The organism is Chitinivorax sp. B (assembly GCF_005503445.1).
In the GTDB taxonomy this organism is placed as follows: domain Bacteria; phylum Pseudomonadota; class Gammaproteobacteria; order Burkholderiales; family SCOH01; genus Chitinivorax.
In genome coordinates, this window is record NZ_SCOH01000019.1 from 57,672 (window position 1) to 101,823 (window position 44,152).

31 protein-coding genes (1 of these 31 running past the window's edge) are annotated in these 44,152 nt (G+C 54.0%); 12 read left to right on the forward strand and 19 right to left on the reverse strand.

Annotated features, from left to right (window positions below):
* A protein-coding gene (gene lptG / locus FFS57_RS13095) for an LPS export ABC transporter permease LptG (protein ID WP_137938253.1) crosses the window boundary here: on the reverse strand, nt 1-803 show its 5' portion. Its footprint begins 274 nt before the window's first position; the window shows 803 of its 1,077 coding nt (coding positions 1-803); its start codon is at nt 801-803; the stop codon falls past the left edge of the window.
* Nucleotides 800-1,879, reverse strand: a complete 1,080-nt coding sequence (lptF, locus tag FFS57_RS13100; protein WP_137938254.1) for an LPS export ABC transporter permease LptF — start codon at nt 1,877-1,879, stop codon at nt 800-802. Before lptF ends, lptG begins: the two co-directional genes overlap by 4 nt.
* Nucleotides 1,880-2,055: 176 nt before the next feature.
* Between lptF and FFS57_RS13105 the strand changes: the two genes are divergently transcribed.
* From FFS57_RS13105 to FFS57_RS13135, 7 genes are all read left to right on the forward strand, one after another.
* The gene (locus FFS57_RS13105; protein WP_137938255.1) at nt 2,056-3,636 is read left to right on the forward strand and encodes a leucyl aminopeptidase; all 1,581 of its coding nucleotides are present in this window, start codon (nt 2,056-2,058) and stop codon (nt 3,634-3,636) included.
* Entirely contained in the window at nt 3,623-4,051 is a 429-nt protein-coding gene (locus FFS57_RS13110) for a DNA polymerase III subunit chi (RefSeq protein ID WP_137938256.1), read from the forward strand. Before FFS57_RS13105 ends, FFS57_RS13110 begins: the two co-directional genes overlap by 14 nt.
* Nucleotides 4,051-5,595 (forward strand): hypothetical protein, encoded by a 1,545-nt coding sequence (locus FFS57_RS13115; RefSeq protein WP_137938257.1) that lies wholly within the window; start codon nt 4,051-4,053, stop codon nt 5,593-5,595. Before FFS57_RS13110 ends, FFS57_RS13115 begins: the two co-directional genes overlap by 1 nt.
* Nucleotides 5,596-5,846: 251 nt before the next feature.
* The gene (locus FFS57_RS13120; RefSeq protein WP_137938258.1) at nt 5,847-7,163 is read left to right on the forward strand and encodes an adenylate/guanylate cyclase domain-containing protein; all 1,317 of its coding nucleotides are present in this window, start codon (nt 5,847-5,849) and stop codon (nt 7,161-7,163) included.
* 643 nt (nt 7,164-7,806) lie between these two features.
* Complete coding sequence (locus FFS57_RS13125) at nt 7,807-9,939, forward strand: type I secretion system permease/ATPase (RefSeq protein ID WP_502705917.1); 2,133 nt, start codon at nt 7,807-7,809, stop codon at nt 9,937-9,939.
* 17 nt (nt 9,940-9,956) lie between these two features.
* Nucleotides 9,957-11,375 carry an HlyD family type I secretion periplasmic adaptor subunit gene (locus FFS57_RS13130; RefSeq protein WP_137938259.1) on the forward strand — a complete coding sequence of 473 codons (1,419 nt, stop codon included), beginning with the start codon at nt 9,957-9,959 and terminating at the stop codon, nt 11,373-11,375.
* A gap of 193 nt (nt 11,376-11,568) precedes the next feature.
* Nucleotides 11,569-15,276, forward strand: coding sequence for a calcium-binding protein (locus tag FFS57_RS13135; protein ID WP_137938260.1), 3,708 nt, complete (start codon nt 11,569-11,571; stop codon nt 15,274-15,276).
* 77 nt (nt 15,277-15,353) lie between these two features.
* Here the strand turns inward: FFS57_RS13135 and FFS57_RS13140 are convergent, their stop codons facing one another.
* From FFS57_RS13140 to FFS57_RS13190, 11 genes are all read right to left on the reverse strand, one after another.
* Nucleotides 15,354-16,070 carry a hypothetical protein gene (locus FFS57_RS13140; RefSeq protein ID WP_137938261.1) on the reverse strand — a complete coding sequence of 239 codons (717 nt, stop codon included), beginning with the start codon at nt 16,068-16,070 and terminating at the stop codon, nt 15,354-15,356.
* Nucleotides 16,071-16,773: 703 nt separating this feature from the next.
* Nucleotides 16,774-17,646: a GntR family transcriptional regulator gene (locus tag FFS57_RS13145; RefSeq protein WP_137938262.1), complete on the reverse strand. Its 873-nt coding sequence runs from the start codon at nt 17,644-17,646 to the stop codon at nt 16,774-16,776.
* A 228-nt stretch (nt 17,647-17,874) separates the two neighbouring features.
* Nucleotides 17,875-18,639 (reverse strand): triose-phosphate isomerase, encoded by a 765-nt coding sequence (gene tpiA, locus FFS57_RS13150; RefSeq protein WP_137938263.1) that lies wholly within the window; start codon nt 18,637-18,639, stop codon nt 17,875-17,877.
* Nucleotides 18,640-19,020: 381 nt separating this feature from the next.
* Nucleotides 19,021-20,514 (reverse strand): CoA-acylating methylmalonate-semialdehyde dehydrogenase, encoded by a 1,494-nt coding sequence (locus FFS57_RS13155; protein WP_137938264.1) that lies wholly within the window; start codon nt 20,512-20,514, stop codon nt 19,021-19,023.
* An 82-nt stretch (nt 20,515-20,596) separates the two neighbouring features.
* The gene (gene iolB / locus FFS57_RS13160; protein ID WP_137938265.1) at nt 20,597-21,397 is read right to left on the reverse strand and encodes a 5-deoxy-glucuronate isomerase; all 801 of its coding nucleotides are present in this window, start codon (nt 21,395-21,397) and stop codon (nt 20,597-20,599) included.
* Nucleotides 21,394-22,314 carry a myo-inosose-2 dehydratase gene (gene iolE / locus FFS57_RS13165; protein WP_137938266.1) on the reverse strand — a complete coding sequence of 307 codons (921 nt, stop codon included), beginning with the start codon at nt 22,312-22,314 and terminating at the stop codon, nt 21,394-21,396. Before iolE ends, iolB begins: the two co-directional genes overlap by 4 nt.
* On the reverse strand, nt 22,311-24,173 hold the full coding sequence (gene iolD, locus FFS57_RS13170; protein ID WP_137938267.1) for a 3D-(3,5/4)-trihydroxycyclohexane-1,2-dione acylhydrolase (decyclizing): 1,863 nt from the start codon (nt 24,171-24,173) through the stop codon (nt 22,311-22,313). The genes iolE and iolD overlap by 4 nt, the downstream gene beginning before the upstream one ends.
* Nucleotides 24,173-26,119 (reverse strand): bifunctional 5-dehydro-2-deoxygluconokinase/5-dehydro-2-deoxyphosphogluconate aldolase, encoded by a 1,947-nt coding sequence (locus tag FFS57_RS13175; protein WP_137938268.1) that lies wholly within the window; start codon nt 26,117-26,119, stop codon nt 24,173-24,175. The genes iolD and FFS57_RS13175 overlap by 1 nt, the downstream gene beginning before the upstream one ends.
* 50 nt (nt 26,120-26,169) lie before the next feature.
* Complete coding sequence (locus tag FFS57_RS13180; RefSeq protein WP_137938269.1) at nt 26,170-26,964, reverse strand: ATP-binding cassette domain-containing protein; 795 nt, start codon at nt 26,962-26,964, stop codon at nt 26,170-26,172.
* A 3-nt stretch (nt 26,965-26,967) separates the two neighbouring features.
* Nucleotides 26,968-28,086 carry an ABC transporter permease gene (locus FFS57_RS13185; RefSeq protein WP_171013916.1) on the reverse strand — a complete coding sequence of 373 codons (1,119 nt, stop codon included), beginning with the start codon at nt 28,084-28,086 and terminating at the stop codon, nt 26,968-26,970.
* Between the two features lie 186 nt (nt 28,087-28,272).
* The gene (locus FFS57_RS13190; protein WP_137938271.1) at nt 28,273-29,307 is read right to left on the reverse strand and encodes a sugar ABC transporter substrate-binding protein; all 1,035 of its coding nucleotides are present in this window, start codon (nt 29,305-29,307) and stop codon (nt 28,273-28,275) included.
* A gap of 259 nt (nt 29,308-29,566) precedes the next feature.
* Here FFS57_RS13190 and FFS57_RS13195 point away from each other — a divergent pair, with 259 nt between their 5' ends.
* From FFS57_RS13195 to FFS57_RS13205, 3 genes are read left to right on the forward strand one after another with little or no spacing between them, the layout of a single operon-like run.
* Nucleotides 29,567-30,433 carry a MurR/RpiR family transcriptional regulator gene (locus FFS57_RS13195; protein ID WP_137938272.1) on the forward strand — a complete coding sequence of 289 codons (867 nt, stop codon included), beginning with the start codon at nt 29,567-29,569 and terminating at the stop codon, nt 30,431-30,433.
* Nucleotides 30,426-31,415: an inositol 2-dehydrogenase gene (gene iolG / locus FFS57_RS13200; protein WP_137938273.1), complete on the forward strand. Its 990-nt coding sequence runs from the start codon at nt 30,426-30,428 to the stop codon at nt 31,413-31,415. The genes FFS57_RS13195 and iolG overlap by 8 nt, the downstream gene beginning before the upstream one ends.
* A 31-nt stretch (nt 31,416-31,446) precedes the next feature.
* A complete protein-coding gene (locus tag FFS57_RS13205) occupies nt 31,447-32,466 on the forward strand; it encodes a Gfo/Idh/MocA family oxidoreductase (RefSeq protein WP_137938274.1) in 1,020 nt (339 codons plus the stop codon).
* A 110-nt stretch (nt 32,467-32,576) separates the two neighbouring features.
* Here the strand turns inward: FFS57_RS13205 and FFS57_RS13210 are convergent, their stop codons facing one another.
* The 5 genes from FFS57_RS13210 to FFS57_RS13230 form a co-directional block, all read right to left on the reverse strand.
* Nucleotides 32,577-36,353 carry a WGR and DUF4132 domain-containing protein gene (locus tag FFS57_RS13210; protein WP_137938275.1) on the reverse strand — a complete coding sequence of 1,259 codons (3,777 nt, stop codon included), beginning with the start codon at nt 36,351-36,353 and terminating at the stop codon, nt 32,577-32,579.
* Between the two features lie 208 nt (nt 36,354-36,561).
* Nucleotides 36,562-37,560 carry a cytochrome d ubiquinol oxidase subunit II gene (locus FFS57_RS13215; RefSeq protein ID WP_137938276.1) on the reverse strand — a complete coding sequence of 333 codons (999 nt, stop codon included), beginning with the start codon at nt 37,558-37,560 and terminating at the stop codon, nt 36,562-36,564.
* 12 nt (nt 37,561-37,572) lie between these two features.
* On the reverse strand, nt 37,573-38,910 hold the full coding sequence (locus tag FFS57_RS13220) for a cytochrome ubiquinol oxidase subunit I (RefSeq protein WP_137938277.1): 1,338 nt from the start codon (nt 38,908-38,910) through the stop codon (nt 37,573-37,575).
* 135 nt (nt 38,911-39,045) lie between these two features.
* Nucleotides 39,046-39,618, reverse strand: coding sequence for a GbsR/MarR family transcriptional regulator (locus tag FFS57_RS13225; protein ID WP_137938278.1), 573 nt, complete (start codon nt 39,616-39,618; stop codon nt 39,046-39,048).
* Between the two features lie 236 nt (nt 39,619-39,854).
* Nucleotides 39,855-40,322, reverse strand: a complete 468-nt coding sequence (locus tag FFS57_RS13230) for a nuclear transport factor 2 family protein (RefSeq protein WP_137938279.1) — start codon at nt 40,320-40,322, stop codon at nt 39,855-39,857.
* 107 nt (nt 40,323-40,429) lie between these two features.
* On the opposite strand from FFS57_RS13230, the gene FFS57_RS13235 reads away from it, so the two are divergent.
* Nucleotides 40,430-41,332: a LysR family transcriptional regulator gene (locus FFS57_RS13235; protein ID WP_137938280.1), complete on the forward strand. Its 903-nt coding sequence runs from the start codon at nt 40,430-40,432 to the stop codon at nt 41,330-41,332.
* 713 nt (nt 41,333-42,045) lie between these two features.
* Nucleotides 42,046-43,629, forward strand: coding sequence for a PAS domain-containing sensor histidine kinase (locus FFS57_RS13240; RefSeq protein WP_137938281.1), 1,584 nt, complete (start codon nt 42,046-42,048; stop codon nt 43,627-43,629).
* A gap of 221 nt (nt 43,630-43,850) precedes the next feature.
* Here the strand turns inward: FFS57_RS13240 and FFS57_RS13245 are convergent.
* Nucleotides 43,851-44,152, reverse strand: a 302-nt coding sequence (locus tag FFS57_RS13245; RefSeq protein WP_137938282.1) for an SH3 domain-containing protein, incomplete at its 5' end; no start/stop codon positions are given.

Consider the following 44,152-nt stretch of genomic DNA (forward strand, 5'->3'; position numbering starts at 1 on the left):
TCATAGCGCGAAGCCTTCTGCTTGTTTTCCTTCAGATGCTTGATGTAGTTCCATAGGTCCGCGACTGGCATATGCTCGGGCACGACCAACAAGATTGACAGCACATTCGGCGTCAGGACGGAGCTCCAGGCGGATTCACTACGCCTGACCACACTGACCTGCTGACTGCCGAACATTCGCGTTTCCGTTACACCCGTCAGTTGCCAATGACCATCACTTTGATGACGCCCTTCTTTTGCGTTCAAGATGGACTTCAGGTTGTAACGGTCATCAAATGAATACACCCTCAGGTCACGTAACGTATTGTCTGGCAAGACTTGGCGAACATTGATGAAATGCCGATCATCCTTGACCCACAATCCAGAACGGAATTCCTGTGCAACCACCGAATTGGTAGCCTGTAAACGCAACTGATTTGCAGCCCGTTCTGCCGGTGGCGCAACATACTCGCCAAAGACAAACGTCAACAATGCAAACAACAAGCCTGCGGGCAACAAGTAACGCACAACCCCACCGGTCGACACGCCTGAGGCACGAATAATGGTGTATTCGGAGTTCGACGACAATGTGGATAATGTAAACAACGAGCCAATCAGTACCGCAACTGGAAACAGTTCATAGACATGGGCCGGCAAACTTAGCCCGACAAACATGAAAACATAATGCAGCTTGTAGTTGCCCTTGCCCATGTCATCGAGTTGATTGATAACATCAAAGAAAGCAAACAGCCCCAACAACACGGTAAAAATCAGCAATGTCCCTTTGAGGATCTCTGACGAGAGATAGCGCGACAACATATTCATGCGCCCATCCTCCATTGATGCAATTTACCAGAGCGCAATGCCAGCAGGACAAAGATCAACCCCATCAACGTCAGATGAACCGGCCACAGACCGATAATCGGGTGAACCTTGCCTTGGGCGATCCAGGCCTGCATCACCGACAGCATATTGCTGTAAACCATATAAATCAGAATTGCCAATACCAGGTTGAGCGAGCGACCTGCCCGCGGCTTGACGAAGGACAATGGCACCGCCAACATCACCAACAACACAGCACCAATCGGTGAACCTAGGCGCCAGGCTAGTTCGGCATGCTTTTCATTGTTCAGATCACGAAGCAACTCCTGCGTGCGTACCCCTTGTATGGGTGATGCAGATAAGGCGCCATCCCTAGGTGGAACCAACACGGTATAACGTTGGAATTCAATAATCCGGTATACCGATGAGCCCGGTTCACCTTCATACTGGCGGCCATTGGTCAGTACCAGAATTCGGTTTCCGGCATCATCTGCACTCAGATAACCCTGATTGGAGCTGACCAGACGAATTTTCCCGTTTTTTTCACTTTGCACAAAAATATTCGTCGCAGAACCATTATCACCGCTGAAATTCTCGATAAAAAACACGCGATCAGCCTGTTTTGATTCTTTAAAAATACCAGGCGCAATCGCTGCTGTTTCATCTTGCGACATCAATTTTTGTCGATAAGTATCGCTTTTCCGGACAGCCCAAGGTGACAGGCTGAAGCTCAAAATAGCGATCAGCAACAAGATTGGCGTGGCAAAGCTTAATGTCGGCTTGATCCAGTCCGACACGCTGAGACCGGAGCTTTGCCAGACCTCCATTTCATGATCCCGGTGGGAACGCGTCAAGGCCAACAGAATGGCAATGAACATTGATAGAGACAATAAAATCGGCAAATAACGCAAGGCAGCAAAGCCAAGGGTGATCATCACAGCTTCGGTTGCCAGTCTTCCACTGGCGGCCATACCAAGAAAACGTACGATCAGGGTCGTACAGATGATGGCCAGCAGCACCAGGAACACTGCCAACGTCAGCACCGTCAGCTCACGCTTATAGGTACGGGCGAATATCATGTTTGGGAACTATCTTTGACATTTCCAGTGAAAATTCTGGATAATTTGATTTTCGTTTCGTTTATCACTAATTCTAAAATATCGACACGTGACGCCGCCTGATAATTATGTCGGCATTCGTTTTCAGATATACAGCAGCGTGATAGGGAAATAATGCCAATATCAAGGAGCAGACAGTGGAATTTAGCATAAAAAGCGGCAGCCCGGAGAAGCAGCGTTCTGCTTGTGTTGTGGTTGGGGTTTTTGATTCGCGTAAACTGACGCTGGCTGCAGACTTGCTGGACCGCATCTCGGACGGGTACATCAGCGATATTCTGCGTCGTGGCGATCTGGATGGCAAACTCGGTGCAACCCTTTTGCTTCACAACGTTCCTCATACACTCTGCGACCGTGTGTTATTGGTCGGTCTGGGCAAGGAACGTGAATTCCGTGATAACGAATATCATGTTGCCGTACGTTCGGCGCTCAAAACACTGATTGAAACAGGTTCTCCTGAGGCCGTACTGTATTTGACTGAAGTACCAGTACGCAAACGTGAGATCGCTTGGCGCATCGAACACGCGGTACAGGTGGTATACGAAGCGTTGTACCGTTTCGACCGCATGAAGAGCAAGCAGGAAGAGCCACGTCGCCTACGTAAATTGACGTTATCCGTTTCTCGTCGCAGCGAATTGTCTTTGGGCGAAGAGGCCCTGCACAAAGGTCAGTCGATTGCCGAAGGGATGAATCTGGCCAAAGACCTGGGCAACCTGCCAGGCAATGTTTGTACGCCAACTTATCTGGCCGACACAGCCAAAGAAATGGCCGAAAAGTTTGGTTTGCAATGCAAGATCATGGAACGGGCCGATATGGAAAAGCTCGGCATGGGTTCATTCCTGTCAGTTGGCAAGGCCAGTACCGAGCCACCGAAACTGATTGAGTTGCAATATCACGGTGCCAAAAAAGATGTGAAACCGATCGTACTGGTCGGCAAAGGCATCACCTTTGACTCAGGTGGTATTTCATTGAAGCCAGGTGAAGGCATGGATGAAATGAAGTACGACATGTGTGGCGCTGCTACTGTGCTGGGTACAATCCAGGCCGCAGCACAAATGAAATTGCCGTTGAATATCTTCGCACTGATCCCGACCTGCGAAAACATGCCGGCAGGCAATGCCAGCAAGCCAGGTGACGTAGTGACTTCCATGTCCGGGCAAACTATCGAAATTCTCAATACCGACGCCGAAGGCCGCCTGATCCTGTGTGATGCCTTGACCTACGCCGAGCGCTTTGAGCCAGATACCGTAGTTGACGTGGCAACCTTGACTGGTGCATGTGTGATCGCATTAGGCCATGTTGCAACAGGCCTGTATGCCAATCAGGACAGTTTGGCGCGTGAATTGGCTGCTGCAGGAGAAGACGCAGCAGACCGCGCTTGGCATATGCCGCTGTGGGACGAATACCAAGACCAGTTGAAGAGCAATTTCGCCGATATGGCCAATATCGGTGGCCGCCCTGGCGGCTCTATCACGGCTGCGTGCTTCCTGTCACGCTTCACCAAGAACTACGACTGGGCACATCTGGATATCGCAGGTACCGCTTGGAAATCAGGCAAGGATAAAGGCGCAACGGGCCGTCCGGTGCCCATGCTGAGCCGCTTCCTGATCGGCCGTGCCGATCAGCTGGAAGGCCGTGTACCAATGCGCGGTCGTCCAAAGCGTGTTCATGAGATCGAGATGGATGAGGGCGAGAGTGACGCCCACCATGACGAGAATTGATTTTTATACCCATGTGGAGGACCGGGCTGGTGTAGTCTGCCAGCTCGCCGCCAAAGCGGTTTCGCAGGGCAAGCGAGTCATGATTTTTACCGCAGGCCCTGCGGAAACCGATCTGATTGATCAGCGGCTGTGGACATTCAACCAGCTGAGCTTTATCCCGCATTGTCGTGCCAACCACGAACTAGCCGCAGAGACGCCCGTCATTGTCGATCATGTGGCAGAAACACTACCACATCATGAGATCCTGATTAATCTCCATCCGGATTGGCCCCGCTTTTTCAGCCGCTTTGAACGACTGATCGAAATAGTCAGCCAGCAACCCGATATTACCGATGCCGCACGACAACGATTTCGCTATTATCGTGACTGCGGTTACGATATTCAGTCACACAACTTGAGCCATCTCGGAAGTTAATGAGCGAACAATCACCCAAGCCCGCATCGCCGAACGTTCTTGATCGCATGGATGCATTGCTGAATAAACACTTAAGCCATCCCAATGCAACGGATGCTTCCGCTGACATTCCCATGTTGACCGAAGTTGTACCGGAACTGGAGCATCTGGACGACATTCCCGTGCTGGAAGAGCTGGCCGTGGATGTCACGCCCCCGGTTCTGACCGTTGAAGAACTCCATCTGGATATTCCGGTGCTGGAAGAAGCCCTTCCCGACTCGCTGGCGGATGTGACTGCGTTTGGGTCGCCAATACGCCGGCAATCGGTACCAGAGATTCGAATTGATGTGCCACCCACGCCGATGCGCGAGCCAGAGGTCATACTGGCTGCCCCTGTCAAAGATGAAATCGAAATCATCGTTGACGAGCCGCCTTCCGACATCCCATTGTTGACGGAGGCTGAGCCGCTGGAATTCGAGTTGGCCTTGCCCGTGTTGAATGAGGCAATAGAAGTCGAGACCGTACCGATCGAGGACTGGCATTTGTTGTCGTCGCTGCTGACAGAGCCCGTCGCCGAACCGGTTATCGTGCCACCTGCACCTGCACCTGCACCTGCACCTGCACCTGCACCTGCACCTGCACCTGCACCTGCACCTGCACCTGCACCTGCACCTGCACCTGCACCTGCACCTGCACCTGCACCTGAGATTGTACCTCCAGTCACCTTCGTAGCTGCAACCCCTGCGGTGCCTGATGTAGCGGCAGCCAGCATCAGCGAAACACCGCTGCCCGAACCTGTTTTGGAAGACAAAGCAGTACCTACTCCTACGCTGACTTTCCGTAGCAGCGAATGGGAGGCAGTCGATTCATTGGTAGCCATGCCAGTTTTGGATGCCACCATGCCACCGATCGAATTCGATCTCCCTGCCCCAACCATTGTTGAGGCAAAGATCGAATCGGTAGAAGCATTACCCGTTATAGAAGACGAGGTTGCCTCAGTATCAGCCGAAGCCATTCCGGAATTGATGGAAATTGCTGAAGTGGCCGAACTCAACCCGATAGGGCCAAGTGTCGAGCCTTCCTCACCGGAAACTACCCTACAGCTGGATACACTACCCGTCATTGAAGAATATGTCGTTGCTGAGCCTGTTATTGCAGAACCCGTCGTTGCCATACCTGCCGAAGTCGTAGCACATGTACAGGAAACGATTGAGCTCGAACCGCCGTTATCGATACCGGAGCGAGTTCCCGAATCAACACCAACAACCGCAGCTCCTTCTCCGTCGGTGTTGCCAGTTCAGGGTGAATTATCGGTAGCTGTGTCACCTGCAATTCACGACAGCTTCGCCGAAGACCTGACGGCAGATATCTTCCAAAATGTGTCGACCCAACTGGAAGACCAGATAGAAGCACTGGTTCGTCGGCAATTTGCACTCAAATTGGCGGCACTTTATCGTGACGGGTTGAATGAAGCATTACAGGCTGTGATGATAGAAATCCGGCAAGACTTGAAAGAAAGCATTACCAGAATTGTGCGTGAGGAATTACGCAAACGCGACCTGTAATCCCATCAAGTTGTCATGAAACGGGGGTATATACCCCCGTTTGCTCTTCTGCATCCATCAAACGCACCTGATTGCATATACTACTTTCATCACCCTCTTTTTATTTTGGGGTTGCTGACTGCCTGATCCCAGCTTCAAACCGGAAACAACACGTTACCCTGAGGGCAATCCAGACATTTGCCCAACCATGTGCTTGTTTCCCGTTTTGTTTTTGACAAAAGCTGGACCGACTGCCATAAGGAAGCCGCGCCATGGATATCCGCACGGAAAACCTGACCATTCTGTTCGTTGACATTGCGGACTTCACCACCACCACCAGCCGCCAGTCGCGAGAACAGAACGCGCTGTTGCTACAAACCTTCGGCAGCACGTTGTATCCGTTGATCAAGCGTTTCCAGGGTAAGGTCATCAAAAGCATTGGGGATGCGCTGCTCATCACTTTTCGTTCACCAACAGATGCCATGTTGTGTTCCATGGCCTTGCAAGATGCAATGCACGAACACAACCTCGGGGCCACCGAAGCCGAACGAATTCGCATTCGAGTTGCAGCCAATCTGGGGGAGGTAAGGGTGACCCGAAATGATATTTTCGGTGAGCCTGTAAATGTAGCTTCTCGTGTCGAGAGCATCACGCCCGCGAATGAAATCTACCTTAGCGAGGCGGTTTACATGGCCATGAACAAGGCCGAAGTACCTGCAGAAGAAGTCGGTTTCAAAACCTTGTCTGGCGTACAGCAACCGGTTCGAGTCTATTGCATCCCCCGCTTTTCAACCCCCCGGCTGGTACCTGAAAACACGCAACCCAGCGAAAAAGGCAATGAACTGTTCTTCCCATATGGGGGTATGCATCAATGGCTTCCACCCTCTCACTCTGGCTTTCGCTGGCTGGGGGATGGGCAATCCCGAGTACCGGGCATGCGAGCCACGATAATGGGGTTGGCATTGGTTGGTGCCGGTGGTATGGCCAGCTATCTATTTTTCTCCAGACCAGCCCCCACGCCGCCCGTCGTGACTATTGCTCCGTCACCCGCCATCCCTCCACCCAAACTGGCCCAGATAACACCCGCGATTGCACCGACACCGACACCGACACCGACACCGACACCGACACCGACACCGACACCGACCATTGTGCCAGTACCGCTATTACCCCCGGCACCTATTCCAATCGAGGCCCAACAAACCAAACCGATGATGGCGCCCACTCCATCGCCTGTACCAGCCCCGACGCCAACCAAGACAATACGAAAACAGAACAAACCACTCAGCACCCAGCCGAGGCCTGCCCCTCCCAAAGAAGTTCATGATGTCGACCCAGCAGATGAGCCCATTGTTGCGAGCGTTCCCCGCCAGAGCAATCCCACCATCCACAACCTCACCGCTGCAAAGGCAGCCTATCGAGCTGGCCAAATCAGCAAACCACAGTACAAACAGATCGTACAGCGATTAGAAGACAACTATGAACAAAAAATACGCGATCTGAAGCTAGCTTACCGTGCCGGCAAGATCGATCGTGATACTTATGAGAACCGAGTCAGATCGGCCAAGCTGGCTTACAAAGGCAACTAGCCGCCATTCGATATCCTGCAACCGACTATGACAAATAACATCATTGACGATCTGAGTGCTTCCTGATGGCCCGGTCCATATCCGTAAAGTCATTAAATCACTCAAGATAATCTTTTCATAAAAATGCAAATTCAATATTAATGACCAATATTCAATTAAATTAATTTAATAACTCATTAATTTTCTTAATCAGGATCATCAATTTTGAAATCGACTGTCAAAACTTGACATAATCTTCTCACGATAAATTACATTCCACTCCCGGCAAAAAAGAAATCGTTTACATCCACACTGAAATTGACTGGCGTTCATTAATTAGCTGACTAGAACCATCGACTAAATTTACTGACATCAAAAAATAACAACGTTTTATTCATTGCCCCTCCTCTTCATTACACATCAATCCAGTTTTTTTCACCGCTTACATAGTAGCCTGAAAAACTCAAATATATCGATTTCAAATTTTGGCAACAGACTTCAAATCAAGCCTGGCAGCCATTCCAGATGACATGGAATTTTAATCAAGCTTACTTATGTCATTTCAAATTCATACAACCCATATAGCGGCATGACGGTTTTCCCTAATATTCATACAAATTTAATTTACATTAGTTTGGGAAAAAACAAATAAGTGGGAGACATCATGCAAATGGGAGATTTAGCGTCCGCACAGCCAGACGATGCCGGATTGGTCTGTCTGGTATTACTGGCCCAGTTTCACGCCATACCAGCCGATCCAGCTCAATTGCGGCACCAATTCGGGGAAAATGGCCTGTCTTTTGATGAAACCCGACTACTGCTTGCCGCCAAATCAATGGGGCTAAAGGCACGGGCCATTCATACCCGCGCAGATCGGCTCGCTACGACACCACTTCCAGCACTTGCCATTGCACCAGATGGTCGTCACTTTGTGATTGCACGAGTCGATCAGGACAAGGTGCTGGTACAAGATCCTGCCCAGGGTAGACCCGAAGTCTGGACTCAGGAGCAATTGCAGCACCGTTGGGATGGCAGGCTGCTGTTACTGGCTTCGCGCGCCTCACTGGCCGGCGACTTTGCCCGCTTTGATTTCTCCTGGTTCATCCCTGCTGTTGTCAAATATCGCAAGTTGCTGCTGGAAGTCCTGGGTGTGTCGCTTGCCCTACAATTGTTTGCTCTGGTTACTCCTATGTTTTTCCAGGTGGTAATGGACAAAGTCCTAGTACATCAAGGCTATTCAACATTGGCTGTAATCACCGTTGCATTGGTTGTGATTGCGGTGTTCGATGTCGTTCTGGGTGGGCTACGTAACTATGTATTTTCCCATACCACCAATCGCATCGATGTCGAGCTAGGAGCCAAGTTGTTTCGGCATCTACTGGCCCTACCATTGAGTTATTTCACCAGCCGCCGTGTCGGGGATTCCGTCGCCCGGGTAAGAGAGCTGGAGAACATCCGTAACTTCCTGACCGGGCAAGCGATGACATCGGTACTGGATTTGGCGTTCATTGTTGTCTTCCTGGCCGTCATGTGTGTCTACAGTGGCTGGCTGACTCTGGTCGTGGTGGCCTCACTCCCTTGCTATATGTTGATTTCGGCTGCGATCACCCCCAGCCTGCGCGCTAGGCTGGACGAGAAATTCGCCCGTGGAGCGGACAGTCAGGCATTTCTGGTGGAGTCGATGTCCGGTATCGAGACAGTGAAAGCCATGGCAGTTGAGCCACAGTTCACTCAGCGCTGGGACAAGCAGCTGGCGGCTTACGTGGCAGCCAGTTTCAGGGTGGTGACACTGGCCACATTCGGCCAGCAGGGTGTGCAATTGATCAGCAAGCTGGTGACGGTCGCCATCATGTGGTTTGGCGCCAAAATGGTGATTGAAGGCTCCCTGACCGTTGGACAATTGGTCGCCTTCAATATGCTGGCAGGCCACGTGGCCGCACCGATCATCAGGTTGGCCCAACTGTGGCAGGAATTCCAGCAAGTCGGTATTTCCATGCAACGGTTGGGTGACATCCTCAATACACGTAGCGAGCTGCCACAAAGCAGGCAGGCATTGGCCACCATCGATGGTCGGATTGGTTTCGAATCGGTTGGCTTTCGCTACAAACCGGATGCGCCAGAGGTCATTCGCAATTTAGATCTGGACATTGCGCCAGGTGAAATCATTGGTATCGTCGGTCGCTCCGGTTCCGGTAAATCGACACTGACCAAGCTGTTGCAGCGGCTCTATATCCCCGAACGCGGACAAGTGCGCATTGATGGTATCGATTTAGCGCTGGCCGACCCGGCTTGGCTACGCCGTCAGGTAGGCGTGGTACTACAGGAAAACCTGCTGTTCAACCGGTCGATTCGCGACAACATTGCCCTCACCAACCCGGGACTAGCGCTGGACGCAGTAATCAATGCCGCCAAGCTAGCAGGTGCACACGATTTCATCTGTGCGTTGCCAGAAGGCTACGACACGATTGTCGGTGAACATGGAACCGGCTTATCTGGTGGGCAACGACAACGCATTGCTATCGCCCGTGCCCTGGTGATGAACCCCCGCATCCTGATCTTCGACGAAGCCACCTCAGCGCTTGATTACGAATCGGAACGCATCATTCAAGACAATATGCAGGCCATCTGTCAGGGCCGCACCGTCTTGATCATTGCCCACCGGCTGTCTGCGGTACGCATCGCCGATCGGATTATCGCAATGGACCGAGGCCAGATTGTCGAGATTGGCAGCCACCGCGAACTATCCAATAAACCCGGTGGCTATTACGCCAACTTGTTGGCCCTGCAAAACGGCTAAGGAAAGGAATCGTCATCATGCAATTGGCTTGGTCTGCCGTTCACGATCTGTTTCGCCGTTATGCCCTGGTGTGGCAAGCTGCCTGGCGCCAGCGCCACGAGATGGTTCCACCTGAACGGACAACACATGAACTAGCCTTTCTGCCTGCCCATCTGGAGTTGCAGGAAACCCCGGTTCACCCCGCACCACGCTGGGTGATGCGACTAATCGTACTGTTGCTGGTGATCAGCCTGCTGTGGGCCATACTGGGCCAGCTCGACATCGTGGCCGTAGCACCAGGTAAGGTGGTGCCGAATGATCGGGTCAAAGTGGTCCAACCACTGGAGACAGGTGTCATCCGCGCCATTCATGTTCGTGACGGACAGGCTGTCCGGGCCGGACAAACGTTGATTGAGCTAGATGCCACCGCTACGGATGCCGACCTGATCAAGACTGACGAAGCCCGACAGAATGCCGTACTGGCCATGGCCCGTGCCAATGCACTATTGCAAGCACTGGACCAGGGGGGTGAAGCAAGATTGGCGATCCCGAATGAAATCAAACCAACGCGCATGCAGGCCGAAACCCAATTGGCTCGTGCGCAGCTGGCAGAGCACCGCAGCAAGCAAGCCACGCTGATGGCAGAACTGCAAAAGCGGCGGGCGGAACTGCTGACCACGCGTGAACTAGTCGGCAAGCTGGAACAGACCTTACCCATTACCAATGAACGCGCTGCTGATTACAAGCGCTTGCTGGACCAGAACTATGTTTCCCGCCATGGCTATCTGGATCAGGAAAAAGAGCGGATTGGCATGGAGAAGGATCTATCCGCTCAACGCAGCCGGATCCACGAGTTGACAGCGTCCATTCATGCGCAGGAAACCCAGCTACAAAGCCTGACAGCCGAGTTTCGCCGGCAATTGTTGGATGCGCAGAATCAGGCACAACAGCAGCTCACCCAATTTGATGAGGACCGTGCCAAGGCATTGCAACGCCAACAACTGACCCGATTGACTGCACCGGTCAGCGGTACGGTTCAGCAACTGGCTGTGCACACTGTCGGTGGCGTAGTGACAGCAGCTCAACCACTACTGGTCGTGGTACCGGATGACACCTTGGAAATCGAGGCAATGGTCGAGAACAAGGATATTGGCTTCGTCAACCCGGGCCAGGCGGCCACCGTCAAGGTCGAGACTTTTCCCTACACGCGCTATGGCTATCTGCATGGCCAGGTCATCAGTGTTTCCGGTGATGCAGTCAGTGATGAAAAACGTGGCTTGGTTTACCACGCCCGCGTCAAGCTGGACACCGATCAGCTCCGAATCGACAACAAATGGATACGATTGTCGCCCGGCATGGCAGTCACTGCTGAAGTGAAAACCGGCCGACGACGAGCCATTGATTACTTCCTCAGCCCCTTGACCGAATATGTCGGTGAAGGCTTCCGAGAACGGTAGCGCCGCTCCCCGCGTCTGAACAGGCGCTCCTCCACCCATTTGAATTGTGCTGATCCCATGCTGGCGCGCGGTATGGGGCCGGCACAGGATTACCCACATGGTGTGCCTCATCTGCACGGCCAGGTGGGGGTATACGGCGGCATCCATTTACAGCATGCCCCGAAGTGAGTCTCGTCAATTGAAAGGAATCATCATGGCATTGGAAGATTTACAGCGTAAGCTTGAATTCGCTGCCGATTCGTTCGCATTCTTGCTGGAGAAACTCAAGTACATCAAAACCCAGGCAGCCGGCAACAGTGGCAAGGCAGTCACATTGTCAGACTATCTGGACAAGGACGACACCACCTTTCTAGCTGCTGCCAAAGCGGTCGGCTTGGCACAGTCAGATGCTGATACCCAGGCATCGCAACTGCTGGGCAAGCCAGTACTGACCAAAGATACCCTGGACAGCTGGACCAATCAGATCGAATACAGCAAAAGCTCGCTGACCCTATTGAAAAACCTGATCAAGGACGCGACACCCGCGCAGCAGGCCGCAGTCAAGACCGAGCTGGATAGCCTGGTATTGAGCACGAACGACCTGAATCCTCAGTCAGGTCAGGCACGCACTTATCAGACCATCACATCGCTGGCCCGGGTCTACACCAACCTGGCCAAAATTCAATATGAACGGTCATATGACAAGTTGACCTCCGGACTGGGTAATATCATCTCCAATAACAGCACGGTGGTAGAAGCTTGGCGTACTCAAGGCATCAATATCGACCCGCTACGGCGTATCGATTTTCTTCAGACCAAGCTATCCGAGCTATTGGGCGGTATCAATCTCAACAAAGGGGACTCGGTCTTTGCCAAGAACTGGCAGATCTGGAAAGAAAAAGCACTGAGCAGCATTACGCCAGAAGCAATCAACAAGTCAGCGCAGGAAATCTACACCACGCTGAAAAAAGTTGACCCTACTGTCACGTTGGAACAGGCACGTACTGCGGCAGTTGAGATGGCCAATTACCGGATCGAGGCCGACGAAATCCCCAAACTGAAAGGTTCGCTGCTCAACAACTCGCAATACCAGCGGCTGGCCAACCGCTATAGTGCACGCAGCAATGCTCAACAGTTCGGGCGGTTCCTCGGTTCCGGCGGTTCGTTGCTGTTCTCGGTCCCGGGGGAGGTGTTTGCCGCAGTCAATACCGACGACACAGCCAAGCATTCGATCAAGGCTGCACTGTTCGCAGCCAGCGCGTTGCAGGTGCCATATGCCATTGCCTTCACCATGATCGAGGCACGGATCAAAAAACAAAGTCCGACCAAAGTCTTCAACGACCTGCTGGTATCGTTCCAGAAAAATGCCGAGAAGGTCACCATCACCCTGCCAGAGAAAGTGAACCAGGTATTTGGCAAAGCCGAATCGGTGAAACTGGAAACGCTGGATGTGATCGACGAGAAAAAACTCAAACTGATCAAATCCGCTGGTGATGAAGCTAAATTTACGTTCAATCGCGGTAAAGAGCTGGGCAAGCAGTTGGGCAAGTCGATTGCTTTTTTTGCCGCGGACCTGCTGTCATTCGCCAACGATATCTATACCGCGGCCAGCACACCACCGACAACCGATTTGGGGAAGGCACAACTATCACTCAGCTTGCTGACGGATACCGCATTCTTTGGTGCAGATCTGCTATCTGCCATTGCCTCAGGTACCAAGGCGTTACGGGCTGCCCAGGGCCTTGCCGTGGTGGGTGCTGCCCTCTCGTCGGTCAATTCCATTCTCAACATTGTGGATGTGGCACAACGCTACCAGGGCAACTTCAGCTCAGAACAGTCAAAGTGGGATCTGTCCAACGCAGTCATTGGCGCTGCCGCCAGCATTGCCGGTATCGGTGTCTCGATCGTATGCCCGCCAGCTGCGTTGCTGTTCATGCTGATTCCCAATTTCTCAGCTATTGGCCAGGCAGTCGAGCTGCAGAAAACCTATTCCGACTTTACCAGTAAAGGTCTCAATCACGAGGCACAAGTGGTCGATACGCTACACAAGATTGCCGCGCTGGATGCCACCCCAATCGTCAACTGGTTCTCGGGCATCTACACCCCAGATTTGAAGAACAAGATGCTGCGAGCGATGAATTCGGAATGGTATCAAGCCGCCTTCGAAGACCGCATGAACTTCATTGGCCGTGAGAGCGCCACCAATCTGGCCAGCTTTGCCGTCAAGGCCGGCACCCAAAGTTATCACCTCATCACTTCATCCAAACAGGATTTCAATTATCTGGGACGAGAAAAGAGTGTGTCTGACTGGGTGGATATTGCCGTGCGGGTTGGTGGGCAGACCAGCATTCGAACCAGCCAGAAGACCAACGGCAATCTGGCTTCCACTGGCTTGCTACAGCTGGACGGCATTCTGAATGAGCAAGCCGGCACCACTGGCTTTGATACGGTCTATCAGATTGATCAGGGAGATGGAAAAAATGTCCCGAATCTGACGCTGGATAACCGCCGTTCGACACTGAATGCGCTGTATATCAACAGCAATGCCCCCAATGCCCATATCAAAGCTGGCTCAGGTAATGACATGTTTGTATTGAGCGAAATGCTGGCTGAACTGGATGGGGGCTTGGGCAATAATAATGTCAGTTTCCAGCTGGCCACCAAAGGGGTGGCAATCGACATGGCACGCGGTAACAACATCGCAGCATGGAAAGGTTCAAGCTTTGCTGATACGGTACGTGGCACTGCAGGCAATGACATGTATGCGGCCAATGGTGGGGCGGACAATATTCAGTTGCAGGATGGTGATGATTTTGCCGCCGTCAACGCAGGGGTCACAGTGGACATGGGCAATGGCGACGATGTCACCTTCATCGACGAGCTACCCACCATGGCCAATGGTGGTGCCGGCAATGATGTGGCTGTGTTCCAGAACCTGAAAACCGGCCTTAACTATGCCACTACGGGTATCGCCGAGGGTGCCCTCGGCGTCATCGGCAGCCAGCCCACGGCAAACAGCGGACACACACTCAAGCTGTACGAATCCTTGATCGGCAGCCAGCATGCCGACAATCTGGTGTTACTGAATGGCGACGCCATGCGTTCGTTCAGTCTGGGTGCCGGCAACGACCAATTTACCTTAGGTTCGGTATCGGATGTTTCATTGTTCATGGGGGATGGCAATGACACATTATGGAGCGATGCCGAAGCCTACAAAACCACTTGGGACAACGGCGTATTCTTTGGTGGCAAGGGGAATGACTCGTTCAATCTGATCATGAACAACAGCAATGTGTTGGTGAATGGTGGCGAAGACAACGACCAGATCATGGTATACGGCCACAGTGGTAGCAACAAAGCTGAGATCATCGGTGGCGAGGGTGATGACGAGATCAACCTGCGAGGCGATGTGGAAGCCATGATCCGATTTGGCACACAGGAAGGTACAGACAACATCTACGACGATGCACGCCGAACCAAAGGCATGGTTTTGGTGGTGGATGGGGCAAGCCAGTCCGACCTACAAGTCAGCTACCGACCCTACACCGGTACACGACGACCACCATTGGCCAGTTCTGATTCGGATGCCTATGCCTGGACTGTGGAAATCAAAGTAGGTAAAACCACAGCCCTCGTCCACACCCTGGCGGCCATTCCGGCGGACATCACGGTGGTGACACCCAAGGACAAAGGTGCGCGTATGCTGGATCTACTCTCGGCAGAAGCATTGGCGTCACTCACGGCAAGTGATGCTGGTGCTCCGTCTTCCACCAGCCCCCAGCCCCAGTCTTCGATCAGTCAACTGACTAACATGTTGGTGCATAGCATGGCGAGTTTTGGCGCTGAAAAGAGTGCAATATCGTCAATATCTACACGCCCCCAACACTTGTCTCCACTGATCATGGCTGTGGCGCCTATTTAAGCCTGAAGCGTAGGTAAGCTGGCCACTGGCAGCAGATCCACCAGGTTCAAAGGTGGATCTGCTTTAGTTACTTGAGATCAGAAACCGTAATCAAACACAGAATAGGTAATGTTGTTTCCACTTTGCGGTGTTCTGCCTATCGTGCCCTTCAAGTTCTCAGAATAAGGCAGGAATGTACTTGGCATGAAGCCAATCGCCCCTTCCTGATGCAGCACAATCCCAGTGGGAGTTTCCTCCAACAGGGATGCCCTGAGCACCGCAAATTGTGAATTACTCGGATCACTCGTCACAGCAATCCTCACCCAATACGCCGTTCCCTTCTTGAGTGAGAATTTAACAGGGCTGGTAATATAGCTGGCTGACTGGGTGGAAGAGCTGGCCAAGCAGGCATTGGGATTGGGGGTACGGATACCAACGCCGCACCGTTGATCTTTACTCCACACGTGCGCTTTGCCGGCATCGAACCACAGCTCAAGGTGCAAACCATTTGGATGGACAAAGGCACCCACGCCATGGGTGAAGAGATTTTGCCGAACAGGCTGGCTAGGCGAATTACGGAAAGCCGCGTTTTGCCCTTGCGTGAAAGCGACAATGGCGTGCCCGTCCCCGGTCAATACTTCATTGTTACTGCCATCCCAAACAAAACGAGCTTGCAGCTTGACCTCCCCCCCATACTGGATTTGCCATTTGGATTTTTCAAACACGCTGGGGGAATAGAAATCGAAACCTGCGTCACCATCCGTGAACAATGTACCGTTCATCGAGCCGGCAATCCCTATTGTTGGCAGTGCCATGAAACACACCATTGATACCACACGCTTCCACATCATCTGCTCCCGTTAAGTACTGGTAAAAGTCGTATGTTGACCAGTCAATGCACACCTTGTCAGATATTGGCAATTTTGGCTGTGACGACACTGCAGTCGAGCACGGTCTTATGTATGCCCAATCCGCCACATATTGAATGAGTTCATTGTGTCGCGCATGGGCCGGTAGACCCAATTGGCTGGCGCATTCCACGCCCGCCTTGATCAAAAGTGACAGATTGAGCAGTTTTGGGTGCATAGCGCAGACCATTGCCAACGCGCCAAGAGAAGCCATTACCATACCAGCCCCCAGCTAAGCCAGACAGGCCAATCAGAAGCGATGCATCTACCCCAGATGGCATGCTTTGATATCTGCCAGCGGTGACATGCCATTGTGTGTGAATCGATGGCAGGCTTGAATCGCCTTTGCATGATGCCATTGAGGACAAGACGCTCCCCTGCGCAACATGCAAGTTACGCCATAACGCCGTATTGCAGCCAACATTGACGCAAGTTGCTGCCGACACGGATCAGCCAAAAAGAGGCATGTTTCACAAGACCCTCATTGTCGGATTACCTGCACACGTGACCCACGTTGCCAATGTATCAAGCAATGCCTGGCCAAGCTCAACCGTAGGGATACCCAATCAACTCATCATCTTGTCTGCCATATCTCAACATGGTGACAGGTCTAAAGTCGGCTGGCCAAATCCAGATGGCGGTGTAACAAAGCAGCTGCCCATTCATTCTCACCGCGCTCCAATGCATCCAATATGGTCAGATGTTCAGCGCAGGACCCTTTGACGCGCACCATGTCTGCCACGGTGCGATATTCAGACAGCCGGCGTAACCGGTTCTGTTGCTGAATAGCTTGCAGAATGAAACGATTACCTGATGATGCTGCCAGAAACTCATGAAATGCAGCATTCCCCTCAAAAAATGCCAGGGCATCTGGCTTACCCTCCTGTAGGGCTTGCTGATTTTTGCGGCATGCATCCAGCCGTTGCATATCCAGATGAAAAGTTGGCTCCATTAACGCGGCCGGCTCAAGCAACAAACGAAAACGATAGCTTTCCTGCTTGGCCTGCTCATCTGACAAGGTAGGCAGAAATAACCAACCATGACCGGGCTTACGCTGCAATACCCCCTCTTCCGACAAGCGCATCAGCACCCGTAACAGCACACCACGGCTAACACCATAACGACGCAACAGATCTGCCTCGATCAAATCATCATCCAGTTCACCCGCCAAACGATCATCGATCAACCGGGTATAAAGCTGGTCATCGTCACTGGTAGGCAAAGCCGACGATTCCTCCGGCATTGGCACATCAATCACGCAATATCCAAGGGTTTCCCGATTACCGATCAACCCCTGTGCCGCCAGAAACGTCAATGCTCCCCGAACCGGCGAACGCGACACCCCCAGTTGATTAGCCAGACCAACTTCCGTCAGTCGAGTCCCGGGCGGTAGGTTGCGTTCGCGGATATCGTCCAGAATGCGTGCAGCCAGCTTGGTCTGCAGGGCAGTTGGCACAAAAGTTGGAGATTCTTGCTTGGTCATGGGATATCCACACGCATCGCTGATAAACGACATGTTATGCCAATCCAGATTGGCCGTGAAATACAGTACTGCTTGCAGCGTCAGGCGCTATCGACATCACTTCATGCTACCGATGTACCAATAGACATCCATCTATAGTGCACCAGTAGCGAATGACGGGGGGAACTGCATGATGGAAACAGGCTAGGTGACTGCCAAGCGCTGGCAGTCACACCAACCTGATGATGTTCATGCCAGAGAGAAGGTATCCAGTGCTGCCTGATAGATGGCCAGCATATCGTCAGCCACCAGCGAAGCCCCGCCTACCAATGCGCCATCGATGTCTGGCATGGCAAACAGGCTGGCAGCATTATTGGGTTTGACACTGCCACCATACAGAATCGGCAGGCACGCAGCCACATCAGCCCCCGCGGCTGCCAGCAACTGGCGGATATCGGCATGCACAGCCTGCGCCTGCTCTGGCGTTGCAGCCAAACCCGTGCCAATTGCCCACACCGGTTCATAGGCAAACACGCATTTCACCAGTTGATCTACCGGGATGCAATCCAAAATGGCCTTGACCTGCCGGCTGACCACTTCAGCCGTCTTGCCAGCTTCGTATTCCGCCTGGGTCTCGCCAATACAGATGATCGGCACGATACCATTGCGCAGACAGGCTTGAGCCTTTTCTGCCACCATGACATCGCCTTCACCCAAGCCGATACGGCGCTCGGAATGGCCGACAATCGCATGGCTGCAACCCAACTCCAGCAACATTTTTGCCGAGATCTCACCGGTATAGGCCCCTGCATCCTGCCGTGCCGCATCCTGAGCGCCAAAGCGCAATGCACTGCCTTTGGCCAGCTCAGCTGTTTGCGGCAGATAACAAGCGGGTGGACACACCACCAGCGGCAGTTTCGCCTGTGCAGCTGCAGCCAATGGCGGCAACAAATCACGACATTGAGCCAGGCTGCCATTCATCTTCCAGTTTGCAGCGATCAGTTTTCTCGACATAGTTACCTCGTCTTACGGCCACGCTTACTCAACTGTGGGCCGATGGGGATTGGTGATTCCGTAGACAGTGAAACAGCAAGCTGCTGCTTTGCGCCTACCTGAAATATTGATTAACCGTGCATTGTTATGGCTAGTGGAAGGCTTGGCAAGTCTGGCCATGATCATTGAATTGCGTTCTAGCCCATTCATGGATGGTAGACAGTGAATGAGCCTCACCGTAAAAAAACGCGAACGGTTACCCGTTCGCGCCGAGTATGCAGCCACAACACAACGTTGCAGCAGCAGGCAGGGACAAGAGGTCTTCGCGATCGGTAGCATTGAAGTCAGGAAGAGAGAGAACGACAAGGCCACCGGGCGAAGACCGAAACTGCCAGCAATTGCCTACTTCATGGTAGGCATCGCGAATTCAGCACCCGCGCGGATACCCGTTGGCCAGCGGCTGGTGACGGCTTTCAGACGGGTATAGAAGCGCACCCCTTCCGGGCCGTGCATATGGTGGTCGCCAAACAGCGAGGCTTTCCAACCGCCAAAGCTGTGGAATGCCATGGGGACCGGAATCGGTACGTTCACGCCGACCATGCCGACCTGTATCTTGTGGACGAATTCACGGGCGGCATCGCCATCACGGGTAAAGATGGCGGTGCCGTTACCATAGGCATGATTGTTGATCAGCTCGGCCGCTTCCGCGTAGCTGTTGACCCGCACCACGGCCAATACTGGCCCAAAGATCTCTTCACGGTAGATGGTCATGTCCGGGGTGACATGGTCAAACAAGCAGCCCCCCAGGAAGAAGCCGGTTTCACATCCCGACACTTTCAGGCTGCGGCCATCCACCACCAGCGTGGCGCCTTCAGCCACCCCTTTTTCAACATAGCCGGTGACTTTGGCCAGATGCTCGCGGGTGACCAACGGCCCCATTTCAGATGCATCGTCCATGCCATGGCCGACACGGAGCTGTTTGACCCGTTCCGCCAATCTGGCAACCAAGGCATTGGCGATGTTACCCACCGCCACTGCCACCGAAATTGCCATGCAGCGCTCGCCAGCAGAGCCATAACCCGCCCCCATCAACGCATCCACGGTTTGCTCCAGGTCGGCATCGGGCATGACCACCATGTGGTTTTTCGCCCCACCCAATGCCTGCACCCGCTTACCATGGCGGGCACCGGTTTCGTAGATGTACTGGGCAATTGGCGTAGAACCGACAAAGCTGATTGCCTGCACATCAGGATGGGTCAACAGGCCGTCGACAGCCAGCTTGTCCCCCTGTAACACATTGAATACGCCAGCCGGTAAGCCCGCCTGGGTCAGCAAATCGGCAATGAACAGGCTGGCAGAGGGGTCACGTTCAGATGGTTTGAGAATGAAGGTGTTACCGCAAGCAAGGGCTACCGGGAACATCCACATCGGCACCATGGCCGGGAAATTGAATGGCGTGATCCCTACCACCACTCCCAATGGCTGTCGAAGTGAATAGCTATCCACCCCACACCCGACCTGTTCGGTGTATTCGCCTTTCAACAGGTGCGGAATGCCGCAGGCGAATTCGACCACTTCCAGACCCCGGGCAACCTCCCCCATTGCATCGGAATGTACCTTGCCATGCTCACCGGTGATGAGGGCAGCCAGTTCCTGTTGATGTTGCTCCAGCAATTCCTTGAACTTGAACAGCACCCGTGCCCGACGTAACGGCGGCATGTCCGCCCACGCCGGGAATGCAGCTTTGGCAGCCACAACGGCAGCAGCAACGTCGGCCGGTTCAGCCAAGGCCACTTCCGCCACCGGTTCACCCAACGCCGGGTTATAGACTGCTTGTTTACGGGTACTGTGGCCCTGCGTCAACTGGCCATTAAGATAGTGCGCAATCATGTTCATATCGATTCCTGAGGGTGTACCAAGGGCAGGCCCGATGCCGATCGGGCCAACCGGATAACAAAATGGGGACGTTACAGACGGGCTAGCCAGGCAAGCTCAACAGCCATTCATGCTGCGGATCGTTCTTGAAACACCACTCCCGTTTGGGCCCAGCCATCACGTTCAGGTAATAGGATTCATAACCGAACGGTACGCAGACCGGGTGATAGCCACGCGGCACCATCACCACATCGTGATCCTCTACCGCCATGGCTTCGTCCAGACTGCGGTCATCGGTATAGACACGCTGGAAAGCAAAGCCCTGTGCCGGGTTCAGTCGGTGGTAATAGGTTTCTTCCAGATAGCTTTCTACCGGCAGATTGTCAGCATCATGCTTATGGGGCGGATAGCTGGATGAATGGCCAGAAGGCGTCCGCACCTCCACCACCAATAGGCTGTCTGCCGACGCACTTTGCGGCAGGATGTCGCAAATGAATCGGGTATTGGCACCTTTGCCACGCGTGCTGCGGGACATGCTATCCGGTGGAATCAGCCGAGCTGCATGGTGCCCCTGACCAGGTGCGGTACACAGTGCAATCTCCGCAGCCGTATGGGCGGTGATGTTGACCAACGGGCCATTTGGAACGTATGCAGCAAATGGGGCCATCGGATCGAATACGCTATTGCGGCGACCGATCTCACGCCATGTCTGATCACCCGCACTGATCGTCACAAACCCGGACAACACCACGACGCAACATTCCCGTCCTGGATCGCGAAAATCCACACTTTGGCCAGGGATGAGCCGATAGGCCGCAAAGCCCACATGCTGCCAACCTGCGGATTGCGGCGTAACATCCACAATGGTCAAGCCCGTTTTGTGGCTTTTTACAAGCAGGCTCATACTGCCTCCAACATGGCGTTGCGATTGATTTCCACCACTAGCCCGGCCAGATGTTGATAACCCTTTTGGGCGTATTCATAGCTAGGGGCAATCACCGGGTCCTGTTCGGCTTCCACCACCAACCAGCCTTGGTAATGGTTTGCCGCCAACAGGGCCAGAATCGGCCTGAAGTCGATGGCGCCGTCACCGGGCACGGTGAATACGCCATTCAGCACTGATTGCAGAAATGTCCAACTGCCGTTACGGGCCAGCTTCATCACATGTGGTCGGACATCCTTGCAATGCACATGGCACACACGCTGGATATGGCGGGTCAGTACCGCCAGTGCATCGCCCCCGCCGAACGTGATATGCCCGGTATCAAACAGCAGGCCCACATCGTCCGTGGTCACCGCCATCAACCTGTCAACATCCTCTGGTGCTTCGCAATACGCCCCCATGTGATGGTGATAACCCAACCGTACGCCACGGCTCAACAGGTGTTTGCCAAACGCCGACAGCTTGTCGCCATATTCATCCCACTGGGCATCGGTACGGAAACGCGGCCGTTTGTAGAGAGGCACCGGCTCGCCTTGAATGGCATCGGCCACTTCGCCATACACCATCACCTTGGCCCCACAGAATGCCAGCAGGTTCAGGTGTGCATCAACGGCAGCAATTTCTTCCTCGACCGAGCGTTGTACCAGACGACCGGAATACCAACCTGACACGCACTCCAAACCATGGCGGCTCAGCACAGCTTTCAATGCGGCCGGTTCACGCGGGAATTTATTGCCCAGCTCAAACCCCTGATAGCCAATCTCTGCCCCTTCGGTCAACGCAGTTTCCAACGAAATCTCACCGCCCAGCGAAGGTAAATCGTCATTGCTCCACGAGATTGGGTTGATACCAATCTTTACCTTGAATGCATCGCTCATGCTTGCTTCCTTTGTTGCAGATTCGCCTCGTAGGCCGCGCGGGCCGCTTGTACTTTGGGACTGCTGGACACCTCCGGTACCGCTACCTCCCACCAGCATCCACCTTCCTGCGTTGTGCGGGAGGGATCGGTATCAATACAGATCAGCGTGGTACGGTGCGCAGCCCGGGCTCGGGTCAATGCCTGTTCCAATTCAGCAATCGACTGGACATGCTCACCCAACGCCCCCAGGGATCGGGCGTGAGCCGCAAAATCGATATCTGGCGCGCCAGCTTTGCCCTGTACGCAATCACGCAGCAGGTTGTTGAATGGTTCTCCACCACACGCCTGTTGTAAGCGGTTGATGCAACCATAGCCCCGGTTGTCCAGCAGCACGATGATCAGTTTCATGCCCAGCATGACTGATGTCGCAATCTCAGCATTCAGCATCAGGTAGCTGCCATCTCCCACCATCACAATCACTTCGCGCTCCGGGTGGGCCATCTTCACCCCCAGGCCACCCGCCACCTCATAGCCCATGCAGGAATAGCCATATTCCATGTGATATCCGCCAGGCACAGCGGTGCGCCATAACTTGTGCAGCTCGGCCGGCAAGGTACCGGCTGCGCAGACCACAATGTCACGGGTATCGGATTGATCATGACTACGCTGTACCGCACCGATCACCTCGCCGTCATAAGGCAAACCGGCCACTTCGCGCTGACTGGTGATGTATTGCACCCTATTTCGCCATTGCTCGGCCCATGCTTCTGCATGACTTACCCAAGCAGGGTCAGCACGCCAATCGGCCAAATCCACACTAAGGCGATTCAAGCTTTTGGCAGCATCGCCCAATACCGAGATGGCACCTTGCTTCAAGGTATCAAAGGTATTCACGTTGAGGCTGATCACATGTGCTGACTGAAACAAGACGCCGGAACCCGTTGTGAAATCCTGCAGGCGTGTGCCCACAGCAATTACCACATCCGCCTCTTGCGCCAATGCATTGGCTGAGGGCGAACCTGTTACACCAATCGCGCCCAATTGCAGTGGGTGTCGCCACGACAGGGCACTTTTGCCAGCCTGGGTTTCTGCCACTGGTACACGATGCGTCTCCGCAAAATTGCGCAGCGCATCGCATGCCCCTACACTGTAGAGCGCACCACCACCAGCCACCAGCAACGGCTGGCGAGCTGTTCGTAACGCTTGCAGTGCTTGTGTCAAATCGTGTTCATCCGGCTCCGGGCTGCGGAAATGCACCACCCGTGCTTCGAAGAAATCGGCCGGATAGTCATAGGCCATGGTCTGCACATCCTGCGGCAAAGCCAAAGTCACCGGGCCACATTGTGCTGGATCGGTCAGCACGGCCATCGCCCGTGGTAAGGCTGTCAGCAATTGTGCAGGGTGGATGATCCGGTCGAAGTAACGGGAGACCGGTTTCAGGCAATCGTTGGCGGATAGACCGCCATCGTGGAAATCTTCCACTTGCTGCAACACCGGGTCGGGTGCGCGGGAGACAAATACATCGCCCGGCAGCAGCAACACAGGCAGCCGATTCACATGGGCCAGCGCAGCGGCCGTGACCAAGTTGGTGGCGCCAGGACCGATGGACGTGGTCACAGCCATCATCCGCCGCCGGAAATGAGCTTTGGCATAAGCAATGGCGGTATGCGCCATTGCCTGTTCGTTGTGGGCACGATAAGTCGGCAGCTGATCATGGGCTTGATACAGTGCCTCGCCCACCCCCGCCACATTGCCATGGCCGAAGATGGCAAACACTCCAGCAAACAGCCGTTGCCTGCCCTGATCGGTCTCCACATACTGGGCAGCCAGGAATTTGACCAGTGCCTGCGCCATCGTCAGGCGGATCGTAACGGCCATCACGCAGCCTCCTGCGACGGGCGACGTACTGCACGCCAAGTTTCGATCAACGCCTCGAAATTGTCGCGTGCCAGCCGTACCAGCCCCGCATCGTCGATTTCACCTGCCAGCCACTGCCGCGCGGGCTCATGGAAAATGGTACGCCCTACCACAAAGCCACGGCAGTATTGGGCATCGCGCGCTTCGACAAAACCTTGTTGCAACTCTGACAGTGGCGCATTCAACCCCAGCATGACAACGCCACGGCAATATGGGTCACGCTCCTCGATCAAAGCGTCGATCATTTGCCACTGCGCCGCAGTCAACGGTGCCAGCTTCCACCATTCGGGATAGATACCGATGTTGTACAGACGCTTCAAAGCGCGATAGACCGTATCCGGTGTATGGGGCAGGTCTTTGGGTGGGATGACTTCCAGCAACAATTCGTGGCCGCTAACCTGGGCCGCATCATAGACAGCGCGGATTTGCGCTTCCTGTTCCAACCGGTTCTCTACCGTATCATCCGGGTGATAGAACACCAGGCATTTGATGATGTGTTCTTGCGGCCAACTGATCAATGTGGTCCCAATCGAACGGCCCCGATCGAACTGCAAAGGGTTGGAACCGGGCAGCTCGACCGAACGGCCGATCCACCAGCCCCGACCGGTTGCCGCATGCAAGGCATCCTCGCCATAACGGTCATCAATCAATACACCAATATGGCCTTGCAGCTTCAATGCCTGTTCGGTCTGTTCTACAGCGTTTACCAGCAGCTTTTTCAATACCGGCAAGCGTGATTCCGCTGCGCCGGTTGAGCGCGCCAGTTCAAAAAACTGGCTGCGATGGTCAAAGGCGAACACGCAGATGTCGTGCCAAGATTTACGCGGCACCGTGACGCGATGTAACCGGTTCAAGGTGGCATCGTCACCCGGTCGGGTCAGTTTGGTAGCGTTGGCCAGGAAATAGTCCAGTTTAGCTTCCGTTGGCATGGCTGGGGCACAACCATGACGTGATACCACCAGCGCCCCGCAGGCATTCGCTCGGCGGCAGCAGGCAGCATAATCTTCACCACTCAACCAACCCCGCAAAAAACCGGACAGAAACGCATCCCCCGCCCCCAGGACATTCATTACCTCCACCTGCACACCCTGGATGGTGAAAGCATGCTGGATATTGCTAGGAATGACGCCATCGATGACACAGCAGCCCAAAGGGCCACGTTTGACGACCAATACCGCCCGTGTCTTACTGCGCACAACCTGCAACGCCATGATCAGGTCGGTTTCGCCACCGGCAATCTGGAACTCCTCCTCGGTCCCCACCACCAGATCAAAATACGGCAATACACTTTGCAGATGACGCGATACGCCTTCATCCGCGATGAACCGTTGATCGCCCTCGCCCCGCCCGGTCAATCCCCATAAGACCGGGCGATAGTCGATATCCAGTACGGTACGGACATTGTGTTGGTGTGCCAGTTGCAGCGCCTTGATGCAGGCCGCATGGGTATTGGCGGTAGAGAAATGCGTACCGGTAATTGCCAGTGCCTTGCTGCTGGCAATGAAGGCCTCGTCGATATCGTCTTCACACAACGCCATGTCGGCGCAGTTTTCTCGGTAAAACAGCAAGGGAAAGCTGTCGCGATCCTTGATGCCAAGCAGCACCAGCGCGGTCAGCCGGGTCGGGTCGATCCTGACCTGGCTGACATCGCATCCTTCACGGCGCAAGGTGTCCAGCAGAAATTGCCCCATCTGTTCATTGCCCACCCGCGACAACATGGCGGATTGCAACCCCAGCCGGGCCGTGCCGAAAGCCACATTGGCGGACGATCCACCCAGGTATTTGGCAAAGCTGCTGGCCTGTTCCAACGGGCAGCCCAGTTGCTGGGCATACAAGTCCACGGCCAGTCGGCCCAGACAAATCACATCGCGGCTGCGTCCGGTGACAAAGGAAGTGTTGTTTTGCACGGTCTAATCCTCCGGAATGCGCATTCAGCAGCGCAGTCCCTGTTAATCCTTCAGATACGAACGCCATCCAGCTCGGCCATCAGCTTCTGCATCTCAGCCCCGCCAGCCATCATGTCCAGCACCTCGTCTTTAGAAATGGTTTCCTTGGTGTAGGTACCCAGCGATTTGCCACGATTCAGCAAGGTGAACGAATCGCCGATTGGATAGGCGTGATGCACGTTGTGGGTGATGAAAATCACCGAAATGCCCTTTTCCCGCGCCTTGGCGATCAAACGCAGCACGTTGAACGATTGCTTCACCCCCAGCGCCGCGGTGGGCTCATCCAGAATCAGCACCCGCGCGCCAAAGTAGATGGCACGGGCGATGGCCAGGCATTGCTTCTCGCCACCGGACATAGTGCCAATGGCCTGGTGCGGATCACGAATGTTGATGCCCATCTCTGCCAACTTTTCGCGCGCCACCTCACCAGCCAATTCCACATCCATCACCGGCACGAAGCCCAGCAACTTTTTCATCGGCTCACGACCCAGAAAGAAGTTGCGGGCAATCGACATCAATGGGACCAAGGCCAAATCCTGATACACCGTTGCAATGCCACGATCCAACGCTTGCTTGGGCGATTCAAAGCAGACTGGTTGACCATCCACGCGGTAAACCCCGTTGGAAGGTTTATGTACGCCTGCCAGGGTCTTGATCAGGGTGGATTTGCCTGCCCCGTTGTCACCCAGCAGGCAATGCACCTCACCCCGCTTCAGGCGCAAGGTCACGCCATTCAACGCAATCACGCTGCCGAACACTTTGCTGACGTTATCCAGTTCCAGGATGAATTCGGATTCGGTCGCCATGACTTACCTCGCTTCCGTCACGCGACGGCGGATATAGTTGTTGAAGATCACCGCGATCAGCAGCATCAGCCCCAGGAAAACTCGGAACCAGTCGGAATTGATATTGGTGTAGGTGATGCCAATCTGTACCACGCCGAAGATCAGCGCACCGAAGCATGCCCCCACCACCGAGCCATAGCCCCCTGTCAACAAAGTGCCACCGATCACAGCGGCAATCACCGCTTCAAACTCTTTCTGCATGCCGCGATCTGCCGCCGCCGAGCCGATATCGCACACCTGCAGCGTGGCAAACAGGCAGGCACAGAAAGCCGTGAACATGAACAGTCCGATCTTGACGGCCTTTACCGGTACACCCACGTTCTTGGCCGCGTTGGCATCGCCCCCTACCGCAAAGACCCAGTTACCGATGCGGGTACGGGCCAGCATAAAGGCACACATACCCGCCATGCCCAGCCACCACACGATCACCTTGGGCAAGCCGGGCACCAGCGGCTGGCCATTGTCCAACTTGGCGATCCAGCCCAGATTCGCCAGCCATAGGAACAGGCTGTCGCCGACATGACCAACGAACAGGGCATTGGCCAGCCAATCCTGCGCAGCCAAGTCACCAATCCCGCTAACGATGGTGCGGTTGGCAAACATGATCGACAACGCCAGTGTCAGCCCACGCAAAATGAACAGAAAAGCCAAGGTGACGATAAAAGATGGCAAGCGGGTTTTGATCACCAGATAGCCGTTCAACCAACCCAGGCCCATGCTGGCAACAAACGCGAACACAATCGACAGCGATACCGGCCATCCGAAGTACAGCGGCGGAATCGCCACCATCATCCCAGCGAAGCCAATCATGGAACCAATCGACAGATCGAATTCGCCGGCGATCATCAACAGGCAGGCGCCGATGGCAAGAATGCCCAGATAGGCCGCCACTTGCGACCAATTGATGACGCCATCGATGGCAAACATGCCAGAACTGCCGGCAGAAAACGCAAACACCATGAACACCAGCACCGTGCCGGAAATGGCGGCAAATTCGGGGCGGCTCATCAACCGGTGGAATAGGCTTTGCTGCTTCACCCTTTCGTCCGATTGGCTGGGTGGCTGGGCGCCGGGCAGGGACATGACTGCCGCCTCCTTCAAGCCAGTATTGGCAATACTCATTCTATAAACTCCTGCAGGTCATGCTGTGGGTGTGTTGGCCCACACCGGACTTGTCGGCCGGGTTGTGCTTGGGAGAAATGGAGTAGGGTTCAGTCAGGTGCTGCTGCCCGGCACCCAATACTGCCGGGCAAGCCACCCAACGCCTGATTAACGGAACTGCCCGGCGTACTTCTCCACCTTGGCCAGTGTTTTCACGTCCACGAAGCCCGGGCCGGAATTGATGTGCCGCGCTTTATAGACCGGCGCCAGACCGTACTCCTGCAGCCGTGCCTGAAACTTGGGATTGGCTTTTAGTGCCGCCGTGATCTTGGCCAGATCGGTGGTGTTTTCCTTCTTCATCATGGCCATGATCGCCACCGGGATATAACCCTGCAGATAAGGTTGCTGATCGATGGCGTATTTGATGGTGCCATCCTTGATGCCCTTGGAGATTTCGTCGGAGATGTCAAAGGTGGCGAAGTACAACTTGCCGGCCAGCCCCATCTTCTTGACTGCTTTGATGGTAGGGGCTGCGGAGGTTGGGCCCAGTGTCAGCACGGCCTGGGTTTTTGGATTGTTGCGCAGATAGGCGCTGACTTTGCTTTCGATGCCGGTCGGATCGTCGCCGGCATCCAAGGTCGCTTGTTTGAAATCGACACCGATCGCATCAGCAAAGCCCTTGCAACGCTCGAACGAAGCCGGGTTGGTCGCGTAATGGTTCACGCATAGGAAAGACTTGATGCCGGCCGCCTTGGCTTGCAGGCCAGCATCGCGACCCGCATCGTATTCAGGCTGGCCAACGTGCATCAGCGCATTCAACGATTCGCTCTGCTGCACGGTGCCGGAATTGATGGTCACCAGGGGGATCTTCTTGCCCGTCACCTGCCCCAGCGGTTTTTTCAGCACATCGAAATCGGTAATGGAAGTGATCACGCCGTTATAGCCACGGGCTGAGGCCTGTTCAACCAATCGCGCCATGTCGGCCAGATCCCCACTGGGTGGGTTACGGTAATCGACATCCACATTGAAGTCTTCGCCCGCTTGCTTGATCGCATTCTTGATGGTGTTCCACCAGGCATCGGAATCCGGAGCATGGCTGATCAGTACGAATTTGGCATCTGCCGCCTGTACTACGCCACAGGCCAGGGTAAGTGCAGCCACCAGCGCTTTGCACGCAAAGCGTTTCTTGCGAGTGTCTTGCATTGTCTTCTCCGTTTTTTGAGAACCGGATCGTTGCCCGGCTTTCAGTTGGCATTGATTGGGGTTTCGCCTGCCACGCCCGTCTCATCTGTTACTTACTGATTGAAAGATGTTTTTGCGGGCTTTTCTTGCAGCACAAGATACGCCTCCGCAAATTTCATTGCAATATTTTTTGCAAAATAATTTTTCATTAGAAATTTATTTTCGAAATTAATTTTCACCCCTATAATCTGCCCATACCGATTCACACTGAGATCACCCTATGATCGATTCGCTCAACGCAGATCAACTGATACAGCGCATTGCCGAGGAATACGATTCCTTGAGCAAACAGCTGAAGGTGATTGCCAACTATGTCGAACAGCACCGCCAGACGCTGGTGCTGGAACGGATTACCGATATCGCCGCCGCATGCGACGTGCAGCCCTCTGCGATTGTGCGTTTTGCACAGCGCTTCGGTTTCGCCGGCTTTTCAGAGATGCAGGCGATATTCCGCGACAGCTTCAACCCGCCACAAAGTTCCAATCCCAGCTACCGGCAACGCATCCGCAGTCTGATTGCCAGTCAGGATGGCCCGTTAAGTGCTGGCAGCATGACTCGCAATTTCATCGGTGCATGCATGCAAGGGCTGGACGATCTGGCCGGGCAGATCGACGACACCCAGTTGGAAGCAGCCGTGCAGTTGTTGGTAGAGGCGGAGAACATCTATGTGGTCGGTGTGCGGCGGATGTTTCCAATCGCGTCGTACGTGGCATATGCCTTGCAGCACACGCAAAAGCGGGTGCATCACCTGAGCGGCCTGGGCGGCATGTTTCATGAACAGATCCGTTCCATCAGCGAAGGCGATGTGCTGATTGCCATCAGCTTTCAACCGTATGGCAAGGAGACCCGCTACGCGGCCCGGGTAGCGGTACAACACAAAGCCAAGCTGCTGGTCATCACCGATAGCCAGATGAGCCCCTTGGCACGTGGTGCGCAAGCCTGCCTGACGGTCAAGGAAGGTACGGCGTTCGCATTCCGTTCGCTCACCAGCACCATCTGCCTGTGCCAGGCGCTGTTCATTGCGCTGGCGTACAAGCTGGAACTCAACATTGAAGAAACCAAGAACGTTGGAGGATACGATGATTAATGTGGCACTGTACGGCGCCGGTCGCATCGGCAAGATTCACGCAGCAAACCTGGCACGGGAGGCAGGGGTCAAGCTGAAGTACGTGGTGGATGTGTATGCCCCAGCAGCAGGCCAGGCACTGGCACAGCAGTACGGTGCGGAATTCGTCTCGCCGGAAGTGCCCTTTGCCGATGCCGACGTGAAAGCCGTGGTCATCGCCGCCAGTACCGACACCCACGCCGATTTGATTCTGCAATCGGCCAGCGTGGGCAAAGCCATCTTCTGCGAAAAGCCGGTCGATCTGACACTGGACCGTGCACGCCTGTGTGCCGCCGCTGTCGCGGAAGCCAAGGTGCCCTGCCTGATTGGCTTCCAGCGCCGTTACGACCCAACCTTTGCTGCAGTCAAAGCCCGTATCGAAGCCGGTGAAATCGGCACACCCGAGGTGTTGATTGTGACCAGCCGCGACCCTGGTGCACCGCCATTGGATTATCTGAAGCACTCTGGCGGTATCTTCAAAGACATGTTGATCCACGATTTCGACATCTGCCGCTGGATTCTGGATGACGAACCAGTCAGCGTACATGCCACTGCGTCGGTGTTGACCGATCCTGCCATCGAGAGTGTAGGCGATGCCGATACCACCGCCGTCACCATCCGCACCCGTCAGGGCCAGCTCTGCCAGATCAACGCCATCCGCCGTGCAGCATATGGTTACGACCAACGTTTCGAGGTGTTAGGCAGCAAAGGCATGTTGCAAGCTGGCAATCATCGCCCGACGGAAGTCACCGCCTATACCGGCGAACATGTTGCTACCAATCTGCCAGAGCATTTTTTCCTGGAACGATATCGTGCGGCCTATGCCGTGGAAATGGCCCATTTCTTCGATGTGATCCGTACCGGCCAAGCGCCCCGCACCAGTGTGGAAGACGGGTTGAAAGCGCTGGAGTTGGCCGAGGCGGCCACGCTGTCATGGCGTGAAGGTCGTGTGGTCACGCTGTAAACCGCTATCGATCCAACAGGGAGCGTTGCATATGAACACCATCAATATCGGCATCGTCGGCTTGGGCCGATTGGGCAAGCGTCATGCGCTGAATCTGGCGCAACGGGTGCCCGGCGCCCGGATCGTCGCCGCCTGCAGCCCGGTTGCGGATGAGCTGGGCTGGGCAAGCCAAGTGTTACCAACAGCCTCGACCTATACCGACTATGCCCAGTTGTTACGCCATCCTGACTTGGATGCAGTATTTCTGGTGACACCTACCTCACTGCATGCCGAGCAGATCATCGCCGCCTTGCAGGCTGGCAAGCATGTGTTCTGCGAAAAGCCGTTGGCATTGAACATGGCAGATTGTCTGCGGGTGGAACAAGTCGCCGCGGCCTTTCCACACCAGGTTGCCACCATTGGATTTGTGCGCCGTTTCGATCCTAGTTATCGGGATGCTTTCGACAAAATCCGGGCTGGTCAGATCGGCACACCGTATCTGCTACGTTCGCAAACCTGCGATCAAAACGATCCCAGTGGCTTCTTTGTTCGTTTTGCGGAGACCAGTGGTGGCATTTTCATGGATTGCAGTGTGCACGATATCGATCTGGCACGCTGGTTGTTAGGTGCCAATCGGGCCAAGCGGGTGTGGGCAACCGGCACCATCGCCATCCATCACGGTTTGCAGGCCCATCACGATGTCGACAATGGCATCGCCATGTGTGAATTCGGCAGTGGCCAGCTGGCCACCTTCTTTGCCTCCCGCACGCAGGCCCATGGCCATGAAACAGCCACAGAAGTGTTCGGCACCACAGGCCGTTTGGCGATCGGCAGCAATCCACGCAAAAACCGTGTCGAGATCAGCGATCAACACGGCGTGCGCAGTGAATGTGTGGGAGATTTTTTTGAACGTTTCAGCGATGCGTTTTTGCTGGAGGCACAGGATTTCGTCAATGCGGTACTGCAACGACGCGCCCCCGTGCTGACCCTGGCCGATGCAACGGAAGCCACACGCATTGGGCTGGCGATTACCGAGGCGTTTCGAACTAAACAAATGGTAACGCTGGATTGAGCGCGTATCACTTACCTATCGACGCGCCCCGTTAGCGGTTCTGAGGACATGTTGTAACTGTTGACTGGCGCAAATTGCCCCCACCCTGTTCCCCCAGGGTGGGGATTTTTTTAGCTACGCAGATTTTCCATATCGCGGATCAATTCACTGATGGCGATGGCATCCAGGCTGGCAAACACGCCCGGTGCGCTATTGGATTGGCTTGGATCGTACTGTGACAAACTGATCGGGCCCAGCTCCTGCTCCTCGACCTCGTGCGTAATCCCCACACAAAAGCCGGGATTCAACGGCAGATCAATCGAGAACCCCTGCCCCAGGATTTTGGTGAAGTCCCAGACACTGCCGCCGTCACGTACTGCACCCCGCTCCCAGCCACGGTTGACCAAGCCCAGAACCTTGCCAGTCGGTACTTTCATGGTATCCCAACGGGTCAGTTGGGCAGTAGCCTGTTCCGCTACAGTCAATGCATAGGCTTCACGCGACAACTGGTTGAACGGTTGTATCAGCTCATAATCTGCAAACAACTGACCAAATGCCATCACTTGCTGATCCGTCAATTCCAGCCGGTGCACAACCCCCAGGCGAATCTGTTCGCCAGCCGGCAGTGTAATTTCATCATCATCCGACGTAGTGAATCGGCCATCCTCAGCCACCCGGAAGCAACTCAGCAAGGTACCGCCATCCACCGCATCATCTTCGACTTCATACACGCCCCACACCAGCCGGTGTACCAGATGGCGCATCAATGGATGTTCCACCAGGAACTGCTGGAAAACCGATACCGTCCACCGACGGCGGGTGCACATTGCCTTTTCCAGGCGCGTGATCTGCAAAGATGCGACCGTACGCACATCTTTCTTCAGCAGTTTCCAGCGTTCGACAGCAGCCCCGGCCAGTTCCGCATCGTCATCCTTGCGAGGCTTGGGCAGATCTGCCAACCGCTTGTTGTCGTTGTCGCGCACATAGGGCTTGAGTGTCTCGTCGAACCCCACCCGAAACTGGCGTGGCCCGAAATCCAGTACCTGCATTCCCTGTTCATCCAAGCCCAACATGGGTACCAGCCGGTCTTCCAGCTCTTCGGTAGTCAAATCACGCTGTGCCGCAATCTGCTGGATCTTGGTCTGCGCCGCTCCCTGCAATGCCCGGTATTTGACCTTTTGCGCAATGCCATTGAGCAACATCAGCGATACATCACTGCCAATCAGTGCCAATACGTCAACACCCGAGGCAGCACGGGCATGTTGCGATTCACCCGGCCAATCACGGATGTAAGGTGTCAGTTTGCGGGCAGTATTGTCATCACCCAGCACACCCAATGCCATCAACGCCCAGCTTTCCTTACCCGGGGCATCTACCACGTGATACCAGGTATGGAAACAATCCCAGGCGAAATCGGCCAGCGATGCCGCCGTGCAGGTTGCCTTCACATCAGCCAACCCGGCATACACACCATCGGCGACTGGGAAGCGCAACATCGTGCCCAGGTGTTCTAGGGCAACATCACCCAATGGCTTGCCATTGCTTTTCAGGACAGGACGACGCCACAAATTAGGTAGCCAGAAGTCTGGTGCTTTACTGCGTTTGGCAGGGAAAAGATCCAATGGGCTTTCATCCAACACCGTCTGTAACGCAGTCAGTACGGCAGGATCGTCATAACGACCAGCCACATCCAACAACAAAGCCCGATGTCCGCCCTGCGCCAGCAAGCGCAATGCGTAAGTTGCCTGCTCGCGTGCCTCGCCCGCTGCACCCAAAGCCGGTGCAATCAGGCCGCAGGCAGCGTGTTCCGGGAAACGCGTCAACCAAGCCAAACCAAATTTGCGCAGGGATTTGTATTTGCTGACGATGCGCGCCATGGGTAGCGCCAACGCAACCGAACCCAGTTCGACGGCGTAGTAGACATCACGGCTGGGCTGCTGCATCAAGCTAGCCACCAAACCAGGTATGCCAGCGAACCCCAGCTTGGCTATCAGGTAGCCGGTATCACACCATTTATCTGCACCAGCGGCATTCCACAGCGCTAGTGCCATTTCACCCGGCAGAACCGATACCGCATGGCCTTCCCATTGATACCAATATCCCAGCTCGTGCTGTTGGTAGTCCTGCCAGCTGGCAATCAACGCAGCCGAGTCCTGATCAGTAATCGCTTGGGTCGCCTTTGCCAGTACCTGTTTGAACAGCTTGGGCTTTTGTTTCTCAGATGAGTGGTAATGCACCGTGAAACCCAGCTCATGTACCAAGGTTTCAGTGTTCTTTTGTGCTTTGGCCAACGCCGCCCGCACCCAATCGGGCAACTGCAGCGTACGATCCAACTGCTGTCGATCGCGTGCATCCAAATCTGCCAATGGCAGCGGGGACAGCGACAATGCCTTTACGACCGTCTTTTTCTTTGCCGTCAGCCAAGGCGGGTTGACCAGTACCACCGGCAGTTCATCAACGGTAGCAACTGTGGCGGGTTCTGCCAGCTTCGCCAGCATATCAGCCATGATCCGCTGTGCTCCCTCGCTCAGCCAAGGCTGAATCGACGGCCATAACTCACGGTAACCCATACATAACTGGGCGAGAAAATGTTGTGGCAGCTCCTGTGGCTCCGTCGTGGCAGCCAACCATTCCGCCAAACCAGCCATTGCAGCTGCTGGGAAGCTGGCCATGAATTGCGTCAAGTACGCCAGTCGACGCGCACTGTAGCGAGTCTCGATCTGTAACAACAAACCAACTACTTTTGGATGATTCACCTCGGTCAGCCATTCATCCAGCTGGTACCAAGCACTTGTTGTTTCCAATACGTCCAGAGCGGCCAGACCACGCTCCAGCAACACGGCAATAATGTGCTCCTGATTCTCCCAAGGGGATCTGTCCCAACGGTCCACCGGCATGGTCTTCAACAACCGGATCACATCTTCGTCAACTACTGTGGTCAATAGCCAACGGACACTCTTATGGGCATCGGGTCCAACCAATTGCCGTGCCAATTCTTCCGACAACGTCGGGTGATCCGGCAAGATCAAGCCAAACAAGGGTTGGCGGCAAGATGGAATCGCCGGCAAAACCTCACGAATACGCGCCACGCAGGCATCGTACTCAGCCTGGGATGCCACTGCCAAATGATGACGGAACCGCCATTCAGTACGCCCAAACGGTCCAGAGCTACTACCCAGCAACGTTTTAACAACAAACGACCAAAGCTGGATGCCCGGATGATCGTAATCGTCACAGTGTTCGTCGATACCCAGCTGCTCCGCAGCCAGCAATACATTCATCGCATAGGTCAATCCACGGGATGCAACCAGCCAATCCACCAAATCCTCGCCCGCATAGTCGTTGATGACAATCGTCAGCGCCAACAGCATCACATCGGATTCAAACGACCCTTCTTGCTGCGCATTGGCCAAACGCGACATGGTTTCATCAAATGCCTTCACCCAGGTTGGTGGGGCATCCTCGCGATCATGAAACACACAATTGCCGAATCGTGCCCACAAGTGCCGAAGTGTCCAGTCTACTTCCTCTGATTCACAGGGTTGAGGAAAACGCCGACTGGGCATTGCCACTTCCAACCAACCTTCCGGGATAGGCAGCGCTTCACCCTGAATCAACCAAGGCGGTCGCTTGGCTGGCTCCGGCCCGTTCGCGGTCAAAGCCTGTGATTCAGGCTGCTTGACCACAGGAGTTTGGCTTGCCGCATCTACCTCGACATAACCTTTACCGGTTTTCTCGGTAACCAGCTTGTTCATGGCCGTGGTGGCTTTGGCCTCGTCAGCAAAAGATTTGGTCTGGCTTTGGCCTTGGGTACCTATCTTGCCGTAACGAATCTGCAGCTCAGACTGCACCAGCTCGATTTCCCAGAATTTGTTTGAGTTGCCTTCAATGCATTCAAAGCGGCGCATGATGTAATCGTGATCTGTAATGTATTAGCGAAGGATGATATTGACGTATGCATAAGCTACGAAGTTAACGGATATTACTCAAGCACAGGGCAATATGCCAGTGGGAAGCATACGAAGGCGCCAAGCCATTGATCCTGACCTATATCAGATACATCCGGCCTACACCATATAACAGCCCCCAAAAAGCCGGCGGAGCCGGCTTTGACAATCAATACACCAAATCTCGCGCCTTACCCCTGAAGACATAATAGGAGTAAGCCGTGTAACACAGGATGGCTGGTAACACGATCAATGTACCCACCGCCAGTATCTTCAGTGATTCAAGTGATGCAGCCCCTTGCCAGGCAGTCATCTTGTCCACCACCAGGTACGGGAACATGCTGTAAGCCAAGCCATGAAATGCCAAGACAAAAATGCCGACCACACTGATGAAAGGTACCCATGACCAGCGATCATTCACCCGAGGCAGCTTCTTCAACAACTGGTAGGTAGCAATGAACAACACCGCAGTGATCAAAGGAATCGGCAACATCAGGAAAAATTCCGGCATGGTGAACCAACGGTCAGCCACACGTTGGCTGGCTAATGGTGTTGCCACCGAAATCAGTGCTACACCCAAACCGGCCCACTTCAAGCAGCGTTTGGCCCACAAAATGGCCTTACGCTGCAATTCACCTTCCGTTTTAAGCACCAACCAGCATGCACCAAGCAACGAATAGCCGGCGACCAGGCACACGGCAACAACAGCCGAAAAAGCAACGGCTTGCTTGGTATAGACCAAACCGGTGACATACATCCCCAACATGAAGCCCTGTGCCAAACTGGCTACCAACGAACCGAGTGAAAACAGCCTATCCCAAAGCCGCTTGTGATCGGCATGAGCCTTGGCACGAAAATCAAATGCCACGCCCCGCAAAATCAAACCAGCCAACATGACGGACACCGGTAGATATAACGCCGTGAGCACCATACCCTGGGCCATGGGAAACGCCACCAGCAATATGCCCACGCCCAGCACCAGCCAGGTTTCATTGGCATCCCAAAATGGGCCAATGGCGGAGATCATCCGGTCTTTTTCTTCAGGTGTCGCCCAGTGCATCAACACACCAACACCAAGGTCGTAGCCGTCCAGCACCACGTAGATCAGCATCGACAAGCCCATCAGGCCCAGAAACAGCAGCGGAAGAAATTCATTCAGGTTAAGCATGATGGTTTTCCTTTACTGCATGGCAGGTTGCAAAACAGGTGGTGTTTCAATGGCCGCTTTACCAGCCTTGCCTGCCAGATAGAACAGTACCCGCACATAGGCAAAACCCAAACAGAGGTACAAGCTCAGATACATGGCCAGTGACAGGCCAATATGCGCCGGTGGCACTGCTGATGCCGCCTCTGCCGTGGTCAATACCCCATAGACCAGCCAGGGCTGACGGCCGACTTCTGTCACATACCAACCCGCAATCAGCCCAACCCAACCGGCAAATGTCATGGCGACAAACGTGTGGGCCAGCCATGTCGGTAACCCCTTTTGCTGACGCCAATACCACAGTGCCGCCCACGATACCGCCAGCATCAACAACCCAACACCAACCATGATCCGGAATGCCCAGAACACCGGCCCGACAGGGGGATGCTTGCCTTCAAACGCATCCAGTCCTTTGATTTCCCCCTGCCAGTCATGGGTCAGATAAAAACTGGCCAGTTTGGGGATGGCAATTTCGTAGTGATTGGTTTTGGCCTCGCTATCCGGAATCCCAAACAACACAGCATCCACCCCCTTACTGGTCTGCCAGATGCCCTCCATGGCGGCCAACTTGGCTGGCTGATGCTTCAGCGTATTCAACCCATGTAAGTCCCCAACCACAATCTGCAGTGGAATCAGCATGGCCCCCATTACAATCCCGGTGCGTAATGCGGCCATCAAGCCTGCGGAACGGTCACCGCGCAGATAACGGAACGACGACAGCCCTGCCAACAAAAACGCTACCGTCAGCCCGGAAGCCAACAACATGTGAACGAAGCGGTATGGGAACGACGGATTCGTCAGAATTGCGCCCCAATCCGTGGCATGTGCCTGGCCATTGATCATTTCAAAGCCAACCGGTGTCTGCATCCAGGAATTCAGGATCAGAATCCAGAAAGCAGACACGGTTGTACCAATGGCCACCAAGGCGGTCGCCAAGGTATGCATGTTGTTGGATACCCGCTTCGCCCCGAACAGCATGATGCCAAGGAAAGTGGCTTCCATGAAAAAAGCCGTCAATACTTCCGCAGCCAACAAAGGCCCGGCAATATTGCCAACGGTCTGCATGAATCCAGGCCAGTTGGTACCGAACTGGAAGCTCATGGTGATGCCGGTGACCACACCTAATGCAAAGGTCAGGGCAAAGACTTTGACCCAGAATTGGTAGGCATCGCGCCAAGCTTGATTGCCGGTGCGATTACCTTGCCATTTGAAGAACAGCAGAACCCACGCCAGCGCAATGCTGATGGCAGGAAAGAGGATGTGAAACGTAATATTGGCTGCAAACTGTATTCGGGCGAGAACGACCGGGTCCATGACGAATTCCTGTAAGAATGAACTGCACCATGCCTGCCTCCTCCTGTGCCGCTTCAGCAGCAACGCGTTTATATGGATTTGCTACAGCAGACACCGTCAACTGCTTACCTTACTGGGTCTGCCTGAATCATCTTGCTAGTTATCGCCACCCTGCCCGCGCCCACCGGTGAACAGCGTGAATTTGTCCTTGAGCTCCAAGACCTTCTGTACCTTGGAACCCAGATTCATCAACTGCACCAAGGTGTCTGCTTCCAGGCGCTGTACGTCGGTAAACCAATTAGTGACTTGTTCGATCAGACCATGCATTTCCCGCATGCGCTCTTGAGCGTGGCGATCCTCGTCCGTAACCGGTGTTTCCATCAGCGCAGCCCGCAGCATCGACAAAGTCGGATCAACCTCACGCTTGCGTCGCTCTTCAGCCAGGGTGCGGAAAATTGCCCATACATCGTCAGGTGCCGAAAAGTACTCGCGTCGATCACCCGGTAAATGTTGTGGTTTGGTCAGCCGCCAACTTTCCAGTTCCTTCAGCCCCATACTGACGTTGGACCGGGAAAAACCCAAAGCCTCCGCGATTTCATCCGCATTCAACGGTCGGTTGGAAACAAACAACAGGGCGTAGATCTGGCCAACCGTGCGGTTGATCCCCCAGCGGCTACCCATTTCACCAAAATGCAGGACGAAAGATTGAATGAGTGGAGTAAGGTTCATATGTTTTGAATTTTCAATAATTACTGAAAATTTAGCACAAACTTGATTTCAATCAAAGGAAATATACGGAAATAGTGATCAAGACATGTACCTAAAGTGGCACAAGGCATTGAAATTTATTGAAGATGGTGACCAACCGCATATGACAGAAAAACAGTGCGGCTTTGATACCGCACCGTTGTACACGACTGGGTATTAACCTGTTAGCAACAATCTGCCAGGTGCCAGGATCGTTACTAGTTCTGATGAAGCACCTCGAACCGATCCTCAGCCAACATCCAGCGACCGCCTTGCTTGACCCAACGTTCCCGCGAGATATGACCACCGCCAATGTTCATCGACCAATCAGCCGACAACAACATCGTATTGACATCAGGCTGTTCAATCTTGATGTGCGTATAAGCCAGATTCCGTGCGCCCTTGCCAATCAAATCAGTCCAAAATGCTAGAATAGCCTGACGGCCAACATAGCTGCCAAAGGGTTTTGCTTCCATGGTTGCATGGTCCAGATAGGCCTCTGCACACGCACGTGCATTTCCTGCATTAAATGCGGCAATCCAGGCACGGCTGGCCTCCAGCACTTCATGCAAGGCCACTTGGAAGTCTTGGTGCTGTCCAGCAACTTGATCCGGTTGCTTGGCATACATGGGTGAAGGCAACGCCAGCACGCTCAACGCAAGAACGGTTAATGCATGTTTGATCATGAGATGAATCCTTACAGAAATGATTGTTTTCAAAAGCAGTGAACACGGCAGCCAGTCTAATTGGTGATATATTTCAGATATATATCCAATAAATTTATTAACTGTTTATGCAAAATGAACAAAAGTTGCTCGCCTTTCGGATGCTGTTGTTTCGCGAGGTCATCAAGCAGGGCAGCTTTACCGATGCAGCCTTAGCCGTGGACTTGACCAAGTCCGGAATCAGCCAGCATGTCGCCTATCTGGAAAAGCAACTGGGCACCCAACTGCTGGTACGCACAACGCGCCGCCTTAGCCTGACGGAAGCAGGCCGGCTGTTTTTGGCAAGATGCAATGAAATGGCCACATTATTGGATGTGGCATGTGACGAGGTTCAGCAGCTAAGCCAGCGGCCAAGTGGCCCGATCCGGGTAACCGCCCCACATGCACTGACATCCAGCGTGCTTATTCCCGCCATGCTGAAATTGACGGAGCAGTTTCCTGATTTGGAACCGGATATTCGGGTGGATGATGCAATTTCGGATATCGTCCGCGATGGGATTGACCTTGCGCTACGGGTTGGCGTGTTACCAGAAAGTACGCTGCGAGCACGTAAGGTAGGCGAACTGTGGGGAATACCGGTAGCCTCACCACGCTATCTGGCAACGATTCCCCTCATCCAACACATTCAGGACTTGACCAAGCACCCATTCATTGCCACCCGCTGGCAACAGTCGCAGAAGTTGCTTACCTTGCAGGATGTCAACGGGACCAGCACCACACTACCTATCCAACCCAAATTCAAAGTTGATAATGCCGTGATTGCATGTGAATTAGCCGTACAGGGTAAAGGTATTGCCATCCTGCCGAACACGCTGATACAACCCATGCTTCAACAAGGCTTACTGAGTATCGTGCTGGCAGGCGTGCAGGAAGCCAACCAGCCTATCTTTACCGTGCATAGTTATCAGGGTGATATTCCACTGGCTGTCCGATGGTTACAAACCTTTTTGCAACAACAGTTAGCCAACTGATTTTGCAGCCAGTAAGCGGGCCGCCCAATCAAGATTCAAGGCCGACAACCATTCCAACACAACGAAAACCCACTGGATAAACTATTGGTGCAACGTCCGTAACCACCAAGCAACACGGCATGTCGAACTTGATTTTCGGTAGATAGACAGCAACATTTTGATGCCGATTTGTCAGCGCAAATTACTTACCAACTGATGTTACGCACGGGCTTTGCTGTCAAAGGTCAAGTTAGCTGCTTGGGTATTGGTTGCGCCCGGCAGACGCGAGACTTTTCTTGATTAACCAAGCAAAGCCTCCAAAACAAGGCGACCCGTGCACCTTGTCCGTGTTGCGGATGCCCTGTGCTACTTGCCTGGGGCGCGGCAAAAGAAGCCCCACAAGGGGGAAAGCCAGTACTAGACGGCAAGCCGCCAAGGACTTGGCCTTTCATGTCGCTTCGCGCCACTTGAACAATTTTTGCCGTGCTCCCACCCCACACTGCGCTGCTCGGTAAGGCTAAACGGGATCGGGGCTCGTTGTGGCTGCTGAGGTTGGGGTGCCACCTACCATCATTCAGCGGTCAACGATTGATTCATCGTGCAAGACAGATGCTCCATTGTCCGATTATCAATTCTGCGCAACATCAGTTACCAAAACATTCTCTTACCGAATAGTCCATAAGCCTGATTTTGCTTGTCTATAATAACTTTACATGCGAATGAATTGATTCAAGATGGACGAGCAGCTATTGCGACATTATCTTGAAGCCACCACGTTAGGGTTCTGGCAATGGCAGCCGCACGCCAATGACTTCCAGATATCCTCCTCGTTGCAATCCTTGCTTGATCTTCCCGCAATCCATCTCCTCAGAGATTGGTTAGATTACATTCATCCCGATGACGTACCGCCATTACGTGCTGCCGTTCACCGTAGCTTGGCGCAGGGTGGTAATTTCCAATTGGAAGTGCAATTACGATTACCTGACGGAAACTACCTGAATACCTTGTGCCAGGGCATGGCTTCCCCTGATGGAACGAGCGGAAGAACGGTCATGGCCACACATGTCGACAGAGGCGAATCCCAGCGGGTGGAATCGGCACTGGAAGGAGCGTTCCGGAGAACAGCCGGGGTGATTGGCGTTGATTTCATGCGGGCACTGGTCAAGGAGCTTGCTGCGGTACTGAAGGTCAAATATGCGTTCGCATCTGAAATCATGCCAGGCAATCGAAACCGCGCCCATACTCTGGCCCTGTGCGTGGATGGCGAAATTGTCGATAACATGGAATATGACCTGTCCGGTACCCCCTGCGCCAATGTACTGCACCGAACACTGTGCCATTATCCCTGCGATATCCAACGATTGTTCCCGGAAGATGTCACGTTGGTCGACATGGCGGCGGAAAGCTATATGGGAGCCCCGGTCTTCTCCGCTGATGGTGAACCATTGGGGCTGGTTTCCGTCATTGATGTACAACCACTCTCATCCAGCCCATTAGCCAAGGCGCTGCTCAGTATTTTTGCAGCCCGTGCCGGAACTGAACTGGAACGCACCCGTTCAGAAGAACGAGTGCAACAGTTGAATCAGGAATTGGAAAATCGCGTACAACGACGCACTGAAGAGCTACAACGTGCCAACCAGGAAATTGAGGCTTTCAGCTATTCGGTATCGCACGATTTGCGTGCCCCGATTCGTCGTATTCACAATTTTGCCAATATTCTCAGTGATGACTACGCGGACCATTTGCCTTCCGAAGGCCGGGATTACCTGTCACGAATCATGCGAGCCGCAACCAACATGTCAGAACTGATCGACGCCATGTTACATCTGGCGCGATTATCTCAACAGGAAATGCGACCGACCGTTTTCGATCTGGTCAGCATGGTACGCACCATTGTCAGTCAAGGTAATCTGGGTGACAACGCCACCCAGGTCGAATTACGCTTGCCCCCACATCTTCGTGTCAAGGCAGATGCAACCTTGCTGTCGGTCGCCGTGGAAAACCTGTTGCGCAATGCCTATAAGTTTTCGGCAAAGACACCACATCCGGTTGTGGAAATCGGCATGCAAAAGCACGAAGGTGTGGTTACTTATTCTGTTCGCGACAATGGTGCCGGATTTGACATGCGCTATGCGGACAAGCTGTTCAAGACCTTTCAACGTTTACACGATGATCAGACTTTTGAAGGTACCGGCATCGGGCTGGCCGTCGTCAAGCAGGTTATTGATCGGCACGGAGGCCGAGTTTGGGCGGAAGGCGAGACAGGAAAAGGAGCAACTTTCTACTTCACACTTGGGCCAGACAATCAGATCAGCTGAATTGATACCTTTGACTATGCTTGGCAAAAAAAGCCGGGTAGGCGAACCTACCCGGTGGCCTGAAAAGTAGGGATAGTGCACTGCCGATCAAGCGAACCTGCCGGTTAAATCAGGGAGAGTTTTCCAGCAAGTCCGCCTTCACAGCAGGTCTGGCATCGTTCTAATGAACGATTCTGGTACCAGACCCGTATTCATGTACGGGCCTGGCAAATTTCAATTGCTTATCGAGCAGTTCTACACGCTGGCACGACGGGATCGTTGCTTCCGGTATCCAGGAAACCATCACTGATCCATTGACCGCTGCTCAATTTGTTCCAAAGCCGCGTCCAGCCCCATACACCTTGTACCCAGTCACCATAGCTATGGCACACAATATTGATGCGGTTGCCGTGACGTACCGTGCCAAGAATTGTTGAATTCAGGGTCGGCGCACTACGCACATTCACCGGACGATCTGCAGACGTAGATTGCACCGTCACCTGCTTGGAAGGCGTTGGTGTTGGGGTCGGTGTAGGTGTGGGAG

What these genes read in the sequence shown, in the direction of transcription:
- lptF (WP_137938254.1), bottom strand. Translation starts at nt 1,879, where the DNA reads ATGATATTCGCCCGTACCTATAAGCGTGAGCTGACGGTGCTGACGTTG.
- FFS57_RS13110 (WP_137938256.1), top strand. Translation starts at nt 3,623, where the DNA reads ATGACGAGAATTGATTTTTATACCCATGTGGAGGACCGGGCTGGTGTA.
- FFS57_RS13115 (WP_137938257.1), top strand. Translation starts at nt 4,051, where the DNA reads ATGAGCGAACAATCACCCAAGCCCGCATCGCCGAACGTTCTTGATCGC.
- FFS57_RS13120 (WP_137938258.1), top strand. Translation starts at nt 5,847, where the DNA reads ATGGATATCCGCACGGAAAACCTGACCATTCTGTTCGTTGACATTGCG.
- FFS57_RS13125 (WP_502705917.1), top strand. Translation starts at nt 7,807, where the DNA reads ATGCAAATGGGAGATTTAGCGTCCGCACAGCCAGACGATGCCGGATTG.
- FFS57_RS13130 (WP_137938259.1), top strand. Translation starts at nt 9,957, where the DNA reads ATGCAATTGGCTTGGTCTGCCGTTCACGATCTGTTTCGCCGTTATGCC.
- FFS57_RS13135 (WP_137938260.1), top strand. Translation starts at nt 11,569, where the DNA reads ATGGCATTGGAAGATTTACAGCGTAAGCTTGAATTCGCTGCCGATTCG.
- FFS57_RS13140 (WP_137938261.1), bottom strand. Translation starts at nt 16,070, where the DNA reads ATGGCACTGCCAACAATAGGGATTGCCGGCTCGATGAACGGTACATTG.
- FFS57_RS13145 (WP_137938262.1), bottom strand. Translation starts at nt 17,646, where the DNA reads ATGACCAAGCAAGAATCTCCAACTTTTGTGCCAACTGCCCTGCAGACC.
- tpiA (WP_137938263.1), bottom strand. Translation starts at nt 18,639, where the DNA reads ATGTCGAGAAAACTGATCGCTGCAAACTGGAAGATGAATGGCAGCCTG.
- FFS57_RS13155 (WP_137938264.1), bottom strand. Translation starts at nt 20,514, where the DNA reads ATGAACATGATTGCGCACTATCTTAATGGCCAGTTGACGCAGGGCCAC.
- iolB (WP_137938265.1), bottom strand. Translation starts at nt 21,397, where the DNA reads ATGAGCCTGCTTGTAAAAAGCCACAAAACGGGCTTGACCATTGTGGAT.
- iolE (WP_137938266.1), bottom strand. Translation starts at nt 22,314, where the DNA reads ATGAGCGATGCATTCAAGGTAAAGATTGGTATCAACCCAATCTCGTGG.
- iolD (WP_137938267.1), bottom strand. Translation starts at nt 24,173, where the DNA reads ATGGCCGTTACGATCCGCCTGACGATGGCGCAGGCACTGGTCAAATTC.
- FFS57_RS13180 (WP_137938269.1), bottom strand. Translation starts at nt 26,964, where the DNA reads ATGGCGACCGAATCCGAATTCATCCTGGAACTGGATAACGTCAGCAAA.
- FFS57_RS13185 (WP_171013916.1), bottom strand. Translation starts at nt 28,086, where the DNA reads ATGTCCCTGCCCGGCGCCCAGCCACCCAGCCAATCGGACGAAAGGGTG.
- FFS57_RS13190 (WP_137938271.1), bottom strand. Translation starts at nt 29,307, where the DNA reads ATGCAAGACACTCGCAAGAAACGCTTTGCGTGCAAAGCGCTGGTGGCT.
- FFS57_RS13195 (WP_137938272.1), top strand. Translation starts at nt 29,567, where the DNA reads ATGATCGATTCGCTCAACGCAGATCAACTGATACAGCGCATTGCCGAG.
- iolG (WP_137938273.1), top strand. Translation starts at nt 30,426, where the DNA reads ATGATTAATGTGGCACTGTACGGCGCCGGTCGCATCGGCAAGATTCAC.
- FFS57_RS13205 (WP_137938274.1), top strand. Translation starts at nt 31,447, where the DNA reads ATGAACACCATCAATATCGGCATCGTCGGCTTGGGCCGATTGGGCAAG.
- FFS57_RS13210 (WP_137938275.1), bottom strand. Translation starts at nt 36,353, where the DNA reads ATGCGCCGCTTTGAATGCATTGAAGGCAACTCAAACAAATTCTGGGAA.
- FFS57_RS13215 (WP_137938276.1), bottom strand. Translation starts at nt 37,560, where the DNA reads ATGCTTAACCTGAATGAATTTCTTCCGCTGCTGTTTCTGGGCCTGATG.
- FFS57_RS13220 (WP_137938277.1), bottom strand. Translation starts at nt 38,910, where the DNA reads ATGGACCCGGTCGTTCTCGCCCGAATACAGTTTGCAGCCAATATTACG.
- FFS57_RS13225 (WP_137938278.1), bottom strand. Translation starts at nt 39,618, where the DNA reads ATGAACCTTACTCCACTCATTCAATCTTTCGTCCTGCATTTTGGTGAA.
- FFS57_RS13230 (WP_137938279.1), bottom strand. Translation starts at nt 40,322, where the DNA reads ATGATCAAACATGCATTAACCGTTCTTGCGTTGAGCGTGCTGGCGTTG.
- FFS57_RS13235 (WP_137938280.1), top strand. Translation starts at nt 40,430, where the DNA reads ATGCAAAATGAACAAAAGTTGCTCGCCTTTCGGATGCTGTTGTTTCGC.
- FFS57_RS13240 (WP_137938281.1), top strand. Translation starts at nt 42,046, where the DNA reads ATGGACGAGCAGCTATTGCGACATTATCTTGAAGCCACCACGTTAGGG.